Consider the following 57,671-nt stretch of genomic DNA (forward strand, 5'->3'; position numbering starts at 1 on the left):
GACGCTGCTCAAGCGCCTGGCCGACGTGGTCTGCCTGCCGACCAGCCGGATCAACGCCTTCGAGCGGTCGATGACCGCCGACCTGCTGGTCGAGATGCTGCGCGACGCCAATGTGACCGAGCGCGAGAGGGTCGCGCGACGCCTGGCCATGCTCAACGAAATCCCGGGCGTCCTGGTGCGCTTGCTGCTGCGCGACGAACTGCCGGTGGCGCGGGCCCTGCTGGTCGAGTCCGAAAAGCTGTCGGACGCCGACCTGATCAGCTGCCTCTATCACGCCTCGACCGAGCACCGCCGGCTGATCGGCCAGCGTCGCGGCGTCAGCGAGGTCGTCGCCGACGCCTTGATCGACATGGCCGAGCCGCCGGTCATCGAGACCCTGCTGCGCAACGAGCTGGTCAAGCTCAGCCACCAGGGCGTCGAGAACATCGTCGCCGCCACCCGCGACTCCCAGCACCTGATCCCGCTGCTGCTGCGTCGGCCCGAGCTGCGGCCCAGCCACGCCTACGTCATGTTCTGGTGGGCCGACGCCGAGGCGCGCAAGACCATCCTCCAGCGCTTCGCCGTGTCGCGCGAGATTCTGCAGGACGCCGTCGGCGACGTCTTCGCCCTGGCCTCGGGCGAGGGCTGGCAGGACCCGCTATCGCGCAAGGCCCTGCAGTTCATCGAGCGCCGACAGCGCAACCGCGCCGCCATCGCCAAGAGCCCGTTCGAGAGCCTCGACGAGGCTGTCGCCGCCGGCGAGACCGGCATCACCCGCGAGATCGCCGAGGAGATCTCGTATCTCTCCGGCCTGAAGCCGATGACCGGGGCCAAGATCTTCACCGACCAGGGCGGCGAGCCTCTGGCTATCCTGTGCAAGGCCACGGGCCTGCCGCGCAATTGCATACGCCAGCTGTGGCGGGGCCTGCGCCGCCAGGAGGTCGATCGTTCCGGCGCGCTGGACCACGCCCTGGAGCGGGTGCTGACCGTCTACGACGCCATCGCCGTCGATCGGGCCCAGACCGTGCTGCGCTACTGGAACTGGTCGCTGACCTCGGCCCTGACGCCGGCGCTGCTGAAGGCCATCCGCGAAGGCGACGAAGCCGCTGTCGACGAATACTCGGCGCCGCAACGGGCGGCGATGTTGGCGCTGTCACGCGATTTCGGGCGTTAAGCCTCGGATATCGTCGGTCTCTCGGGGCCGCTACCGCCCGTCCTTCAGGAACTCAACCTTACTTACCTGTAATGTGACCGGTTGAGCGTCTCTGGAGAACACTGGTTATTACAGATAATCTCTTGCCGGGTGCGTATTGCCCGGAGTCGACAATGTTTGTATGCACGCCTCGACTGATCCTGGAATCAGCCGCATCAGCAAAAGATTTTGCGACGGGCGAGGCTTTATGGAAGATCAATCCGACCTGATCGAGATGACGGCGGGCATCGTCTCCGCCTATGTCGGCAACAACGTGGTCACCACCGCCGACCTGCCGGCCCTGATCAAGCAAGTGCACGCCGCCCTCGCCACCGTCGGCGCTCCGGTCGCCGAACCGACGCCTGCGCCGAAAGAGCCCGCGGTCCCGGTCAAGAAGTCGATCACGCCGGACTTCCTGGTCTGTCTGGAGGACGGCCGGAAGTTCAAGTCGCTGAAGCGCCACCTGCGCACCAAGTACGACATGACGCCGGAAGACTACCGCGCGAAGTGGAACCTGCCCAAGGACTACCCGATGGTCGCCCCGAACTACGCTGAGGCGCGTTCGAACCTGGCCAAGCAGATGGGCCTCGGCCAAGGCGGCCGTAAGCCGGCTCGCAAAGGCAAATAGCCGAGTCGGAACAAAAGCTTGGCCTTGTCGGGGCCACGGAAAATTGAACGCCCGTCATCCGAGTCCGGATGGCGGGCGTTTCTCTTGGCGGTTGACTCTCCCCGGGAATCTTGTCGCGCGACAAGTTTTCACTTGCCGCCGATTCGTTCCTTAAGCGATAGTGAATCGAAGTGATTCCAATAGCTTGTTAAGGACTCTGAAGATGTCCGCGCAATTGAGCGCATCCGCTTCGGCGGCCCGCGCTCATCAGGAGATGTTCGCCTACTGGGCGTCCCTCCGTCGGGGGGCGAGCCTCCCCGCGCGCGTCGACCTGCAACCCACGAGCATGAAGCGGCTGCTGCCGACGGTGTCGTTGATCGACGTCGTGAGCGACAGTGATCGCGACTATCGCCTGCGTCTGGCGGGCACCGGTCTCTACGGCGTCTATGGCCGCGAGATCACCGGCCGCATGATCGGCGACGTCTACAACACCGCCGCCTTCGACTACTGGCGCAAGGAGCTGGACAAGGTGGTCGATGAACGTCGCCCCGGCGTCGGCGTCCACAGCCTGGCCTGGCGCGGCTCGCCGCACATGTCGATCCTGTGGCTGCGCCTGCCGCTGGCCAGCAACGGCAAGGACGTCGACATGATCCTCGGCTACGACGCCGTGGTCGGCGCCCAGTCCGAAGGCTTCTCGGGCATCCGCGCGGCCTAACCCACAAACGCCCGCTCATCCCCGCGAAGGCGGGGACCTAAGCTGACTTTCAAGTTGATGGCGCCGCTGGGGCAACCGGTCGATCCCGCTTGGGTCCCCGCCTTCGCGGGGATGAGCGGATGTGTGAGCGCACAAGGCTGAATATCCGAGCCGGCCTAACGCGCCAGCAGCTTGGCGGCTTCGGCCGGGCTCTTCTTCCCTACATCGCGATCGACGGCGTAGTTGGCCGCCTGCATGGCTTTCACGTCGATGCTGTCGCCCAGCGGCTTCAGCGCCTGGATCAGCCGGCGATCGTTCGCGCGCTTTGGCGAGACCAGGATCACCGCGTCATAGGGCGGCAGGGCGCCCTTGGGATCGCCGAGCAGCACCAGGTCGTCGGCGGCGATGCGGCCGTCGCTGGAGAAGGCCGAGATGACATCGGCCTCGCGGCTCTCCAGCGCCCGGTACATGAAGGTCGGCTGGAACTGGCGCCTGGCCTTGAAGCGCAGGCCGTAGGTCGTCTCGACGCTCTTCCACTCCGGTCGCGAGAAGAACTCCAGGTCGCCGCCCATGACGAGGTCCGGCGCCTTGGCTGCGAGATCGGCCAGGGTCTTCACGCCCAGCTGCTCGGCGCGGTCTCGGCGCATGGCCAGGGCGTAGGCGTTCTCGAAGCCCAGGGCGCTGAGCAGCACGACGCCGTCGCGGGCCTTCAACTCGGTGCGCAGGCCGTCCAGCACGGCCTGGCGGCCGGGGTTGTCCTGGCGGTTCAGGACATTCGCCCAGAGGGTGCCGGAATAGTCGACATAGGCGTCCAGTTCTCCGGCTGCGAGGGCGCGATAGGCGACGGCCGAGCCCAGGTTCACGCGCTGCTGGACGGCCGCGCCCTTGGCCTCCAGGCGGTCGGCCATCAGTTCGGCGAGGATGTACTGCTCGGAGAAGTTCTTGGCCCCGATCACATAGGTCGGCCGGCCTTGCGACAGCGCCGCGCCGGCCAGGGGCGCGATGGCTGCCAGCAGGCCTAGCGCCAGGCCCGCGCCGCCAATCCACAGGCGCCGAGCGTCCCGCCTGGCGACCCCGGTCTCGATCAGGCCCAGGAGAGCGTCGACGATCAGCGCCAGGCCCGCCGAAGCCGCGCAGCCGACCAGCACCGCCACCCAATCCTCGGTCTGCAGGCCGGAGAAGATGTAGTCGCCCAGCGAGGTCTGGCCGACCGGTGTCGACAGCGTCGCCGCCCCGATCGTCCAGACGGCGGCCGTGCGCACCCCGGCCATGATCACCGGCGCGGCCAGGGGCAGCTCGACCCGCCACAGGCGCTGGCGATCGGTCATGCCGACCCCGCGCGCGGCCTCGACCACGGCCGGATCGACGCCGGAGACCCCCGCCGCCGCGTTCCGCAGGATCGGCAGCATCGAGTACAGGGTCAGGGCCAGCAGCGAGGGCAGGAAGCCCAGGGCCGGGAAGCCATGCCCCAGCACCCTGGCGGCCAGGCCCGAGAGCAGCAGCAGCAGCGGATAGAACAGCGCCAGCAGGGCCAGGCTGGGGATGGTCTGGACCAGGCCGGCGGTCGCCAGGGCGATCCACTTCAGGCGCGGGCTGCGCGCGGCCGCGATCCCCAGCGGCAGGGCGATGGCCAGGCCCAGGGCCAGGGCCGAGGCCGAGAGGGTCACGTGCCAGCCCAGGCGCTCGGGCAGGGCGGCGAGGGCAGCGTCCAGATGGTCAGCCACGGGCCAGCTCCGAGAGGCGTTGCGCCTGCCTGCGCGGCGCGGCGATCAGGTCGGCGACGACCGGGTCCGGGTGACCCGCGAGGAGGTCGCGCGGCGGCGCCTGGGCCAGCACCTTGCCGCTCGCCATCACCACCACCGCGTCGGCCAGCAGCAGGGCCTCGCCGACGTCGTGGGTGACCATGACCGTGGTCAGGCCCAAGGTCTCGTGCAGGCGGCGGACATCGTCGGCGAGCGCGACGCGGGTCACCGGATCCAGCGCCCCGAACGGCTCGTCCATCAGCAGGATCGAGGGCCGGGCGGCGAGGGCTCGGGCCACGCCCACCCGCTGCCGCTGGCCGCCGGAGAGTTCCGACGGCGCGCGGCCGGCGATCTCGCGCGGCAGGGCCACCAGGTCGAGCAGTTCGTCGATCCGCGCGGCGATCTCGGCGACCGGCCAGCCCAGAAGGGTCGGGGTCACGCCGATGTTCTGGGCCACGGTCAGGTGCGGAAAGAGGCCGATCTCCTGGAAGACATAGCCGATCCCCCGCCGCAGTTCCGGACCAGGCCGCGCGGCGATGTCCGCGCCGTCGATCAGCACGCGCCCCGAGGTGGGGGGCGACAGGCCATTCATCAACTTCAGCAGGGTGGTCTTGCCCGCGCCCGAGCCGCCGACCAGGGCGACGAAAGCGCCCTTGGCGACCGACAGCGAGGTCGGCGCCAGCACGGCCTGTCCGCCGTACGACTTGCTGACCCGGTCGAGAGCGATGGCGTCGGTCATGCGGGCTCCAGGGGGCGCGAACAGAATCAACGTGTCACCCCCTCCAAGCGTTGAAGCAAATCCAAGGTGCGACAAGGCGGCGCGCGACAGGTCGCCCGGTTCGCACGGGCCGAGTCAATCTCGACCATGGCGACAGGTTCCAAGGAGCGTTTCATGCCTGTTGCGTCGCAAGCCCGTTCGTTCGATCCGCGTCCCCTGCGTCGCGCCCGCCAATGGCCTCTCGGCTTCGCGGTGCTGCTGGCCTCGGTGCTCAACGCGGTGATCTGGGGCGGCCTGCTGACGGCGGCCAAGGCGTTCCTCCACTTCTGAGTAGGCGTAGCGTTTTCGTTGTTCTTTCTCCCCTGAACGACCTAAAGGCCGCGCCCTCCGGGACGCGGCCTTTCTTTTGTCCGCTCAGGAGCCGCCGCCCAGCTTGTAGGTCAGGGACAGGCGCGCGCGAGGCGCGGGCTCGCGGGTTTCCGAGATCTCGACGAAATCGGTTCCGGTGTTCCAGCCGCGCGAATGGCCGGTGTCCAGCAGGTCGGTGACCACCAGGATAGCCGAGACCTTGCGGGTCAGCGCGCGCCGCCAGGTGAGGTCGACGCGGAGATAGTCCGAATAGCGGTTCTGCAGCGCGCGCTCCGGGCCGAAATAGCGCAGGGCCAGCTGAACCTGGTCGCCCTCGCGCTCGCCCCTGGCCGGGGCGCTGTAGTCCAGCTGGCCATTGCCGCCGTAGTTGGTGCGGGTCAGCGATCGGGTTAGCCCGCCTTCGCGCACCAAGCCCTCGTGCTGATAGAGGTTCAGGGTCGCGGCGTACTTCCAGCGCGCGCCCAGCGGCCCCCGGGCGGACACCTCGGCGCCCCGGTCGACGGCGCGGCCGCCGTTGATGGTGGTGGACAGCGCGACGCCTTCGGGCGTGAGCGCGGTGACGCTGCTCCACACGCCGTCCTGCTCGCGGTCGTAGAGCGTCACGTTCAGGCCCTGGCCTTTGATCTTGTAGTCCAGCCGCGCCTCGTAGGCGTGGGTCGTCACCGCCTTCAGGTCGGGATTGCCGGCCGAGGCCTTGGTGCTGCCGTCGTAGTTCACCGACGGATCCAGGCGGCTGGCGTCCGGCCGCTGAATGCGCCGGGAGTAGCTGAGCCGCACGCCCAGGTCCTTGGCCAGAGACCGGCTGAGATGCAGGCTGGGGAAGAGGTCGGTCGCCTTCCTGTCGACCCTGCGCCCTGACGCGGTCACCGCGAAGTCGTCGGCCTCGACCCGCAGGCCGGGCAGGGCGGTCCAGGGGCCGAGCGGGAACTGGAAGGTCGCATAGGCCGCCGCCAGGTCGCGCCGCCCCTGCAGCCGCCGATCGAAGCTGGCGACCAGGCCGGGGTCCGCGGCTGGATTGGAGAAGGCGGTCTGGAGATTCTCGTCGTCGCGCGACCAGGCCGCGCCAGTGCTCAGAAGCTGCTTGGCGCCGAAGGGGCGGGCGTAGTCCAGCTTCACTTCGGCCCGGTGGCTCAAGGCGTCGTCCAGCGCCGCGAAGCGCCGGCTTCGGGTCGCGAAGACGTTCTCGTAGGCGTTGTCCGTGCGAAAGCGCGACCGGTCGAGGGACCCTTCCAGCTTCAAGGTCTCGCCTTCACGCAGGCCGGTCCATTCGTAGACAGCGCCGACGCCCGATGACCTGTAGCGCCAGTCGCCATCCTGGCGCTCGACATAGTCCGCGAAGGCGGGGGCGTCGGAGTCGAAGGCGCGGGTCGTGTTCCGGTCCCAGTCGTTAGCGAAGACCTCCCCGGTCAGGGTCAGCAGCCGGCGCTCGGTCGGGCGGTAGGTGACCTTGAGGTCGCCGAACAGGCGATCGCCGCTCTGTTCGGTCTGGCCGTCCTCGGTCCGTGTCTCCCGAGGCGCGCCGCCGGGCGTAAGGGTCCGGGTCCGACGCGTGCTGGATTCCTGCTTGGCCCGGCCCACCGTCAGGGAGCCGCCGACCGACCACTTGCCCAAGGCCAGGGTCGGGTTCAGCACCAGCTCGACCTCGCCGTCGTTCTCCGCGCGCGCCGTCACCGCGCCCGTCCAGCCGGGGCCGTAGCGCTTGCGGGTGACGATGTTGATGATCCCGGCCGAGCCCTGGGCGGCGTATTGGGCCGAGGGGTTGGTCATGACCTCGATCTTGTCGACGTCGGCCCCGCTCATGGCCCCCAGCTTGTCGGACGAGACCGGCTTGCCGTCGACCATCACGCTGACGCCCGAGGCGCCCAGCAGCTGGACGCGGCCGGTCGGCGTCACATTGACCGACGGCAGCTTGCCCAGGATGTCGAGCAGGGGCGCGCCCTTGGCCTGGGGGTCGTTCTTGATGTCGTAGACGTTGCGGTCGATGCGGGCGACGGCTTCGGGACGGGCGGCCTGGACGACGACGTCCGAGACTGCGGTCTGGTCCTTGGCGCCGCTTGGCGCCGTCTGCTGGGCGACCTGCTGCGCGGCCAGCAGCGCAGCGGCGAAATACGCTTTATACATCCGGTCCCCCGACGACTCGGGAGACGATATCTCTTGGATTGCGGTTTAAAAGCGCTGACCGCGAAGGTTGAGGCGTATTTGCGCCAACAGCCCTTAGATCGGCATCCGCATGATTTCCTGGTACGCCGAGATGACCTGGTCGCGGACGGCCATCACGGTTTCCAGGCTGGCCTCGGCCGAGCTGATGGCGGTGACGACATCGACCAGTTCGGCCTTGCCGGCCACCTGGTCGGCGATCTTGTGCTCGGCGACCTTGGAGGCCTTGGTGGCGCCATCCATGGTCGACTTCAGCAGGTCGCCGAAGTCGATGCCGCCCTTCTTGTCCGAGCCGCCGATCGAGCCGACGGAACCGATCCCCATGGCGCCTTGCGAGGCATAGGCCTTGGCGGCGGCGAGCGCGGTGATCATGGCCTAGCCCCTACTTCTTGAGGATGTCGAGCGTGCGCGACTGCATGGAGCGCGCGGTCTCGATGACGTTGAGGTTGGCTTCGTAGGCGCGCTGCGCCTCCTTCATGTCCAGCGCCTCGACCAGCGAATTGACGTTGGGCAGCTTGACGTAGCCCTTGGCGTCGGCGGCCGGGTTGCCGGGGTCGTACTCGGTCTTGAAGTCGCTCTGGTCCGGATCGACGCGCAGCATCTGCACGCCCTCGGCGCCCGCGACCTTGGTCGGCTGGAACACCGGGACCTGACGGCGGTAGGGATCGCCGCCGGCGGTTCGCGAGGTCGAGTTGGCGTTGGCCAGGTTTTCCGCGATGACCCGCATGCGGCCCTGCTGGGCGCGGAGGGCCGAAGAGGCCACGGCCATGGTGGCCAGCGAGTTCGATTTGATCTCAGGCATCGGTTACGTCCTCAGCCGTTCGGCTTGCGCGCGGCCATGCGCAGCATGTTCATGGACTTCTGGTAGAAGGTGATCGCCGCGTCGTAGTTCATCCGCGCGTCGGTCATCTTGAGCATCTGGTCCTCGAGCGAGACCGCGTTGCCGTCGAGGGTCGTTTCCGAGTCGGCGCCCGAGGTCGCCCGCCAGGCGCTGGGGGCGTTCGACGGGGCCATGTGCGAGTTCGAGGTGGCCATCATGGTCACGCCCGAGGTCGGGGCCGCCTTGCCACCGCGATAGACCGGGCCCGAGGCCTGGTTCATCAGCGAGGCCTGGAAGCTGTAGGCCTTCAGGTCATGCGGGCGGTAACCGGGGGTGTCCGCGTTGGCGACATTCTGGGCGACAAGCTTCTGGCGCTCGGTCAGATAACCGAGGCGGCTCTTGAGCATGCTGAAGAGGGGGATGTCGTCCGGACCCATGACGATCATGGTGAAGAAACAGGGTTAATTCGGCATTAAGAACCCTCAGGCACACCAGGACCGTAGGCACGTTTTGCCTGCGCCAAGTTGTCTCGCTTTTGGGCGGCCCATGGACCCCATCGAATTCATCCGCGCCCTCGCGGCCCTGGCCTTCACGCTGGGTCTGATCGGCTTGGCCGCCTGGGGCCTGCGCAAGTACGGGCCCGAAGCCATCGGCCGCATGGTCGCCGCGCGCCAGGATCGCCGCTTGAGGATTGTCGAGAGCCTGGCCCTCGACCCGACCCGCCGCCTGGTGGTGGTCAGCCTGGACGGCGAGGAGCGCATGGTGCTGCTGGGCGACGGCAAGCTGCTGGACTGGGTCCCCGACCCGAAGGCCGCCAAGTCCGCTACCGCGTCGACCATCAAAGCACCGGAGCCCGTGGTCTGATGCGCGACCTGATCAAGAGCGTGACGGGCGCGAAGCCGGAAGACCTCCGCCGGGCCGCGATCGTGTCCGTGCTGGCGGCGATCGCCTTCGGGATCATGCCCGCCGCGGCCATGGCCCAGTCGGCGGTGAACATCAATCTGGGCACCGGCGCGGGCCTGACCGACCGGGTCGTCCAGCTGGTCGGCCTGATGACGGTGCTGTCGCTGGCCCCGTCCATCGTGATCATGACCACCTCGTTCGTGCGGATCGTGGTGGTGCTGGGCCTGCTGCGCACCGCCATCGGCATCCAGCAGAGCCCGCCGAACCCGGTGATCATCAGCCTGGCCCTGTTCCTGACCGCCATCGTCATGGGCCCGACCTTCGAGAAGTCCTACGACGCGGGGATCAAGCCGCTGCTGGACCACCAGATGGAGCTGCCCGAGGCCTTCGAGGCGGCCGGCGGCCCGGTGAAGGGGTTCATGCTGCGCCAGGTCAATCGGGACGACCTCGCCCTGTTCGTGCGCCTCTCCAAGACGCCCCAGACCAAGAACGCCCAGGAACTGCCGCTGCAGGTGGTGACGCCGGCCTTCATGATCTCGGAGCTGAAGCGCGCGTTCGAGATCGGCTTCCTGCTGTTCATCCCGTTCCTGGTCATCGACCTGGTCGTCGCCAGCGTGCTGATGAGCATGGGCATGATGATGTTGCCGCCGGCGACGATCAGTCTGCCGTTCAAGCTCATCTTCTTTGTGCTAGTGGACGGCTGGCGACTCGTTTGCGGCAGCCTCGTGGAGAGCTTCCAGCGTGGCGGCGGCGGTTAGGCCCCGGCCAAAAGTGATCAAGACTTCTAGAAGACCAAGACCATGACTGTATTCGTTCTCGGCTCGATCAATCTGGACGCCGTGGCCCGGGTGGACGACCTGCCTCGCCCGGGTGAGACGGTGGCCGGTCTTTCGCTGGAGCTGTTCCTGGGCGGCAAGGGCGCCAACCAGGCGGTGGCCGCCGCCCGCATGGGCGCGCCGACCCGGCTGATGGGCGCCGTCGGCGGCGACGACAGCGGCAAGAGCCTGAAGGCCAAGCTGGCCGGCTACGGCGTGCAGGTGGCCGACGTCATGGAGCTGGAAGGCGTCCCGACCGGCCAGGCCCACGTCTGGGTCGCCGACAGCGCCGAGAACATGATCGTCGTCACCGCCGGCGCCAACGCCATGGTGACGCCGCAGCAGGTCTCCGCGACCCCGATCGAGGGCCAGCGCGTCCTGCTCTGCCAGCTGGAGACCCCGGCCACCGCCATCGAGACCCTGTTCCGCACCGGCGCGGCCAAGGGCGCGCTGCGGATGCTGAACGCCGCTCCGGCCCTGCCGCAGGGCGCGGCCCTGTTCCCGCTGACCGACATCCTGATCCTGAACCAGACCGAGCTGGCGACCTACGCCAAGCTGGCCCGCGAGCCGTCGCGCCTTGAGGAGGTCTCGATCGCCGCCCGCAAGCTGATGAGCCGCCCGGACCAGACGATCATCGTCACCCTGGGTTCGGCCGGCGTCGCCGCCGTACGCCGCGACGAGGCGTTCCTGGTCGAGGGCAAGAAGGTCAAGGCCGTCGACACCGTCGGCGCGGGCGACTGCTTCTGCGGCTCGCTGGCCGCCGCCCTGGCCTCGGCCATGGACCTGCGCGAGGCCGTCGAACTGGCCAACGGCGCGGCCGCCCTGTCCGTCCAGAAGGCCGGCGCGGCGCCGTCGATGCCCAGCCGCCGCGAAGTCGAGGCTTTCCTCGAAGGCTAGGCTTCCGGCCCGCGTCGCAGGTTCTTGCCGACCACGGCCACGATGATCAGCAGGAAAGCAGCCAGGCGGATCAGGTAGATGCCGCCGCGTTCCTCCTGCGGTATGCCCAGGATCACCGGCAGCGCCTGGTTCAGCGCCATCAGGGCGAAGGCCGCCGAGAAGGCCAGGAACAGACCGTCCCGCGTTCGCCCCCAAAAGCGCAGGAAGAACGCCGCCAGCACCAGAAAGCCGGTGGCCAGAGCGCCCGCGACCAGGCCTTCGATTGGAGTCATTGGTCCACCTCCCAGATGAAGGCGTAGACCAGCACGCCGATCGCCGCGACCAGGGCCAGCTGGCGCGGCCACCACAGCTCGACCTGCACCGGCAGCAGCACCAGGTCCACGACCAGCAGCAGGTTGTTCAGGGCCAGGAAGCCGAACGAGATGGCGGTCCACAGCAGCAGGCGCGTACGGGCCTTGAGCCACGCCCGGGTCAGCAGTCCGGCGCAGGTGAGGCTGGCGGCCAGGCACAGGCCGTAGACGACGGCGGGTGTCACTTGTCGCCTCCCTTGCTGGTGAATTTGAACGCGTCGGCCAGCGACTGCAGGCGTTCCACCGGCGTCGAGATCCAGCGGATCACCGTCACCGGCTTCACGCGATAGGCCTCCTCCAGCTCGTCGCAGAGGGCGGCCAGGGCCGGGGCGGCGGGGCGATAGCGGAAGCAGCCGGCGTCGTCCGGCACGATCAGGCCGGCGGCGGTCAGGGCGTCGAGATTGCCGTCGACCAGCGCGTGGCTGGCCCGCATCGCCTCGACGAGCGCGTCCGCCGACCAGCACCGCTCGGGGTCGGCCTTGAGCTTCAGCAGAAGCTCCAGCGCCCATACCGAGCGGATGTGCTCGCGTATGAAGCGGAAGACGTCAGGGTCCCCAGTCACGCCGGGGACCTTAAGGGGCGAGGCCCCGGGAGCAAGCTGAGCCGTGGACTTTTCTGGGGTTAGAGAATCGCCGGCAGGTCCAGGCCCTTGTCCCGCGCACAGTCGAGGGCGATGTCGTAGCCCGCGTCGGCGTGGCGCATGACGCCGGTCGCCGGGTCGTTCCACAGCACGCGCTCGATACGCTTGGCGGCGGCTTCGGTGCCGTCGCAGACGATCACCATGCCCGAGTGCTGCGAGAAGCCCATGCCGACCCCGCCGCCATGGTGCAGCGACACCCAGGTCGCGCCCGAGGCGGTATTCAGCAGGGCGTTCAGCAACGGCCAATCCGACACCGCGTCCGAGCCGTCCTTCATCGCCTCGGTCTCGCGGTTGGGCGAGGCGACCGAGCCCGAGTCGAGGTGGTCGCGGCCGATGACGATCGGGGCCTTCAGCTCGCCGCTGGCGACCATCGCGTTGAAGGCCAGGCCCAGGCGGTGACGGTCGCCGAGGCCGACCCAGCAGATACGCGCCGGCAGGCCCTGGAACTTGATCTTCTGGCCCGCCATGTTGAGCCAGTTGTGCAGGTGCGGATTGTCCGGGATCAGTTCCTTTACCTTGGCGTCGGTCTTGGCGATGTCTTCCGGATCTCCCGACAGCGCCGCCCAGCGGAATGGGCCGACGCCCTGGCAGAACAGCGGGCGGATATAGGCCGGCACGAAGCCCGGGAAATCGAAGGCGTTCGCGACGCCTTCCTCCAGCGCCATCTGGCGGATGTTGTTGCCGTAGTCGACGGTCGGGACGCCGGCGGCCTGGAAGTCCAGCATCGCCTTGACGTGCACGGCCATCGAGGCGCGGGCGGCCTTGTTGACGCTTTCCGGATCGCGCTCTTTCGCGTCGGCCCATTGGTCCAGAGTCCAGCCGGCCGGCAGGTAGCCGTTGATCGGGTCGTGGGCGCTGGTCTGGTCGGTCAGCAGGTCAGGGCGGATGCCGCGCTTGAACATCTGCGGCAGCAGCTCGGCGGCGTTGCCCAAGAGGCCGACAGAGATAGGCGTCTTGGCGGCGCAGGACTCTTCGATCCAGGCCAGGGCCTCGTCGAGGCTGTCGGTCGACTTGTCGAGATAGCTAGTGCGCAGGCGCATCTCGATCCGCGAGGGCTGGCACTCGATGGCCAGGCACGAGGCGCCGGCCATCACCGCCGCGAGCGGCTGGGCCCCGCCCATGCCGCCCAGACCCGCCGTCAGCAGCCACTTGCCCGACAGGTCGCCGGCATAGTGCTGGCGGCCCATCTCGACGAAGGTCTCGTAGGTGCCCTGAACGATGCCCTGGGCGCCGATATAGATCCACGAGCCGGCGGTCATCTGGCCATACATGGCCAGGCCCTTCTTATCGAGCTCGTTGAAGTGCTCCCAGTTGGCCCAGCGCGGCACCAGGTTGGAGTTGGCGATCAGCACGCGCGGAGCGTCCGCATGCGTGCGGAAGACGCCGACCGGCTTGCCGGACTGGACCAGCAGGGTCTGGTCGTCCTCAAGCCGGCGCAGGGTCTCGACGATCTTGTCGTAGCTCTCCCAGTCGCGCGCGGCGCGGCCGATGCCGCCATAGACGACCAACTCCTCCGGGCGCTCGGCGACGTCGGGATGCAGATTGTTCATCAGCATCCGCAGCGGGGCTTCGGTCAGCCACGACTTGGCGGAAAGCTCGGTCCCGGTGGCGGGGCGGATGACGCGGGTGTTGTCGCGGCGGGTCATGATCGGTCTTTCGGCGGGCCGCCCTCGTCCTTCGACAAGCTCAGGATGAGGGCTACTGAAGGCTCGGGGCGACAATTCGAAACCTCACCCTGAGCCTGTCGAAGGGCGAGGTTTCGCGGCGCGGTCAGGCTGTGTTCGCGAAGTCCAAACAGGCGTTGAGGACGTCTTCGAGCACCGCGCGTAGCGGCTCGGCGTGGTCGGCGTGGAAGGGCGTGGGCCAGGTGTCGGGTGTCGGGGCTTCGGCCGGATCGTCCATGTAGCCCCGGCAGGCCAGCTCCATCTGGATGGCGTGGACGCCGGTGGAGGGCTGGCCATAGTGGCGCGTCGTCCAGCCGCCCTTGAAGCGGCCGTTGGTGACGCGCGAGCGCCCCGAGGCGTCGCAGGCGGCCTCGACGGCGGTGGTCAGGGCCTCGGCGCAGGACGCGCCGCTATTGGTGCCGAGATTGAACTGCGGCAGCTCGCCGTCGAACAGGCGCGGGACGAGCGAGCGGATCGAGTGGGCCTCGTAGAGCACCACGGTCGGATGCAGCCCGCGCAGGCGGTCGATCTCCTCGCGCAGGGCGGCGTGGTAGGGCTCGAAGTAAGCGGTGCGACGCCGGTCGATCTCGGCCTGATTGGGGCCACCGTCGCGATACAGCGGCTCGCCGTCGAAGGTGGTGGTTGGACACAGCTCCGTCGTCGCCTGGCCCGGATAGAGCGAGGCGCCCGACGGGTCGCGATTGACGTCGATGACCGTCCGCGAGATCGCCGTCCGCACGATCGTCGCGCCCATCCCCTCCGCGAAGGCGTAGAGCCGGTCGACCCACCAGTCGGCGTCCTTGCGGGCCAGCCAGGGGGAGACGAGGCCGGCCTCGATGTCCGGCGGGATCTCGGTCCCGGTGTGGGGCAGACTGACGATCAGCGGGGCGTCGCCGCGCGTGACCTGCAGCCAGCTCACGCGACGAGCCCCGGCAGCTCGCCCGCCGCCGCGATCACCGCGCCCGACCGGACCAGGGCGTTGGCCGCCTCCATGTCCGGGTGGAAGTGCCGGTCGTCGTTCAGGTGCGGAACCTCGGCGCGGGTCAACTTCCGTACCGCTTCCAACGCGTCGCTCGACCGCAGCGGGGCGTGGAAATCACACCCCTGCGCCGCGGCCAGCAGTTCGATGCCCAGCACCGCCGTGGCGTTTTCGACCATGCCCATCAGGCGCCGCGCGCCGTGGGCGGCCATCGAGACGTGGTCTTCCTGGTTGGCCGAGGTCGGGATCGAGTCGACGCTGGCCGGATAGGCCTTCTGCTTGTTCTCCGAGACCAGGGCGGCGGCGGTGACCTGCGGGATCATGAAGCCGGAGTTCAGGCCCGGCTTGGGCGTCAGGAAGGCGGGCAGGCCCGACAGCGCCGGGTCGACCAGCATGGCGATGCGGCGCTCGGCGATCGAGCCGATCTCGCAGACGGCCAGGGCGATCATGTCGGCGGCGAAGGCCACCGGCTCGGCGTGGAAATTGCCGCCCGACAGCGCCTCGTCGGCTTCCGGGAAGATCAGCGGATTGTCGGAAACACAATTGGCCTCGGTCGCCAGGGTCGTGGCGGCCTGGCGCAGCACATCCAGCGCCGCGCCCATCACCTGCGGCTGGCAGCGCAGGCAGTAGGGGTCCTGGACGCGCTCGTCCTCCTTCAGGTGCGAGGCGCGGATCTCGGAGGTCGCCATCAGGCCGCGAAGGGCGGCGGCGGTCTCGATCTGGCCGGCGTGGCGGCGCAGCGTGTGGATGCGCGGGTCGAACGGCGTGTCCGAGCCCTTGGCGGCTTCGGTCGAGAGCGCGCCGGTGACCAGGGCCGACTGGAACAGCAACTCGGCCTCGAACAGGCCCGCCAAGGCGTTGGCGGTCGAGAACTGGGTGCCGTTGAGGAGGGCCAGACCTTCCTTCGGACCCAGGGTCAGGGGCTCCAGACCCGCCTGCGCCAGGGCCTGCGCCGCCGGCAGCCGCTCACCGCCGACGAAGATCTCGCCGACCCCGATCATGGTCGCGGCCATGTGCGACAGCGGCGCCAGGTCCCCCGAGGCGCCGACCGAGCCCTGGCAGGGGATCACCGGGGTGAGGCCCTCGACCAGCATCTCCTCCAGCATCCGCACGGTCTCGACCCGCACGCCCGAAGCGCCCTGCGCCAGGCTGGCCAGCTTCAGGGCCATCATCAGGCGGATGACCGGAACCGGCGACGGCTCGCCCACGCCCGCCGCATGCGACAGGACGATGTTGCGCTGCAGGGTCTCCAGGTCGGCGTCGCCGATGCGGACGCTGGCCAGTTTCCCGAAGCCGGTGTTGATGCCGTAGACCGGCTCGCCCTTGGCCAGGATGCGCCGCACGGCCGCCGCGCTCTCGGCGATCACCGGCCAGGCGGTCTCGGCCAGGCGCGCCGAAGCCCCGCGATAGATCGCCTTCCACTCGGCCAGCGGCACGTCGCCGGGGTTCAGAACAAGCTCGGTCACAGGCCTCTCCACACGCGGGCATGGAGCGGGTTGAAGCCCATGCGATAGACAAGTTCGGCGGGACGCTCGACGTCCCAGATGGCGAGATCGCAGGCCTTGCCGGCCTCCAGCGTCCCGCGATCGTGCAGCAGCCCCAGCGCCCGCGCGGCCTCGCGCGTCACGCCGGCCAGGCACTCCTCGACGGTCATCCGGAAGAGGGTGGCGGCCATGTTCATGACCAGCAGCGGCGAGGTCAGGGGCGAGGTGCCGGGATTGCAGTCGGTGGCCAGGGCCATCGGCACGCCGGCCGCGCGCAGGGCCGCGATCGGCGGCGCCTTGTGCTCGCGCGTGAAGTAGTAGGCGCCGGGCAGCAGGGTCGCGACCGTGCCCGAGGCGGCCATGGCGGCGATCCCGGCTTCGTCCAGGTGCTCCAGGTGGTCGGCCGACAGGGCGTCGAACTCGGCGGCGAGCGACGCGCCGTGGAGGTTCGACAGCTGCTCGGCGTGCAGCTTGACGGGCAGACCGTGGCTGCGGGCGGTCTCGAACACGCGGCGGATCTGGTCGGGCGAGAAGCCGATGCCTTCGCAGAAGCCGTCGACCGCATCGGCCAGGCCGCGCGCGGCGATGGCCGGGATCATCTTTTCGCAGACCAGGGCGATGTAGCCGTCCTTGTCGTCGCGATACTCCGGCGGCAGGGCGTGGGCGCCCAGGAAGGTCGTGTTGACCCCGACGCGGCGGATGTCGGCGAGGGCGCGGGCGGCGCGCAGGCTCTTGATCTCATCGTCGAGGGATAGGCCATAGCCGGACTTGATCTCGACCGTGGTGACGCCCTCGGCGATCAGGGCGTCGAGACGGGGCAGGGCGGCCTGGACCAGTTCGGCTTCCGAGGCGGCGCGGGTGGCGCGCATGGTCGAGACGATGCCGCCGCCGGACCGGGCGATCTCCTCGTAGGAGGCGCCGGCCAGGCGCAGCTCGAACTCGTGAGCGCGGTCGCCGGCGAAGACGAGGTGGGTATGCGGATCGACCAGGCCAGGAGTGATCCAGCGGCCGTCGACGTCGATGGTCTCGGCGGCCTCGAAGGCGGGTGCGTCCCCGGCGGGACCAGCATAGGCGATGGCGCCGTCCAGGCTGGCGACGACGCCGTCCTCGACCACGCCCAGGCCTTCGCAATTCGAAGCCAGGGTGGCGAGGCGGGCGTTGATCCACACCCGATCACAGCGCATGAGCTGGCCTCCCAACCGCGCGAGCCGGCCCTTGCGGCGCGCTTCAATATGTATAGACATATTTGCGAACGATGAGGCTTGTCCAGTGACCGACGCGCAGAATCCGACTGAATCCTCGACGGTCGTCTGGTGCGAGAGCGCCCTGCTGGCCGACGGCTGGGCGCGCGGCGTGAAGTTCACGATCACCGACGGCCGCATCGCCCGGATCGATACGGATGCCTCGGCCGGCGACGCTCAGCGCCTCGGTCCCGCCCTGCCGGGCCTGGGCAATGTCCACAGCCACGCCTTCCAGCGCGCCATGGCCGGCTTAGCCGAGACGCGGGGCGAGACGGGGGACAACTTCTGGACTTGGCGCGAGGTCATGTACCGCTTCCTGGAGCGGCTGGACCCCGACATGGCCCAGGCCATCGCCGCCATGGGCCAGGTCGAGATGCTGGAGGGCGGCTTCACGCGGGTGGGCGAGTTCCACTACCTGCACCACGCGCCCGACGGCGGGTTCTACGACAACCCGGCCGAGATGGCGGCGCGGATGGCGGCGGCGGCCGAGGAGACCGGCATCGGCCTGACCCTGCTGCCGGTGTTCTACGCCCACAGTAACTTCGGCGGCCTGCCGCCTACGGACGGCCAGAAGCGCTTCATCCACGACGTCGACGCCTTCGCGCGGCTGGTTGAGGCCTGCCGCGAGATCGTCGCGCCGCTCTCTGACGCGGTGGTGGGCGTCGCGCCGCACAGTCTGCGCGCGGTGACCGGCGAGGAGCTGAACGCCCTCATCCCGCTGGCCGCCGGCGGGCCAATCCACATGCACGTGGCCGAGCAGACCAAGGAGGTCGACGACTGCCTGGCCGCCACCGGCCAGCGTCCCGTCCGCTGGCTGATGAACCACACCGAGGTCGACAAGCGGTGGTGCCTGATCCACGCCACCCACATCAACGCCACCGAGACCGAGCGCCTGGCCAAGAGCGGCGCGACGGCGGGCCTGTGCCCGGTGACGGAAGCCAATCTCGGCGACGGGGTCTTTCCGACACCGGACTATCTGGCCGCTGGCGGCGCTTTCGGAATCGGCACCGACTCCAACATCGTGATCGACGCCGCCCAGGAATTGCGGACCATGGAATACGCCCAGCGCCTGACCCGCCGGGCTCGCAACGTACTGGCCGGCGGCCCGCGCCGCTCGACGGGCGGCGACCTGTGGCGCGCGGCCGTGACCGGCGGCAGCCAGGCCCTCGGCGTTGGCCGAGGCGGTCTGCGTCGCGGCGCGGCGGCGGACTTCATCACCTTGGACGCCAACCATCCGAACCTGGTCGGCCGCTCGGGCGACACCCTGATCGACAGCCTGGTCTTCGCCGGCGGCGGCATCGACACCGTCTGGCGGCACGGCAGGCAGTTGGTCTCCGGCGGTCGCCACCATGCCCGCGAGGCCATCCAGGCCCGTTACGTCCAGACCCTGAAGGCCCTGTTGGCGTGACCGGGCCGCTGCACCAGCGCATCCGCTCGGAGATCGAGGCCAGGATCCGCTCCGGCGAGTGGGAGCCCGGCCATCGCGCGCCGACCGAGGCGGAGCTGATGGCCGAGTACGGTTGTTCGCGGATGACGGTCAGCAAGGCCATGACCGCCCTGGTCGAGGCTGGGCTGATCGTGCGCCGCAAGCGCGCAGGCTCGTTCGTGGCTCGGCCACGCGTCCACGCGCCGGTGCTGAACATCCCCGACATCCAGTCCGAGATCGTCGCGCGCGGTGAGACCTATGGCTTTCGCCTGCTGGCGCGCACGGTGCGGGCGGCGGACCGCGACAGCCCCGAGGAGGTCGAGCTGGCGGCGGGCGGCAAGCTGCTGGCGCTGGACGGCGTCCACGACGCTGGCGGCCGGCCCTTCGCCCTGGAACGTCGCCTCGTCTCGCTGAAGGCCGCGCCCGAGATGGCCGACGCCGACTTCGACGCGCACCCGCCTGGCGCCTGGCTCTTGGAGCACGTCGCCTGGACCGAGGCTGAGAGCCGCATCAGCGCCGTCAACGCCGACGCCGACGACGCGCGCCTGCTGGCCCTGGACGAAGGCGCGGCCTGCCTGGTCGTCGACCGCCGCACCTGGCGCGAGGGTCAGCATGTCACCCGCGTCCGGCAGGTGTTCCCGGGCGAGGCGTACGATCTGGTCGCGCGGTTTGGGCCTTCGGTCTAATTCGCAGCGCCATCGGCGCACGGTGAATTATGGGTTGGCGCATCGATGCTCGGTCCGCTTTCCTGCGGCCTAGACCGGAGGAAAGCCCATGGACCTGCACACGCTCGCGATCCCGACCTTTGTCCAGATGCTGAAGGGCATGTCCGCCCAGCTGACCAAGGCGGAGGCCTATGCGGCCGATAACGGCCTGTCGCCTCAGGACCTGGTCGACGCACGGCTGGCGTCCGACATGTTCCCGCTGTCGACCCAGGTGCGCTTCGCCTGCACTCAGGCCAGCGATCTGCTGGGCCGTCTCACCGGCTCCGACTCGTTCGCGCCCGCCGAGGACGCCACGGACTTCGACGGCCTGCGGGCGCAACTGGCCGATGCGGTGGCCCGGCTGGAGGCGACGCCGGCCTCGGCGTTCGACGGCGTCGACGACAAGAAGCTGGAACTGAAGATGCCCAACGGCATCATCTTCGACATGACCGGCGCGCCGTTCGTCCGCGACTGGTCGCTGCCCCAGCTCTATTTCCACACCATGGCGGCCTACACGATCCTGCGCCACAAGGGCGTGCCGCTGGGCAAGCCCGACTGGGTCAGCCACATGTTCGGCTACATCCGGCCGGGGACGTTCCCGGGCGGGTGAGGGACTCCGGGCGTTAGTCCGAGGCGACATCGATCAACGAGCAACCCCTGCCTTCCTGGGCCTTGTGCCCAGGACCCATGGTTCAGATGCAAGGGAAGTCAGGCCGAGTTCACGGGCTGGCCGCCGCGCGAATCCGGAATGCCCACACCCGCCTCAGGCATGGGGCCTGGGCACAAGGCCCAGGAAGGCGCGGGACTGATGTCGTCGCTGGATCAACGTTGATCCGCCGTTAGTCCGGCATCGTCTCGAAGATCGCCACGCCTTCCGGCGGGATCACCCAGTCGGGTCGGTCGTGGTTGAACAGCAGCATGGCCGGCTTGAACAGGCTCGGGTCGTCCAGGCTTCCGGCATAGATCGTGTGGCTGTCGGAGAGCCCATGCTCGCCGCCGAACACCAGCCCGCCGCAGGTCGGGCAAGAATTGCGCGTGGACACGCCGCCTCGGTAGGCCGGGCAACGATACTGCCGCGCCGGTCCGGTGATGGTGAGAGCCTCGGCCGCGAAGCCCATGAACGGAATGAATCCCGATCCCGACGCCTTGCGGCAGTCGCTACAGCAGCACATCCCCATGTAGTCGGGCGCGCGGGAGGCTTCCCAGCGCAGGGCGCCGCACAGGCATCCGCCTTTGAAGGTCGAGGTGGTCATGTGAGGGAGAGTGAAGCCTGCTCGAAAGCCGGTCAAATCCTGGTGGCGGGGGGCGGGATCGAACCGCCGACCTGTGGGTTATGAATCCACCGCTCTAACCATCTGAGCTACCCAGCCGCACCAGGAGGCGCGGCTTATAGGCGAGAAGCGGGCGGGATTTCAAGCCCGGCTACTCCGCGACGATCGCCGCCGTCACCGCGCCTAGGGCCTTCACCGCATCCGCCGGCGCCAGCTTCACCTGCAGGCCGCGCTGGCCGCCGTTGATGAAGACGTAGGGTTCGGAAAGCGCGGCTTCCTCCAGCACCGTGGGCATGCGCTTCTTCTGGCCGAAGGGGCTGACGCCGCCGACCTTGTAGCCGGTGATCCGTTCGGCGTCGGGGACCGGAGCCATGGCGGCCGACTTGCCTTTGAGCGCGGCGGCCAGCTTCTTCATGCTGACCTCCTTGTCAGAGGGCAGGATGGCGCAGGCGGGCTTGCCGTCCAGCATCACCACCAGGGTCTTGAGCACGCGGCAGGGGTCTTCGCCGAGAGCCTCGGCCGCTTGGAGACCGACGCGCTCGGATCCAGGGTCGTAGTCGTACGTATGCAGGTCGAAGGCGACGCCGGCCTTGGTCAGTGCAATCGTGGCGGGGGTGCTCTTGGACATGGTTCCGGGTGATACCCAACTGTGTGAAGCGTTGGAATACGGATCGGCGATGACGGCTTTCGATCGACGGACCCTGCTGCGCGGCGCCCTGGGCTTAAGCGCCGCGGGCCTGCTGCCCGCCTGGGCACGGGCCAGCGAAGGGACGCGGTCGCCGGCCGCGCTGTCGGGCGACGAGATCAAGCTCACCGTCGGCCACACCATGGCGAAGATTGACGGCAAGAGCGGCCACGCCGTCACCGTCAACGGCACGATCCCCGGTCCGCTGATCCGCCTGAAGGAAGGCCAGCGCGTCCGTCTCTCGGTGACCAACACGTTGGACGAGGAGACCTCGATCCACTGGCACGGCCTGCTGGTGCCGTTCCAGATGGACGGCGTGCCGGGCGTCAGCTTCCCGGGCATCAAGCCGGGCGAGACCTTCACCTACGAGTTCCCGGTGCGGCAGGCCGGCACCTACTGGTGGCACAGCCATTCGGGCCTGCAGGAGCAGGTCGGCCACTACGGTCCGATGATCATCGACCCGGCGGGCGAGGACCCGATCGCCTATGATCGCGAGCACGTCGTGGTGCTGTCGGACTGGAGCTTCGAGCATCCGCACGCGCTGTTCCGCAAGCTCAAGGTCAATGCCGGCCACTTCAACATGGGCAAGCAGACCGTCGGTGGCCTGCTGAAGGGCCAGGACCAGTCGCTGAAGGACCGTGTCGCCTGGGGCAAGATGCGGATGGATCCCACCGACATCGCCGACGTCACGGGCTCGACCTACACCTACCTGATCAACGGCCACGGGCCGGGCGACAACTGGACGGGCTTGTTCGCGCCCGGCGAGCGGGTGCGGCTGCGGTTCGTCAACGCCGCGGCGATGACCATCTTCAACGTGCGGATTCCGGGCCTTGGCCTGGAGGTGGTGGCGACCGACGGCCAGCCGGTCTCGCCGGTGGCGGTCGACGAGTTCCAGATTGCGCCGGCCGAGACCTATGACGTCATCGTGCGGCCGACGACGGATCAGGCCTTCACCCTGGTGGCCGAGGCCTCGGACCGCTCGGGCCTGGCGCGCGGGACCCTGGCGCCGCGCCTGGGCATGTCCGCCGTTGTTCCGCCCGTTCGCAAGCGTCCCCTGGCGACCATGAAGGACATGGGCATGGGGAACATGCATCACGGCATGGAGATGCCCGGCATGGACATGTCGATGCGCGCCCAGGCCAACGCCCCGAACGTGCCGCTGACGCCGGGCGTCCAGACGATCTCGCCGATGCCGATGGACCGGATGGGCGAGCCGCCGCAAGGGCTGGAGGATGTCGGCCACAAGGTGCTGCGCTACGCCGACCTCGCCAACCTGGTTCCGGCCAAGGACACGCGCCCGCCCGGCCGGACGATGGAGATCCACCTGACCGGCAACATGGAGCGCTTCATGTGGGCGTTCGACGGCGAGGCGTTCGGGCCGATCAAGAAACCCATCGCCTTCCAGCGCGACGAGCGGGTGCGGGTAGTGCTGATCAACGACACCATGATGGCCCACCCGATCCATCTGCACGGCCACTTCTTCGAGCTGGTCAACGGCCAGGAACAGCAGCCGCTGAAGCACACGGTCAATGTCGCGCCAGGCGGCAAGGTCGCCTTCGACCTGACGGCCGACGAGCCCGGCGACTGGGCCTTCCACTGCCACCTGCTGCTGCACATGCATGCGGGGATGTTCAACGTCGTCACCGTGCGGCCGCTCGACGGAGCCGCAGCGTGATCGTCCAGCACGAGCATCACCAGCCGCCGCCGGCGCCCGTCCAGGCCGCCGACCCGCACGCCGGCCACGACATGGGCGCGATGAAGCCCGCCTCCGAGACCAGGCCGCCGCCGATCCCGACCGACCACGCCGCCGAGCGCTTCCACAGCCGCGAGGCCATGGCCGCCGCCCGCGCCCAGCTGATGAAGGAGCACGGCGGCGGAACCGCCTGGACCGTCCGCGCCGACGTCCTGGAATACCGCTCGCGCAAAGGCGACGACGCCCAGGCCTTCGAGGGCGAGGCCTGGTGGGGCGGCGACGCCTCCAAGTGGGTCGTGAAGGCGCGGGGCGAGCATGCCGACCGCTGGGAGAAAGCCGAGGCCGAGGTCCTGAAGGCCTGGCCGGTCGGGCCGTATTTCGATCTCCAGGCCGGGGTCCGCTACGACCTCGCGCCGAAAGGTCGGAGCTATGCGGCCGTCGGCTTCGAAGGCCTCGCGCCGTACTGGTTCGAGCTCCAGGGCGCGGCCTATCTCTCGGACAAGGGCGAGGTTTCGGCGCGGGCCGAGGCGTCCTACGACCTGCGCCTGACCCAGAAGCTGATCCTGCAGCCGCGCCTCGAAGGCGACCTCGCCGAGGCGGGCGCGCGCAAGCTCGAGGGGGGCTTGCGGCTGCGCTACGAGATCACCCGTGAGTTCGCGCCCTATGTCGGGATCGTCCGCGAGCGGGCCTTCGGGCCGGCGGTGGTCGCGGGCGAGCGGGCGGGGAGCACGGCGGTGGTCGTGGGCGTTCGCGCTTGGCGATGAGCCCCTATCGATATGTATAGCTTGCCGCCGACGTAAGGCTGTCCCAACATCCGTTTGACCGGCCATCAGAGCTGGACAAACCGAGGGAGCCAGGCCGGATGTCGGACGCGATCGATTTCGACCGCATGCATACGCTGGGCGATGTCGCCCGCTATCATGCGCAGGTGCGGCCGGACGATACGGCCCTCAGTTTCGAAGGGCGCGAGACCAGCTTCGCCCAGTTCGACCGCAAGGCGAACAAGGTGGCCAACGCCCTGATCGCGGCGGGCCTGGGGACCGGCGACCGCGTCGCCTATGTCGGCAAGAACAGCGACCACTATTTCGAGCTCTTGCTGGGCGCCGCCAAGGCCGGGGTCGTCACCACGCCGATCGGCTGGCGACTGGCTCCGCCCGAGATCGCCTATATCGTCGCCGACAGCGAGGCCAAGATCGTCTTCGTCGGTCCCGAGCAGATCGCCCATGTCGAGTCCGTGGCCGCCGAACTGACCCACCGTCCGGTCGTCGTCGCGATGGAGCCCGACGGCGCGGGCGAGCATCCGACCTTCGAGGAATGGCGCGGCGGCCAGAGCGACGCCGACCCGCACAAGCCGATCGAGACCTCGGACATCGCCATCCAGCTCTACACCTCGGGCACCACGGGCCGGCCCAAGGGCGCGATGCTGACCCACGACAACCTGCTGGGCATGCGCCGCGAGGCCTCCAAGAACCCGATGGCCTGGAACCAGTGGGGCCCGGACGACGTCAGCCTGGTGGCCATGCCGGTGGCCCATATCGGCGGCACGGGCTGGGGTCTGGTGGGCCTGATGAACGGCGCCAAGGGCGTGGTGGCCCGCGAGTTCGACCCCTTCAAGGTGCTGGACTACATCGAGAAGGACCGCATCTCGAAGATGTTCATGGTGCCGGCCGCGCTGCAGATCGTGGTGCGCCAGCCCCGGGCGCGCGAGATCGACTATTCGCGGCTGAGCCACATCCTCTATGGCGCAGCGCCGATCCCGCTGGATCTGCTGCGCGAGTGCATGGAGGTGTTCGGCTGCGGCTTCGTCCAGCAGTACGGCATGACCGAGACGACCGGCACGGTGGTCTATCTGCCGCCCGAGGATCACGACCCGGCCGGCAACAAGCGCATGCGCGCGGCGGGCCTGCCGATGCCGGGCGTCGAGATCAAGGTCATCGACGAGGCGGGCAATTCGCTGCCTGCGGATACCGTGGGTGAGATCGCCATCCGCTCGGGCTCGAACATGGCCGGCTACTGGAAGCTGGACGAGGCCACCCGCAAGACCGTCGACGCCGACGGCTGGCTGCGCACCGGCGACGCCGGCTATCTGGACGAGGACGGCTATCTCTTCATCCACGACCGGGTGAAGGACATGATCATCTCGGGCGGCGAGAACATCTACCCGGCCGAGGTCGAGAGCGCCGTCTACGGCCATCCGCACGTGGCCGAGGTGGCGGTGATCGGCGTCCCCGACGAGAAGTGGGGCGAGGCCGTCAAGGCGGTGGTCGCGGCCAAGCCGGGGGTGACGCCGGACCCCGAGGACATCATCGCCTTCGCCCGGACCCGGATCGCGCACTTCAAGGCGCCCAAGAGCGTGGACTTCGTGGCGGCGCTGCCGAGAAACGCGTCGGGGAAGATCCTGCGGCGGGAGCTGCGGGCGCCGTACTGGGAGGGGCGTGAGCGGCAGGTGAACTGAGGGCTCGACAGAGTCCCCTCCGGCGCGATGCGTATCCGCATCGCGCCTCCTCCCCCGTTTCACGAGGGAGGAGGAAGCTGCTCATCTCCTGCCCCGCTTGCGGGGGAGGTGGCGCGGCGCCGATAGGCGACGTGACGGAGGGGGCGCTTTGCAGCCCTACTCGACAAACGCCTCCACCACCTCCCGCGTCCCCACCAGAAACGCATCCGCCACCAGCGTCAGCGGCCGCACGTCCACCTCCGACACGCCACGCTCCACCAACCCCGCGAACCGGTCATAGAGCCCCGGATACTCCCGGTTCTCGCCGTCCATCACGACCGCGCCGTCGATCTCCAGCTTGGCCCCGCCCAGCGACAGTTTCAGCACGCCGTCGTCGGTCCAGGCGGTGATGTCCCAGGTCTGCGGACCGGTCTGCAGGAAGTCGAGATCGGCCGTGATCGCCGCCCCGCACAGGGTGGTCATATCGACATGCCCCGCGATCGGCGACTGGACGTTTTCCGGCACCTGCAACCGCGCGTCCGTGACGAACACCTCGGCCGGCATGATCTCGGTCAGGATCGACAGGGCGTTGATGGCTGGATCGAAGACGCCCATGCCGCCGGCCTGCCAGATCCAGGTCTGGCCGGGATGCCAGCGGCGGACGTCCTCGCGCCATTCGATGGCCAGCTTGCGGACGGGACGCGAGGCCAGCCAGGCCTTGGCCAGCGGCACGCCGGCGGCGAAGCGCGAATGCCAGCTGGTGAACAGCACCACGTCGTGCTCGCGGGCGACGGCGGCCAGTTCAGCCACCTCGCTGACCGTGGCGCCCGGCGGCTTCTCCAGAAAGACGTGCTTGCCGGCGCGCAGGGCCGCCAGGGCCGTCTCGCGACGCGCCTGGGGCGGGGTGCAGAGCGCGACGGCATCCAGGTCCGGTCCCTCGGCCAGCAGGGTCTCGATGTCGTGGAAGACCGGCAGCCCGCCCAGGTCCGGCCGGCTGCGGCTGGCGGCGGCGACCAGCTGGAAGCGCGGGTCCTGCGCGATGGCGGGGAAGTGCTGGTCATGGGCGATCTTGCCCACGCCGACGAGGCCGATCCGGATCACGCTAGCTTCCTCCCGCCGGCGTTCAGCGCCGTGTCGGCTTAATTATAGTATAAATGATGTCGCGCAACTGAGCAGGCAGAAAAAAGGAGCGCCGCTTGAGGGCGGCGCTCCTGAAAGGGAAGAGACGTATCGGACGACGGGACAGGGGTAGGCTAGACCCCGTCGCCCTTGGCCTGCGTGAGCAGGCCCTTGCTAGAGAGGAGGGTGCGGAACCCCGAGGCCGGAACCGGCCTCGGTTGTCATGTCCGAACCCTCACTTGCTCGCCGGCGAGACCGGCAGGCTTCGGGCCGCCAGGGTGACCTGGGCGGTGGAGGAGAGGGCCCGGGACGAAGCGCCCAGGGCGATGTCGTATTGACCGGCCGCGATCTGCCAGCCGTGGGCCTTGCCGTCCCAGGTGGCCAACAGGCGCGGATCGACGCTCAGGGTCACGCGCTGGGTCGCGCCCGGGGCGAGGGAGACCTTCTTGAACCCGGCCAGACGCTTGGGGGCTTCCCAGCCGCCGGCCTTCGGGCCGACATAGACCTGCGGCACGTCCTTGCCGGCGCGGGCGCCGACGTTCTTGACGTCGAAGCTGACCGTGACCTTGTCGCCGGCGGCGCTGGCCGTGAGGTTCGAATAGGCGAACTTGCTGTACGAGAGGCCATGGCCGAAGGCGAACAGCGGCTCGACCTTCTTCAGGTCGTACCACTTGTAGCCGACCGCGGCGCCTTCGACATTGTAGTCGACGTCGAACATCTCGCCTTCGGGCTTGCCGAGGCCATCCAGCTTCTGGCGCGGCAGGTCGGCCACGCTCTTGGGGAAGCTGACGGGCAGGCGGCCCGAGGCGTCGACCTCGCCGGTCAGGACGCGGGCGATGGCCTCGCCGCCGGAGGTGCCGGGGTACCAGGCCTCGACCACGGCGCCGACCTTGTCGAGCCAGGGCATCAGCACCGGACCGCCTGTCAGCAGCACCACGACGGTCTTCTTGTTGGCCGAGGCCACCGCGTCGATGGTGGCGTCCTGGGCCTTGGGCAGGTTCAGGGTCTCGACGTCCCACGACTCGGTGGTCCACTGGTCGGCGAAGACCAAAGCCAGATCGCTGGAAGCCGCCAGCTTGGCGGCGCGGGCCGGATCCGTGCCGTCGTCATAGACGACCTTGGCGCCCGGATAGCGCTTGGCCAGCGCCTTCAGCGGCGAGGACGGATAGTAGATCACCGGACCCGGCCAGGTGGCGGGCTCCAGGCCCTTCACCGCGCGGCCGCCGGCCGGATAGACCTGCGAGGAGCCGCCGCCCGAGATCACGCCGACATCCGCATGGCCGCCGATCACGGCGATGGTCTTGGCGGTCTTGGCCAGCGGCAGCAGGTCGCCGTCGTTCTTCAGCAGGACGATGCCTTCCTCGGCGTCGGCCTGGGTGATCTTGGCGTGGGCGGCCAGGGTGGCGGCCGGCAGGTTCACCGGGGCCGGATTGACCACCGGGTGATCGACCAGACCGCTGGCGAACATGGCGCGCAGCACGCGGCGGGCCATGTCGTCGATGCGGGCCTGGCTGACGCGGCCAGCGGCCAGATCGGCCTTCAGCGGCGCGCCGAAGAAGGGCTCCTTGTCGAAGGCTTCGCCGGCCGATTCCTGGTCGAGGCCGGCATTGGCGGCCTTGGCGGCGGAGTGGTCCGCGCCCCAGTCCGACATCACGTAGCCCTTGTAGCCCCAGTCCTTCTTCAGGACGGTGTTCAGCAGCCAGTCGCTCTCGCACGCATAGACGCTGTTGACGCGGTTATAGGCGCACATCACCGAGTGCGGGTCCGACTGCTCGATGGCGAACTGGAACGCCAGCAGGTCCGAGGTGCGGGCCGCGGCGTCGTCGATGTTGCTGCTGACCACGAAGCGGCCGGTTTCCTGGCCGTTCAGGGCGTAGTGCTTGATCGTCGAGATGATGTTGTTGGACTGGATGCCCTTGATCTGCGCGGCGACCATGGCGCCGGCCAGCCAGGGGTCTTCACCGCCGTATTCGAAGTTCCGGCCGTTGCGCGGCTCGCGCATCAGGTTCACGCCGCCGGCCAGCTGGACGTTGAAGCCCGAGTCGCGGGCCTCCTTGCCGATCATGGCGCCGCCCTTGAAGGCCAGCTCAGGGTTCCAGGTCGCGGTGGTCGCCATGCCCGAGGGCAGGGCAGTGCGTTCGCGCAGGCCCTGGTGGCTGCCCTGGGTGGCGACGCCGACGCCGGCGTCGGTCTGCCACTGGCCCGGAATGCCCAGGCGCGGCACGCCCACGACATAGCCGGCCGAGGCCTCGTGCGAGTCCTTGTGGCGCGTGTACTTCGGCTTCATGTCCGAGCCGAAGTAGCCAAAGATGACGGTGAACTTCTCGTCGTTGGTCATCGCCTTCAGCACCAGATCGGTGCGCTGGTCGGCGGAGAGCTTGGCGTTCAGCCACGGATGAGCCGGAGCGGCGGCGGGCTTCTTGGCCGCCTGGGCCAGAGCGGGGGCGACGGTCAGCGCCGAGGCGGATGCGCCGATCAGCAGGGCGAGCGAGAGGCCCCGCCAGGTCGTCCGAGTCATGTTTCCTCCGTGGTCTTGTTCTTGAGCCCCGCGAGGCTCTCGGGCCACGTCGGGGGAGGGGTTTAAGTCTTTCGGCGAGGCGGGGGACCGCTCCGCGCCGGACCGGTGGATTCGCGCACCATCAGGCTGTGCTGCGCGAGGAAGGGGGCGTTGGTCTTGCCGGCGCCTTCGGCGGCGCTCCAGCTGGCGAAGGTCTGCATCGCGCGCAGGGCCATCTGGTCGAAGGGCTGGCGGATGGTGGTCAGGGTCGGCCAGATCACGCCGGCGATCGGCGCGTCGTCGAAGCCGACCACCGACAGGTCGTCGGGGATCCGCAGGCCGCGACGCTGGGCTTCCATGCAGGTGGCGGCGGCCATGTCGTCATTGGCGGCGAAGATCGCGGTCGGCGGCTCGTCGATGTCCAGCAGGGCCTGGGCGGCCTCGATGCCGGTCTTGAAGGTGAACTCGCCCTGCACGATCAGCTCGGGCGCGGGGCGGGGCAGGCCGCGCGCGGCATAGGCCTCGAAGAAGCCGTTGCGGCGGTGGGTGCTGGCGGCGTGGTCCGGGTGGCCGGCGATGTGGCCGATGCGGGTGTGGCCCAGCGAGAACAGGTGCTCGACCACCTCGCGCGCGGCGGCGCGGTCGTCCATGCCGATGGCCGGGAACTGCGGGTCGGGCGTGGTGGGCGTGATCAGCACGCAGCGCACGTCCAGCTCGCGCATCAGGTCCTTCATCGGACCGAAGTCGCACTCGGGCGGCAGCAGAATCATCTCGCGGATGCCGCTGTCGCGGACAAAGGCGCGGACGCGGTCGGCCCAGCCAGGGACAGGGCCTTCGCTGAGGTCGACCGACAGGTGGCGGCCGGTCTCGACGCAGGCCAGCAGCAGGGCATGGTGGACGCGGGTGTGATAGCCGCCCGACGGGTCGCCCATCAGCACGCCGACCGAGCCGGACCCTTGCGAGCGCAGGCTGCGCGCCACCGCGCTGGGCTGGTAGCCCAGGTCGGTCATGGCCGCACGGACGCGATCGCGCGTCTTGGCGCTGACGCTGTCGTGATCGTTGAGAACGCGGGAGACGGTCTTGGGCGAAACGCCCGCCCGCTCGGCCACGTCGTTGATCGTCGTCATTGGTCCCCGTACCCGCTCTACCGCCAAGCTTGTCGGGCCACCCCATCAGTGAAAGGCGGCCCCCGCAAGGCGGCGAACAACCAAAGGCATAGTCCATGCTGTCCCATCTGTCATGTCATCGGGACAGGAATGGGTCAAAAAAAGTCGCCTAACGGGACATTTTCAGGACAAATGGAGTCCCTGGAATGGTTCTTTTCGATGTTTTTGGGGTGTCCGGGCATCCTGGCCGAGACATTATGACGGCCTTGCAAAGCGTCGAAAACCTTCAGACCCCTTTGTTCAAAAACTCCAGATAAAACAACGAATCCTCGATATCTCGCCTGGCGCGTCGCGGGGGAGTTGGCGCCGGAGATCGTGCTCATGGTTGTATTCAAAGCCGCCAAAAACCCTTGTCCTGCTGGAATGACAACGTTGACATTCTTGTTGACTTGCTCGGGACATTTGGAGAATGTGACATCGTTCGATGAAGGCGCGGGGCCGGAATCGGATGTCCGGGCGCCGGGGCCGCCGAGTGAATTGGACAGTCGCGAGACAAGCGATTGTCCGAGCCAGCTCAGCCTCAAACGTTTCTCGAGAGCCGCCACCAAAGAGCGGCGGCGCGAGGAGCGGGCGGGCGGCCAACAAAGAACGAATTATTTTGGGGAGCGAGGAATTGTCACAGGAAGCAAGGAAAGCCGTGTTCAAGCACGGCCTGACGCTGGCGCTGGTCGCTGGCGCGTCTCAGCTGGCGCTAGCCACTGGGGCTTTCGCCCAGCAAGCGGGCGGTAGCGACACCCAAGTCGAAGAGATCGTCGTCACCGGCGTTCGCGGTTCGCAGATGAAGTCGGTCGACGTGAAGCGTCGTGAGACCGCGATCGTTGACGCCATCTCGTCGGAAGACATCGGCAAGCTGCCGGACGTCACCATCGCCGACTCGCTGCAACGCATCTCGGGCATCCAGATCCAGCGCGACGCCGGTGAAGGCAAGACCGTCAACATCCGCGGCCTGAAGCAGGTCATCACCCTGCTGAACGGCGAACAGTATCTGAGCGCCGGCAACATGGGCGCCGCCCAGCCGGACCTGCTCGACGTCCCGTCGCAGCTGATGAACCAGGTGCTGATCTACAAGTCGACCGACGCCAAGAACGCCCTGTCGGGCATTTCGGGCACCATCGACCTGCGCACCCGCCGTCCGTTCCAGTTCAGCGAAGGCCTGACGCTCACCGGCGCGGCCGAAGCCCAGCGCGGCGAGCGCACCAAGAAGGACGACTACCTGCTGAACGGCGTCGCCAACTGGCGCAACGACCGGGTCGGCCTGATGATCGGCGCGGCCGCCAGCAAGTCCAACCTGGGCAACAACTATTCGGGCACCGTCGGCCTGTCGGGCAACAACGACTGGGGTGGCGGCTTCGCCACCAGCTACATCTCGCCCCACGGCTACGAGAGCTTCAACCGCGTCGTCGAGCGCAAGCGTCTGGGCATCAACGCCGCGTTCGAGGCTGACCTCGGCGAAGGCTTCACCCTGATCGCGGAAGGCTTCTACGCCAAGCTCGACGAGTACAACCGCGCCGTCGGCATCAACATCTCCAACCGCTGGGACGGCGGCGCCTTCGGCACCTGGAACAAGCCGACCGTGTCCACGCCCGTGGGCGTCGGCAACTGGCTGGCCGTCGACGAGTACGACATCAACGCGTGGTGGGTGAACTCCTTCACCGTCAACCGCACGACCAAGTCCAAGACCAAGAACTACAACCTCGAACTGAACTACGACAACGGTGGTCCGTTCACCTTCGAGGCCCGCGCGGTCCGCGCCGACGGCGACCGTCTGAGCATGAACGGCCAGGCCCAGGGCGACCTCTCCAACTGGCGCTATGCCGACGGCCGCTTCAACCTGTTCCGCGACGCCGCCGACCGTACGCGCGGCACGTTCTATCCGAAGGCGATCTGCGACAAGTTCGCGGCCTCGCGTCGGACGAACGCCGTCACCGGCAGCGCCGGCGGTTGCTATCTGGATCCGAACCCGCTGGGCTACGGCGCCAATCCGCAACTGCACTACAACATCGGCGGCGACCACCCGGTGTGGTCGGGCTTCGACCGTCCGCTGGTGGGCGGCCTGGGCGCCGGCAAGTCCCTCAAGGACTACATGGCGAACAAGGACAGCTACGCCATCGGCGCCTTCTCGTCGGAAGGCAACAACGAAGTCGAGTCGGACATGAACGTGTTCCGCGCCGACGGTCACTACAAGTTCGACGACAAGCTGTTGGGCTTCATCACCAAGATCGACGCGGGCGTTCGCCAGAGCAAGCGCACCGTCGAGGTCGAGCAATTCCACCTGTTCTCGGGCTTCTACGGCGGCTCGCCGGGCGCGGTGCAGGCCAACGGCCTGCCGGTTCCGGCCGGCGGTTGCGAGGCCCAGTGGAAGGCCATCGACGTCGTCATGAACCAGAACCAGTGCCAGGCGGGCGAGTTCGTGCCCGATCCGGTCACCGGCAAGCCGGTGTTCCAAGGCTACACGGTCAACGCCCCGACGCGTCTGGATACCTACAACAACGTGGTCTGGGTCGATGACCTGGGCGGCGTGACCAGCGGCATCCCGGGCTTCTGGGCCATCGACCCGCGCGACTTCGACGATGCGGAAGCCTTCCACAAGAAGGTCTTCGGCGGCGCCATCCGCGTGCAGGTGCCGGGCCAGACCTATGACGTCCGCCTGAACGAGCAGAGCGCCTTCGGCAACGCCAACTTCGAAGTCGGCGGCCTGTCGGGCAACTTCGGCCTGCGCGTCATCGAGACCGAACTGACGGTGAAGCAGAACCTCACCGGCGACACCCGCAACTACGGCGACACCAACGCCGACGCGGGCGACAACGTCACCCGTCGCAAGTACACCGACTGGCTGCCGTCGCTGAACGTCACCTATGATCTGGCCGATCAGTGGAAGTTCCGCTTCGCCTACAGCAAGACGATGCAGCCGCTCGACCTGGGCAGCTACGGCGGCGGTCTGAAGATCAACACCGCCGACTGCGGCGCGGCCCTGCCGAACGTCCGTTGCGTCACCAGCGCCAACGCCGACGGCAACCCGAACCTGAACCCGTGGCGCTCGCAGAACTTCGACGGCGCCATCGAGTACTACATCGGTCGCGCCTCGATGCTGAACCTCTCGGCCTTCGTGCTGAAGATCGACAGCTTCGTGACCGGCGGCACCACCACCGGCCGCTTCCCCGACCAGGACGGCGTCATCCGCCGCACGGTCAACGTCACCCAGCCCGTGCAGGGCGACGGCGGCCAGGTGAAGGGCGTCGAAGTGGGCGCCAAGCTGGCGGTCAGCGACTTCATGCCCGACGCCGGCCTGCTCTCGAACTTCGGTGTGGACACTAACTACACCTACTCGCCGAGCAAGGAGTCGCGGCTTGGGTTCGACGGCGAGAAGCTGCCGTTCCAAGACAACTCCAAGCACCAGTTCAACCTGGTCGGCTGGTATCAGGACGCCAAGCTGCAGGCGCGCGTCGCCTACAACTATCGTACGGCGCGCCTGGCCGAGACGATGAGCAGCGCGATCCCGATCTACCAGGACAGCGCGGGCTATGTGGACGTGAACGTCAGCTACAACGTTCGCGACAACGTCACCGTCTACTTCAACGGGTCGAACATCACTGGCGAGATCGAGGATTACTACGCCCGCTTCGCCAAGGGTAAGACCCAGTACATCCGCCAGAACGAGTTCGAGCCCCGCTACACGCTGGGCGTCCGGGCGCGCTGGTAACACCTAATCCCTCTCACCTCCTGCAGCCGCCGTGGACACCCACGGCGGCTACTTTTTTCGAGGTGCAGGACCTGTCCGGCCCGGGCATGAAACGTTAGCCTGGGACCGAACCGGACAGAGAGCCGGAACCGGGAGCCCCCATGCAGGACAATCGAATCCGCAAGCTCGTGATCGTCGGCGGCGGCACCGCCGGCTGGATGGCGGCTGCGGCCCTGCGTCGGCACTTCCACGGCGGTCCGCTCGAGATCACCCTCGTCGAAAGCTCCGAGATCGGCACGATCGGGGTGGGCGAGGCGACCATTCCCACCATTCGCGGCTTCTACAACCAGCTGGGCCTGACCGACATCGAGGTCATGCGCGCCACCCAGGCGACCTGCAAGCTGGGCATCCGCTTCAACGGCTGGACCCGCGAGGGCCATTCCTTCATCCACCCGTTCGGCCTGTTCGGTCAGGACCTGCGGGGCATCCCGTTCCATCACTATTGGCGCAAGCTGGCCCAGGCCGGCGAGCCGACCGACATCCAGGACTATTCGCTGGGCGCCTCGCTGGCCGCCGCCGGCAAGTTCATGGCCCCGTCGCGCAATCCCAATTCCAGCCTGGCGATCTTCGACTGGGCCCTGCATTTCGACGCCACCCTGTTCGCGCAGCTGATGCGCCGGGTGGCCGAGGACAATGGCGTCAAGCGCGTCGACGCCAAGGTCACCAAGGTCAACCTGCACCCCGAGACGGGCTTCGTGACCTCGCTCGACCTGCATACCGGCGAGACGGTCGAGGGCGACCTCTTCATCGACTGCTCCGGCTTCCGGGGCCTGCTGATCGAGGAAGCGCTGCAGACCGGCTACGAGCACTGGAACGACGTGCTGTTCTGCGACCGCGCCTATGCGGTGCAGAGCGAGGGTGTCGGGGATCCGGCGCCGTACACGGATGTCACCGCCCACAGCGCCGGCTGGCGCTGGCGCATCCCGCTGCAGCACCGCTACGGCAACGGCTATGTCTATTCCTCGCGCCACATCAGCGACGAGGACGCCGTGGCCGAGCTGAAGGCGGCGATCCCTGATCCGCTGCTGTTCGAACCGCGCCAGATCCGCTTCAACCCAGGCCGCCGCAAGCAGGTCTGGAACAAGAATGTCATCGCGCTTGGCCTGGCGTCCGGCTTCCTGGAGCCGCTGGAAAGCACCTCGATCGCGCTGATCGAGACGGGCATCGAGAAGATCAAGATGCTGTTCCCGGACAAGGACTTCGCGCCCGAGCTGGTCGACGAGTTCAACGACTGGTCCAAGCGCGAGATGGAGCGCGTGCGAGACTTCATCATCCTGCACTACTGGGCCAACAAGCGGGGCGACACGGCTTTCTGGCGCGACTGCAACGCCGTGGCCCTACCTGAGACCCTGCGGCGCAAGGTCGAGCTCTTCACCCAGCGCGGCCACTTCATCCGCTACCGCTGGGAGATGTTTCAGCCGGCCAGCTGGATGGCGATCTATGCGGGTTTCGAGCTGCTGCCCGACATGGTCGATCCCGCCCTGGACGGCATAGACCCGGCGACCCTGAGCGCGCCCCTGGCCGAAATGCGCAAGGCCGTCCGCGAGGTGGTGGCCTCGGCCCCGCCGCACGGCGACTTCCTCGAACAATACTGCCGTCCTGTACCGATGGCCGCGCAGTAGGAACACGACCATGACGAACACCAATCCCAACGCCATCAAGAAGATCGTCATCGTCGGCGGCGGCTCGGCCGGCTGGATCTCGGCGGCCATGCTCAGCCACTACTTCAAGGACGGGGGCTGCGAGGTCGAGCTGATCGAATCCGAGGAGATCGGCACCATCGGCGTGGGCGAGTCGACCATCCCGCCGTTCCTGCAACTGATCGCCAGCCTGGGCATCGACGAGCGCGAGTTCATCCAGGCCACCCAGGCCAGCTTCAAGCTGGGCATCCGGTTCGAGGACTGGAAGCAGAAGAACGAGACTTACTACCACCCGTTCGGCGCGATCGGCGGCCCGATCGGCCCGCACGAGTTCTATCAGTGCTGGCTGCGGGCCAAGGCCAACGGCCATCCGTCGGAACTGCAGGACTTCGCGCCCGGCACGGTGATGGCCGACCAGTGGAAGTTCATGCTGCCGTTCAAGGCCCAGCGCACCCTGATCGCCGGGGCCAGCTACGCCCTGCACATCGACGCGCGCCTGATCGCCAAGTACCTGCGCGACTACGCCGAGGCTCGAGGCGTCAAGCGCACCGAGGGCATCGTCACCGACGTGGTCACCCGCCCGGACGGCGGCGTCGCCAAGGTGATCATGAAGAACGGCCAGGAGGTCGCCGGCGACCTCTTCATCGACTGCTCGGGCTTCCGCGCTCTGCTGATCGGCAAGACCTTGGACGTGCCGTTCAACGACTGGTCGGACATGCTGCTGTGCGACCGCGCCGTGGTGGTGCAGACCCAGAATGTCGGCCCGCCGCACCCCTTCACCCTGTCCAAGGCCGAGGACGCCGGCTGGCGCTGGCGCATCCCGCTGCAGCACCGGGCCGGCAACGGCTACGTGTTCAGCTCCAAGCACCTCAGCGACGACGAGGCCCGCGCCACCCTGGTCAAGAACCTGGAAGGCGAGATGCTGATGAACCCCATGTTCATCCCCTTCAAGACCGGCATGCGCCAGCGTCTGTGGGAGAAGAACGTGATCGCCACGGGCCTGGCCGGCGGTTTCATCGAGCCGCTGGAATCCACGGCCCTGCACCTGATCTATCGCGGCATCGACTTCCTGCTGCGGTTCTTCCCGGACCGCGACTGCGACCCGGCCCTGGCGGCCGAGTACAATCGCCGCATGACCGCCGACTACGAGGAGATCCGCGACTTCGTCGTGCTGCACTACTGCACGACCCAGCGCGACGACACGCCGTTCTGGCGGGCGGTCCGCGAGGCCCCGATCTCCGACGCCCTCAAGGCCCGCATCGAGCTCTTCAAGGCCTCGGGCCTGCTGCGCGAAGGCGTCGACGAGATGTTCCGCAACCCGTCCTGGCAGTCGATCATGGAAGGCATGGGCGTGCGGCCCACGCGCTACCAGCAGCTGGCGGACACGGTGCCGTACGAGGTGATTTCCCAGACCCTGGACCAGTCCAAGCCGATCCTGGCCGCCCAGGTCGCGGGCCTGCCCAGCCACGGCGAATTCCTGGCCCAGAACTGCCCGGCCCCGCCGCCGGAAGCGGTGACCGCGCCGTTCAAGACGGTGGCGTAGGGGCGGATCGACATTCAAAGCAGCCGTCATTCCCGCCCTTGTGGCGGGAACCCCTCTGTCCGCCGCAGGTGGGGTAGGGGCGGGCTGCTCGGCAGCCCGCTTGCATCTCACGTGGCAGCTGAACCAGGGGTTCCCGCCACAAGGGCGGGAATGACGGAGTTATCTGTGCGCCCGCAATGGGGTGGTTATCGGACCTTGGCCATTCGGTCTAAAAGGGGCTCATGAACGATCTCGAAGGCGCATCCTCGGAATTGCTGTCGCTCGAAAACGCGGTGGATGTAGCGACGCGCAACGCTTTGGCGCTCCGTCTCGCAGAGGTGAAGTTCTCCGGGCTTGATGAGGTTCTTGTGCGGTTGATCCAACGACCTGACCTCGCCAACCATCGCGGCACGTTGGTCCATGCGCTTAGGCACTATGACTGCGCACCGCATTTGGCTTTGCTGATCGACTTGGTCGCCACCGGTGGCTTCGAGGTGGCTCACGAGGCGCTCGAAGCTATCGAGACGATCGAGCACGTTGAAGGCAGCGACGTGCGCGCTTGCTTTGAGAAAATCGAGCGCGCTCGAGGCAAGGACGACCTAGACGACTGGCGGCGGCCTCTGCTCGACGACCTATTCGAGAAGTTTGACTAGGTCTGACTAGGGGCGCTCGCGGAGTTTCGCGCCCCTCACACCCGCTTCATCGAGATGATCTTCACCGGCGGGTTCAGGATCTGGCCCTTCATCGAGGGCACGTTGGTCGGGCCGTCGGTGCGGCCGGACAGGATCTTCTTCACGACGTCCATGCCCTGCACGACATAGCCGAACACGGCGTAGCCCTGGGCCGCGTCGGACTTGCCGGGCTTGGCGTCGAGATAGGGCTGGGCGCTGGCGCAGATGAAGAAGTCGGCGGTGGCCGAGCCCGGCGCGTCGCGGCCCATCGAGATGGCGCCGGCCTTGTGCTTCAGGCCGGTCTTCAGCGTGCTCTCGTGGGCGATCGGCGGGGCGCGGCGGGAATAGGGTTTGGGCTGGCCCTGGATCGAGCCGGCGCCCGGCGCGCCCTTGGCCCGGTTGGCGCGGAAGAACTGGCCGTTGTCAAAGCGATGCCGATCGACATAGGCGAGGAAGTTGGCCGCGGTGATCGGGGCCTTCTTGTCCTCCAGTTCGACGACGATCGTGCCCTTGTCGGTCTCGATGGCCACGCGCGGCTTGCCGGCGGCGAGCGCGGGCGAGGCGGCGAACAGGCTGAGGGCGCCCAGCAGGGTGCGGCGGGCCAGCGTCGACTTGATCATCGGAGTCCTTGCCAATGGTTCGGCGCGGACCCTAGCCGATGGCGAAGGGCTACGGAACCGCCGGCGCCGGCTTGGTCGAAGCCTTGAGCGGCAGGACGCGTCGCAGCAGTCCGGGCAGGGCCGGTAGCTGCTTCATCGCGAAGTTCCAGCAGCCCCAGGCGACCACGCCCGCGACGATCGCGCCGAGCCAGGCGAAGACCAGCGAGGCGTCGGTGACGCGCGTCCAGATCCCCAGCACCTTGAAGTGGATCAGGTAGATGAACAGCGACGCGCCGGCGATCAGATAGACCGGCTTGGACAGCAGGCGCGGCCACGGAACCTTCGGAACGAACAGGACCAGCGCCGCGATTGGGGCCAGAACGGCCGCGTCGCCGATGGTGTAGAACGGCGCGCTGGCCAGGGCGTAGAGCGTGGCGGCGATGGTCAGCACGACCCGCCAGCGCCCCTTCAGGAAGCCGGCGAGGGCGGCGAGGGCGAAGGTCGCCATGTGGGTGCTGGGCGCGTGCTTGAACACCGACATCATGTCCAGCGGCGCGCGGCCGAAGTCGGGCACGAAGGCGAAGGGCAGCAGGAAGCGGCCCAGCAGGCCCAGGGTCAGGATGGTCAGGGCCGTGGCCAGGGCCGGCTTGGCCAGCTTGAATACCCGGTCCAGCAGCCAGAACACCGCGCCGTACAGCAGGATGACATGGAAGATGCAGTGCACGTACCACATCACCGGATCGTGCCCGCCATAGGCGTTGGGCCCGTCGGCCGGCAGGCCGCGATAGTCCATGAAGTCGGTGTAGAGCAGCAGGCTCGACAGTCGCACCGGGTCGTGGGTCAGCAGCTTCAGCGCCGTATTGGCCAGTTCATAAGCGAACAACGGCAGCAGCAGGCCCTTCAGCAGCCTGCCCAGGGGCTTCAGCGACTTGCCGTGCTCCATCTCGTTCAGCTGCAGCGAGCCGAAGATGTAGCCGGAGACGAACAGCAGGGCGCTGGTGGCGCTGCCGCCGGTGAAGATCAGCTGGAAGTGGCTGGCGACCACGCCGCAGATGGCCACGGCGCGCAGCAGGATGGCGCTCTCGATCCAGGCAAAGAGGCCCTTCTTCGGGGCCTCGCCGCCGACCGTGGCGGCCAGCTGCGCCAGGCTCATGGTGGTCCAGCCCTCGGGCACCTGCCCCAGGGCCTCTTCCAGCGACAGATAGGCGGTGACGTAGGACAGGCTGTCGCCGCCCAGGCTGGCGAAACTGTCATCGACCCCGACCTCGCGGGCGAAGAGGTCGCTCCAGTCGGCGACCAGGGTCTTCTCCAGGGGCGAGGCGGCGGCGCGGGCGGGCGCGGCGGCGGGACGGGTCTTGGCCCGTTCTCGGGCCTGCTCGATCAGCGCCTGGCGGTCGACCTTGCCATTGGGCAGCAGGGGCAGGGCTGGCAGGACGACGATCGTGTCCGGGACCATGTAGTCGGGCAGGGCTGCGACCAGGCGGCCGCGCAGGGCCTCGGCGTCCAGGGCCAGATCCGGGTTCAGTGGCTGGACGAACAGGGCCAGGCGCGCGGTGTCGCCGGCGCCGATGTTCAGGGTCACGGCTTGCGAGATGTACGGCGCGCGCAGGGCGGCGGCGGTGACCTCGGCCATCTCGACGCGGTAGCCGCGGATCTTGACCTGATCGTCCTGGCGACCGCGCACCGTCACCGCGCCGTCGGCGCCACGCTGGCCGATGTCGCCGGTGGCGTAGCTCTGCGGAGTGGGCGCGGCCGGGGCGGGCAGGACGCCCTCGCGCACCAGGCCCAGGGTCAGGAAGGACGAGCGGATGACGACGCCGCCGTCCGCGACCTCGGCGCCGGCTTCGTCGACCACGGCGACCTCGAAGCCATCGATGCCCTGGCCGATCGGCAAGCGATCCTCGCCGTCGCCCTGGCGCGGCACGCGATGGGAGGCGGCGGCCTGGGGCGTCTCGGTGGCGCCGTAGAAGTTCACGCTCTCGCAGTTCGGGGCGAGAGCGGTGACCGCCTCGACCAGGCTGCGGCGCAGGACGTCGCCGCCCCAGAAGATGTGGCGCAGGTCGGGCAGGGCGGTTTGGCCCTTGCCGGCGGTCAGCAGCTGGCCCAGCGGCGGGGTCATGTGGGCGTTGGTGGGGCGAACGTGCGCGAACCAGCTCGCCAAGCCCCCTGGCGCCGTCAGGGTCGCCTGATCGGGGATGTGCAGGCTGGCGCCCACGCTCAGCGGCGTGAAGACGTCACGCAGCACCGGGTCGTGCGAGAGGCCCGACAGCAGGGTGAACCGATCCTCGGCGCCGAGCGCGAAGGTCCGCTCCTGCCAGCCGACGAAATTGACCAGCGGATGGTGCGAGACGGCGACGCACTTGGGCTCGCCGGTGCTGCCCGAGGTGAACAGCAGATAGGCCGGTGCATGCGGATTAACGGTCGGCAGGGCGACCTCGGCCGTCTCGGCGGCCAGCGGCACGGGCAGGCGCGGCAGGTCCGAGAGGTCGTCCGGCGCGGCTCCCGCTTCCAGCAGCAGGCCCGGGCGGCAGATGTCGAGCATCTTGCGCAGGCGCGGCTGCGGATAGGCCAGGTCCAGCACCACGAACGGCGCGCCGGCGCGGGCGCAGGCCAGCATGGCCACGACCAGGCGCGGGCCGCGCGTGGCCAGGATGCCGGTCAGCACACCCGGCGTCAGCCGCGCGGCGAGGGCGGCCGAGAGGGCGTCGAGCTGGCCGTAGGTGAGGGTTCCGCGCGCGCTGGAAAGGGCCACGGCGCCTGGATTGGCACGCGCCTGGGCTTCGAACCGGGCGTGGATCAGGGGCGCGAGCGGAGCGGACATTCTGGCCTGCCGAAGCGAGACGCCCTCTTCCGGGGCGCTTTGTTGCGAAGCGTTGCAGAATATTGCGGGCTCGACCTTAAGGAGTCGTTCTGCCGCCCGACCGACGGTCTTCAAATCACGGTAGCGCTACCAGAAAACCTTGATCTAAGAATCCCGTTGTCTGAGTTAAGGTCGCGCGACCGCGGGGGACACGCGGCGCATCGAGGGAAGGGACTAAGCGTATGGGGGCTGACAGCCAAGCCGCGCCCACTAAAGGGCGCGACGCGCTGGTGATCGGGGCGTCGTCCCTGGGCACGGTGTTCGAGTGGTACGATTTCTATCTCTACGGATCGCTGGCGGCGATCATCACCAATCACTTCTTCTCGGGCGTCAACGAGACGACCGGCTTCATCCTGGCGCTGCTGGCCTTCGCCGCCGGCTTCGCGATCCGGCCGCTGGGCGCGGTGATCTTCGGACGCCTGGGCGACATCTGGGGCCGCAAGAACACCTTCCTGATCACCATGCTGCTGATGGGCGTCTCGACCTTCGTGGTCGGCCTGTTGCCGTCCTACGCCCAGATCGGCGTCGCGGCCCCGATCGCGCTGGTGCTGATGCGCCTGGTCCAGGGCCTGGCCCTGGGCGGCGAGTACGGCGGCGCGGCCACCTATGTCGCCGAGCACGCGCCGGAGGGTAAGCGCGGCTTCTACACCAGCTGGATCCAGACCACGGCGACGGTGGGCCTGTTCCTGTCGCTGGCCGTTATCCTGGTCACCCGCACCCAGCTGGGCGAGGAGCAGTTCAAGACCTGGGGCTGGCGCATCCCGTTCCTGGTCTCGATGCTGCTGCTGGGCGTGTCCCTCTGGATCCGCCTGAAGCTGCACGAGAGCCCGACCTTCCAGAAGATGATCGCCGAGGGAAAGGGCACCAAGCAGCCGCTGAAGGAGGCCTTCGGCAACTGGAAGAACCTGAAGGTCGTGATCCTGTCGCTGGTCGGGCTGACCATGGGCCAGGCGGTCGTCTGGTACACCGGCCAGTTCTACGCGCTGTTCTTCCTGGAAAAGACGCTGAAGCTGGACGGCGCCCACGCCAACACGCTGGTGGCGATCGCCCTGCTGATTGGCACGCCGTTCTTCGTCATCTTCGGCTGGCTGTCGGACAAGATCGGCCGCAAGCCTATCATCATCGCCGGCTGCCTGCTGGCGGCGGCGACCTATTTCCCGATCTTCAAGGGCATCACGACCTACGCCAACCCGGTCCTGGCCCATGCCGAGGCCTCGGCCCCGGTCGTGGTGTCGGCGGACAAGTCCACCTGCGCCTTCCAGTTCGACCTGATCGGCAAGGCCAAGTTCAACACGCCCTGCGACGTGGCCAAGGCCTATCTGGCCAAGGCCGGCGTCAGCTACAGCGTCCATGAGGCCTCGGCCGGCGCGCCGACCAGCGTGCAGGTCGGCGGCGTCACCCTGCAGGGCTTCGACGCCAAGGGGACCACCGGCAAGGCCTTCGCCGCCGAGCGCAAGGCCTGGGAAGCCGATCTCGGCGACCAGCTGAAGGCCGCCGGCTATCCGGCCAAGGCCGATCCAAAGCTGGTCAACAAGCCGGCCGTCATCGGCCTTCTGGCCCTGCTGGTGATCTATGTGACCATGGTCTACGGCCCGATCGCGGCCATGCTGGTCGAGCTGTTCCCGACCCGCATCCGCTACACGGCCATGTCGCTGCCCTACCACATCGGCAACGGCTGGTTCGGCGGTTTCCTGCCGACCACGGCCTTCGCCATCGTGGCGGCGACGGGCAACATCTACTCCGGTCTCTGGTACCCGGTGATCATCGCCGGCGTCACCGCCGTCATCGGCGGGCTGTTCCTTAAGGACACCCGCAACAACGTGATCGACGACTAGGCAGCGACACGGAACAAACCCGGCGGCGGTTGCCGCCGGGTTGCCATCCGGCTCCCGATGGGCTTGGCTGCTCCTTGAGGGGAGCGTCATGGCTCAAGAAGACGAAGACAGGCGCGCCTGGTTCCGGCGGGAGATCCTCCCGCTCGAACCGGACCTGCTGGCCTACGCCCGGCAGTTCTGCCGCGACGGCCAGACCGATCCCGAGGACCTGGTCCACGAGACGTTCGCCCGTACGATCGCTTGCAAAACCTGGCGCGAAGTCAGCAATCCCGGCGCTTTCGCCACCCGCATCCTGCGCAACTGCGCGCTGGACGCCCTGCGCCGCCGCAAGGTGCTGACCATCACCGCCGTCGCCGATTTCGAACGCATCGAACCGATCGACGAGACGCCGGGCGCCCACATGCTGCTCGAATCGCGTGAGGAACTGCGGGCCTTGGCCGAAGCGATCTCGGAGCTGCCCGCGCAGTGCCGCCGCGTCTTCACGTTGAGAAAAGTTTACAGCCTCTCGCCAGACGAGATAGCGGTTCGGCTCGGCCTGTCCGTCTCTACTGTAGAGAAGCATTTGGTGAAGGGTCTTCGGTACTGTTCCGACAAGCTGGGACGTCGTATCGGACGCAAGAGTAAGGTCGACGAAGGACGCTCATGGAGCGCGAGACGGGATCACGACGCGAAGCGGTAAGGCAGGTCGCCGCCCTCTGGGTGGTGCGGCTTGACGATGCCTCGTGTTCCGCCGCCGATCGCGCCGCCTTCGAGGCCTGGCGCGCTGAAAGCCACGAACACGAAGCCGCCTTCGAACGCGAGGCCGCCGGCTGGGCGCGCCTCGACCGTTTGCGCGCGCTGCGTCCCGCTGTCGAGCGGCCCGACCGCGACCTGCTGGCGCCGGAGCGCCGCCTGACCCTGCCTCGGCTCAGCCAGTCGAACTGGGCGCGCGGCATGGCCGCCGCGGCCGCCGTCGCCCTGACGGTGACCGGCGTCATGACCTTTGGTGGCGGGACCGCCTACGCCACGGCCATCGGCGAGCGCCGGGTCGTGGTGCTCAGCGACAACAGCCGCATCGAGCTGAACACCAACAGCAAGGTCGTGGTGCGCTTCCGCAACGGCGTGCGCGAGGTGAAGCTGATCCGGGGCGAGGCCGTGTTCGAGGCCGCCAAGGACGCGCGTCCGTTCGTGATCAAGGCCGCCGACGCGGTGATGGAGGCCGACGGCTCCACCGAGATGGCCGTGCGCCTGCGCTCGGACGGCGCGGCCGTGACGGTCAAGCGCGGGGCGGTCGCACTGGATCCGGCCCCGGCCGAGCGCCCAAGTGGACACAAGGACGAGCTGCGCCTGACCGCCGGCGTCGCGGCGATCTACAGCTCGGCGGGCAGCCGCTCGCGGGCGGTGTCCGAGAACGAGATCGACCGGGCCTTGGCCTGGCGGCAAGGCGCCATCGCCCTGAACGGCCAGTCGCTGGACCAGGCCGTCGCCGAGTTCAATCGCTACAACAAACAGCAGATCAGCATCGCCGATCCGTCGATCTCCGGCCTGCGCCTGGCCGGCTACTTCCAGACGACCGAGCCCAAGAGCTTCGTGACCGCCGTGACCAGCGCCTTCCCGGTGCGGGCGTCGCAGAGCGCGGACGGGGCGATCCGCCTGTCGCGGCGGGGATAGCCCGTAAAAACTGTCATCCCGGACAAGCGCGAAGCGCGCCGATCCGGGACCGCCGGAAGCTCGGCGCCTGTTGCGGTCCCGGCTCTCCGCTGCGCTGCGGCCGGGATGACAGCTTCCATCGCAAAAAATCTCCGTTCGGTATGGCGGAAACCCGATCCGTCCGCGTCGGTCCTTTGAAGGCGTCTTCCCATGGGGATGGCGGACGCCCCGAGGGGTAACCAAGAAAAATGTCGATCGAAACCCGCCGCCGCACGGTTCGCGGCTTCCTGATGGCGTCAGCCGCTGTCCTGGTCCTGGCCGGTCCGGCCCTCGCCCAGGGGGGGCGCCACAGCTTCAACATCCCGGCCGGTGACGCCGTCACCGCCTTGCAGGCCTTCGCCAAGCAGTCGGGCAAGCAGGTCCTGTTCCCGTTCGAAGCCGTCAGCGGCAAGCGCACGCCGGCCGTGACCGGCGACGTGGCCGACGCTGACGCCCTGGCCAAGCTGGCCGCGGCCGCCGGCCTTGTCGTGGCTTCGGACGACGGGAAGACGATCACGCTGCGCCAGGCTTCGGCCCAAGGCCCCCAGTCCTTCAGCGCAAGGGCCGGCGCGACTGACGAAGAGGCCCAGACCGTCGAAGCCGTCGTGGTCGTCGGTTCGCAGATCGAAGGCGCGCGCGCGACCGGAGCCCTGCCGGTGACGGTGATCGGCGAGAACGACATCATCGCCACGGGCGCGGTCTCGGGCGACGAACTGTTCCGCTCGATCCCGCAGGCCGGCGATGTACAGTTCCAGGAAGCCCGCACGACCGGCAACCTGAACGACGCGCGCGGCGACATCGCCTCGCTGAACCTGCGCAGCCTGGGCACAGGCAACACCCTGGCCCTGCTGAACGGCCGCCGCGCCGTGCTGGCGCCGGGCAGCCAGACCGAGAACCTCGTGCCGGTCCAGACCGTCAACACCAACTCGTTCCCGGTCTCGGGCGTCAAGCGCGTCGAAGTCCTCCGCGACGGCGCCGCGGCCATCTACGGCACCGACGCCGTGGCCGGCGTGATCAACACCGTGCTCGACACCCGCTTCCGCGGCCTGAAGATGGAAGCGCAGGTCGGCGGTTCGGAAGGCACCGGTTATCGCGAAGGCTCGTTCAACGTGAAGGCCGGCACGCGGCTGGAAGACGGCACCCGCCTGACCTTCTTCGGCAACTACACGGGTCGCAGCCGCCTGATGGCGAGCGAGCGCGCCTACTCGGTCAGCGAGGATCACCGCGCGCAGATCGCCAACACGCCGTGGGTGGACAACACCACCTTCGACAGCCGCTCGACGTCGAGCCCCTGGGGCTCGTTCACGGTCATTCCGTCGACCACGGCCGTGCGCCAGGGCACGGTGGCCCTGACCACCTCGGGCGTGTTCCACATCGAGCCGATCACCAACACGGCCGCTGGCTGCTCCAGCACCGTGCTGGCCGGGAACATCTGCCTGAAGTCGGGCACGATCACCGGCACGACCGACCGCGTGCTGCGCTATGACGAGAACCCCGACCGCACGCTGAAGGGCGGCGTCGAGCGCACCAACCTGTTCTCGACCGTCGAGCACGACTTCGGCGACGTCACGGCCTATGGCGAGCTGGGCTACTACCACGCCCTGTTCTCGGGCAGCCGCGAGCAGTCGGCCCCGCTGAGCACGGCCCCGATCAGCATCGCGGCCAACGCCTACTGGAACCCCTTCGGTCCGACCACCAGCCCCAACCGCCTGGCCAACCTGACCGGCGTGCCAACCACGGGCCTGGCCATGACCATGACCACCTACCGCCCGGTCGACACCGGCCCGCGCACCTACACGGTGACGGACGACAGCTATCGCGTGCTGGGCGGGCTGAAGGGCAAGTGGAACGGCTGGAAGTGGGATTCGGCGGTCCTCTATTCGAAGGCCCGCACCAAGGACATGACCCACAATGCGATCAGCAACACGCTGTTCCAGCAGGCCGTGAACAAGACCGACTCCTCGGCCTACAACCCGTTCAATGGCGGCAATCTCGACAACTACTCGCTGGGCGACACGACGCTCAGCGACCGGGCGACCATCAACTCGTTCCTGATCAACGTCTACCGGATCAGCGAGACCTCGCTGGCCCTGGCCGACTTCAAGATTTCCAAGAAGGACCTGTTCCGTCTGCCCGGCGGCGACGTCGGCGTCGCGGCTGGCGTCGAGTGGCGCCGCGAGACGTACATGGACGATCGCGACGACCGGCTGGACGGCAAGATCAAGTACACCAACAGCGTCACCGGCGTGACCTACGGCACCGACGTGATGGGCGCCTCGGGCTCGGTGGACGTCAACGCGCACCGCTCGATCAAGTCGGCCTTCTTCGAACTGGCCGTGCCGATCATCTCGCCCGAGATGAACATCCCGCTGGTCGAGGAAGTCAGCCTGCAGATCGCCGCCCGCGACGAAGACTATTCCGACTTCGGCAACGTGCTGAAGCCCAAGGGCGCGATCTACTGGAAGGTCGGCTACGGCCTGGCCCTGCGCGGCTCGGTCTCGCAGAGCTTCCGCGCGCCGAACCTGCCGCAGTTCTACAGCGACGGCGCGACGGTCTCGAACAGCCGCATCGACTACGGCCAGTGCCGGATCAACGCCACCACCTGCGCCAGCGCCAGCACGATCGAGATCCGCAGCGGCAACAAGGATCTGAAGCCGGAAGAGGCCGACAACGCCACGGTCGGCTTCGTCTATCAGCCGACCTTCATTCCGCAGCAGTTCGGCAAGCTGACCCTGACCACCGACTTCTGGTCGATCCGCGAGAAGGGCGTCATCGGCGTCGTGGGCGGCTATAACGCCATCGCCTACGACTACCTGCTGCGCCTGCAGGGCTCGTCGAACCCGAACGTCCTGCGCGACCCGCCGGTCGGCGGCGTGAAGGTCGGCAACATCACGGCCATCAACGACACCTATCAGAACCTGCAGCCGCGCATGGTGCAGGGCGTCGACTTCAGCCTCGACTACGACCTGGACGACACCCCCTGGGGCGACTTCGGCATGTCGGTCAACGTGGCCAAGCTGCTGAAGTACGACCAGTCGGCCAGCCCGCTGGAAGCCCAGCTGCAGGCCGCCGTGGCGGCGGGCACGCTGCCGGGCCTGTCGATCTCGTCGGCCGGCAACCAGATCAAGATGGACGGCTTCCCCGAGTTCCGCGGCACCGCCAGCTTCACCTGGCGCAACAAGGGCTGGGGCGCGGGCGCGTTCGTGAACTATGTCGGCGAGGTCTATGACACCGGCCCGGCCCAGGTGAACGGCCAGTACTTCCCGATCAAGGACTGGACCACGGTCAGCCTGTACGCCCAGTACGCGTTCAAGGACGGCATGTTCGACGGCTCGACCATCCGCGTCGGCGCCCGCAACGTGTTCGACAAGGACCCGCCGATCTCGGCGTCCAACTTCGGCTACTCGGGCGCCTTGCACAACGCGACGGGCCGCTACTGGTACATGAACCTGTCCAAGAAGTTCTGATCCAGAAACACCCGATCTCCCCGGCGAATGCCGGGGCCCAGATCGTAGGGCTTCGAGGCGCCAAATACGGTCCCGATACAGCCTTATGATCTGGGTCCCGGCATTCCGGGAAGGTCGGTTTCTTGAATGTTCGCTTCCCAATGAGGGCGCCGTGAAACCCTTCCGCCTGTTCGCCACGGCCGCCTCGGCGCTGGCTCTTACGCTCACGCCGATCGCCGCCGGCGACGCCGTGGCCCAGAAGAAGCAGCTGCTCGAGTACCCCAGCATCCACTCGCCGGTGGTCGGCGAGCGCGGCATGGTGGTCAGCCAGAATTCCATCGCCACCCGGGTCGGCGCCGACATCCTGCGCCAGGGCGGCAACGCCGTGGACGCCGCGGTCGCCACCGCCTTCGCCCTGGCCGTGACCCTGCCACGCGCCGGCAATATCGGCGGCGACGGCTTCATGATGGTCTATATCGCCAAGACCAATCAGACCGTCTTCATCGACTATCGCGGCATCGCGCCCAAGGCCGCCACGCTCGACACCTTCGTCGATGAGAAGGGCAAGGAGATCGACGACGTCGCCTCCCGCGGCTACCGCGCCCCGACCGTGCCGGGCACCGTCGCGGGCCTGTTCCTGGCCCACCAGAAGTACGGCCGCCTGCCGTGGAAGCAGATCGTCGAGCCCGCCTACAAGCTGGCCGCCGACGGCGTGGCCCTGTCGCCCGACGAGGCCTTCGTCTTCAGCTGGGGCAAGCAGCGCCTGTCCGAGAGCGAGGCCGGCAAGAAGGCCTTCTACAAGAACGGCGAGCTCTATCGCCCAGGCGAGGTGCTGAAGCAGCCCGACCTGGCCTGGTCGCTGCGCCAGATCGCCGACGGCGGGGCGGACGCGTTCTACAAGGGCGAGATCGCCCAGCGCTTCGCCGCCGACATGAAGAAGCACGGCGGCCTGATCACCGCCGAGGACCTGGCGTCCTACAAGGCCGTGCTGCGTCCGCCGCTGGTCGGCACCTATCGCGGCCTGACGGTGAAGACCTCGCCGCCCGCCAGCGCCGGCGGCGCGACCCTGCTGGAGATGCTCAACATCCTGGAAGGCTTCGACCTGCAGGCCGCCGGGGCGGGCTCAGCCAAGTCGCTGCACCTGATGGCCGAGACGATGAAGCTCGGCTACGCCGACCGCTATCGCTATCTGGGCGACACCGACTTTGTCTCGGTGCCGCTGCGGGGCTATGTCTCCAAGGAATACGCCGCCTCGCGCGCCAAGCTGATCGACCCGGACAAGGCCAAGTCGGCCAAGGAACTGGGCGTCGGCGATCCGTGGGCGTTCGAGAGCCACAACACCACCCACTTCTCGGTGGCCGACGCCGAGGGCAACGCGGTCTCCAACACCTTCACCCTGGGCGCCGACTTCGGCTCGGGCGTGATGGTCGAGGGCGCGGGTTTCGTGCTCAACAACCAGATGAACAACTACGCCCACGAGGCGGCCTGGCGGGCCCAGAAGGCCGGCAAGGCGGCTCCGCCCAACGCCCTGGCGCCGGGCAAGCGCGTGCTGTCCACCATGATGCCGACCATGGTCTTCAAGGATGGCAAGCCGTGGTTGATCACCGGCACGCCGGGCGGCAGCACCATCATCGACACGGTGCTGCAGGTCGTCGTCAACGTCATCGACTTCAAGATGAACGTCGCCGAGGCCACGCATCAGCCGCGCATCTTCCAGGACGCGAGCGACAACCTGCGTCTCGAGCCCAACTTCAATCCCGACACGGTGGCCGCCCTCAAGGCGATGGGCCACCCCCTATCCTCGGACGAGACCATGGGCTCCGCCCAGTCGATCATGATCGACAAGGGTCTCTTCCTGGGCGGCGCGGATCCGCGTCGCCCTGGAGCCGAGGCGATCGCGCCCTAGAGGCTGACCCTCCCCCCCGAGCTGCCTCGGGGCACGATCACTCGCCGCCGGAGCTGCCCCTCCGGCGGCGATTTCGTTTTGTGGGGAGTGTAGAGAGCGCCCCCTCCGTCACGTCGCCTATCGGCGCCGCGCCACCTCCCCCGCAAGCGGGGCAGGAGAAGAACGGCTGCACCCTCCTGCCCCGTGAAACGGGGGAGGTGGCGCGCTGCGGATACGCAGCGTGACGGAGGGGGCGTCTTTCGGCCTACTTCTTCGACACCGCCGGCCCGTACAGCAGCCCGTTGAACAGGAACTTGAACGTCCCGTACGACTGCGCCCGTTGGGTGATCTCGGGCCCGAAGGCGAAGACCTTGCCCTTGCCGATGTCGACGTCGAGCATGGCCGTCGAGCCCTTCAGCTTGTCCTGGCCGACGGCCCAGCCGCTGCGCAGCGGCTTGTCGCTGTCGAACCAGGCCACCCGCGCCACGCCCTTGGCGTCGGCCTTCAGGGTGAAGGCGGGGCTGCGGTCGAAGAACACGTCGACCTGCTCGGGCGCGCCATAGGCCAGGGGCTGCTTCGGATCGACCTTGGCCCGCAGCACCGAGCCCGGGATGTAGAGCTCGCGGTTGGTCAGGGCCTCCAGCTGGCCGTTCTCGGTCTTGGCCGTGGCGACCTCGACCGGCGCGCCCAGGGCCGTGGCCAGGCGGGTCGAGGCGCCGATGGCCACCACCGTGCCGCCGCCCTTCACGAAGTCGGCGATCTTGGGCAGGGTCTTGTCGTCGGAGACCCGGCCCAGCCAGGCGCGGTACTCGGCCGGGATGTCCTCGGGCTTGGGCTGCTGGCCGCCGCGACCGGCCTTGAACGGACCCTCGGCGGGCGCGGGGACCACGCCGTCCGGGAACACCAGCACGTCGAAGTCCTTGGCGATGTCGCCGGCGTCCAGGCGTTGCGGGTAGACGACCTGGAAGGGGGCCTCGAACTTCTCGAACATCCAGCGGTTCCAGCCCGAGGGCATCGAGCCGCCATAGACGTCCACCAGGCCGACGCGGATCGGCTTCAGGGCGATGGTCGCGCCCGAGGGCTTGCCGGCCGCGTAGGCGTCGATCCCTAAGTCCTTCACGCCCTTGTCGATCACCGCCTTCGCGGCGGGCGAGGCGGGGATCCAGATCGCGCCGGGGCCAAAGGCGACCTTACCCGCCTTGGCGCCGTCCTTGACCCAATAGACCTTGGCGCCGGCCTTCAGCAGGCGGTTGGTCAGGGTGAAGCTGGCGTTGGTTTCGTGGCTGACCAGCCAGCCCGCGCCGCCCGAGCCCTTCACCGAACCCGGCGCGACCGGGATCAGGTCCGGCACGCGCGCCGTCGGGGCCTCGAAGCCGTCCAGGATGCGGTCGAACTGGATGCCCATCTGGTAGGCCAGGGTATAGCCGGTGACGTCGTACGGCGCCTTGGGCGGGCCGCCCGGATATTCCAGGTCGTGCGGGTGATCCTGCGGCTCGAACATGTCCATGATGTGCGGGCGATAGGCCTGGGCCGAGCGCACGACATAGGAGCCGGCCGGATAGGTCTTGGCCCCGATCGCGAAGGGCTTGGTCGCCTTGTCCACGTCGACGCCGGTCTTGATCAGGGCGTTGAGGAAGGCGACCACGGTCGGCATGTCGGCCTGGTCGGACGGGATGACATAGGCGCGCGCGTCACGCTCCTCCGGCGTCTGCAGCACCGACTTGTAGAGCGTCGGATCGATGGCCTGGCCGTAAGGCCCGGGCTTGCCCTTGCCGGCGGCGGCCAGCTCCTCGACGCGGGTCGGGGTGGTGGTCCAGCTGTCCTGGCTGCCGCGCTTGATGCTGTTGTCGCCCATCTTCCAGATGTTGAAGAGCAGGCGCTCCTTGTTGCGCGACGCGTAGTCCAGCACCGCCATGTTCATGGTCCACTGGTAGTCCAGCGAGTCCTGAAGGCGCCAAGTGCGCGGCTCGATCGGGGCCGGGCGGTCGTTGCTGGGTAGTTGCAGGTCCGGCACCAGATTGACCGTCGTCGGGGTCGGGCCGCCGATGATCTCGGTCAGCAGGCCGATCGAATTGTGGAAGTAGGCGACCGACCGCTCCATGCCGTTGTGCCAGGTCGAGTAGGGCGCGGCGCTACGGGCGCCCGAGCCCTTCTTGTCCTCGGCCACCAGGCGGCTGTGCATGGCCATGCCGACTTCCTGCAGCTCGGTCATGACCAGCGGGTCGTAGTTGAAGTTGAACGGGTCGCGGAACGGCGGGACGAATACCACCATGCCGTTGGGGCCGGTCTGGTGCTGGTTGTAGACGATCTGCGGATACCACTCGCGGAACAGCTGCTTGTTGACGTTGGTGGTCTCGGCCATCGACGACATGAAGCTGTCGCGGTTGTTATCGTGGCCGATGTACTTGTGGTACAGGCGCGGCAGCGAGCCGAACTCGCGCTTCTTCGGGTCCTGGTTGCGCATGTACCAGTCCGAGATCATCTCCATCCCGTCCGGATTGTCCTGCGCGAACAGGATGATGCAGTCGTCCAGCAGACGCATCGTCTCCGGATCGGTCTGGGTCAGCATCCGGTACAGCACCTGGATCTGGCCCTGGGTGGTGATCGTCTCGTTGGCGTGCAAACCCGCGTCGATCCAGACTACGGCCTTGCCCTGGGCGGCCAGCTTGGCGGCTTCGTCCTTGGACACGCCCTCGGCCTTGGCCAGCTTGCGGGCGATGGCCTTGTAGTCGTCCAGCTTGGCCAGGTTGGCGGGCGAGGAGACGATCGCCATCCACTGGGTGCGGCCTTCCTCGGTCTTGCCGATGTCGACCAGCTTCATGCGGTCCGACTGGCCGGCCAGGGTCTTCAGATAGGCCTCGTAGGCGGTGTAGTCGGCCAGGAAGTAGTCGCTGCCGACCGGCTGGGCGAAGGCCTTGTCGGGCGGGGTGATGTCGGCGGCGATCGCGCCCCCGATCCCGCCGAAAGCCAGCACCACGCCGAGGGCCGCACCGGCCATCGCTGCACCACGCGTCATCGCACTACCCCATCAATCCCTGGCGGGCGCATCGGCGCATCCGCTCTCCCTGGACCGACGAAGCTGGACCGGATTTCCGCCGTCGGAGCAACGGGCCGGCCAGCCCATTTTTTGCTCCGGCGGGGTTCCTAGAAGCCGGTAATGCCCTTCAGCAGGCCCTTGGCGATGGCCTTCTTGTCGACCTTGCCCGGCGGCGGGGGCGGGTTTTGCGGGTTCTGTGAGGAAGGGGCGCCGTAGGCCTGGTTCATGCCGCCGCCCATCGAGGGCATGCCCAGCATGGTCCCGGTGGTCGACTTGTAGCGGACCTTGGTGAACCACTCCGGCTTCCAGACCGCCTTGGGATCGGCCGGCTTGGGCGGATAGGCGAAGTTGGCCTCGCCGCCCCAGGCGGTCATGCTGAGCATGGCCATCGGCGCGGCCTTGGTGACCTCGGCCGGCACGGTGCAGGTCGTGGTCTGGGCCGGCAGCAGCGTCTTCAGGCCCAACTGGCGGGTGATCTCGTCCTGGGCCAGGTAGTCGTGGAAGGCGCCGAAACCCTGGCGGGTGGCGCTGGAGCTCCACAGCACCATGGTCTGGCCGTCCTCGCCCGGGGTCTGGCTGGCGCCGATCAGCATGCCGAAATAGGCGCGGGCGTTGGGGATGGCGTTCCACGAGACGCGCGTGGCGCCGCTGGCCAGGGCGGTCTGTTCGTTCAGGACGAACGGGGCCAGGAAGTCCTGGTTGGCGTTCAGGCTGAAGCGGATCTCGGGCGAATAGTTGCCGCGCACAACGTGGTCGCCGACCAGCGAGCCGTCGGCCGGTACGGTCTTGCGGGTCTTCTCGTTGGGCCAGTCGCCATAGGTGGCGAAACGCGATGGCGATGGCGGGCGCATGAAGGCCACGGCGTTGGTTCCCAGCGCCGCCAGGCTCTGGGGCTTGGCGAAATCGACGACCAGCGGCTGGCCGGGGCCGACGTGCTCGCCGCAGCCCCAGTAGATCAGCATCTTGCCCTTGGGCTTCTCGTAGGGGAGTTGCTGCGGCTCGTCCTCGCGCACGGGCTTGGCCGGATCGATGCGGGGCGTCAGCAGCGGCAGGCTGGGACCGGCGCGCAAGGTGGTGGGCGGGATGTGGTCGGCGGCCGGCGCGGCCGTGGGACGCTGCGGCGAGCCCAGCTGGAGCGTCAGGTTGTGGTTCACCTGCGAACCGCCGCCCATCATCCCACGCATCATCGAGGTGGCGGAGGGGCGCCCGCCGCCGCCCATGCCGCCGAACTGGCCCGAGGTGGTCTCGGCGCTCAGCCAATAGGTGGAGGGGGCGGGGGTTTCGGCGGCCGTGACGGGAACGGCGGCGGCCAGCACGGCCAGGGCGGCCAATTTCGAATAGGCGGTCATTGTGCGGATCCTCTGAACAGCCTTGCCAGACGATACCGCAAAGCGCGCGTTTCGTCCGACATAGCGAACTCGCAACCGCCCCGCGATTTAACGATGCGTCATGAAAGGCCGCTGTTCGGTGAACAATGGGTCATGAAAAAAAAGGGGCCGCCCTTGCGGACGACCCCCTCCATCTCATCGGACCATACTCACGCGGTCCGTACGCGAGATAGCTCGTACGCGCGGCGGCCTAGTACTTCAGGCGCACGCCGACGCGGAAGTAGCGACCCACGGCGCCCGACTGCGAGTAGGTCGGGTTCCAGTTCACCGCGGCGTAGTTCGCCGGGTTGAACATCGGGCCGACGTCGAACAGGTTCAGGACGTCGGCATATACCGTCGTCTTGTCGTTGACGTTGTAGGCGCCCGTCAGATCGGTGCTGATGAAGTCCTTCGTGTGGCACTTGAAGTCGGCCGTGCCGTAGAGGCACGAGTCGTCGCCCTGGTAGCTCTCGTCGATCGAACGCAGGCCGCTGACATAGTTCAGCGTGGCCGTCGTGCTGACCGGCCCGCGCGTGAAGGTGTTGCTCCACGACGCGCGGTACTTGGGGGTGCCGGCGCCCGACGACAAGACGTACGGGGCCTGCTTGCCGACGTAGTTAAACGTCTGGCCGCCCTGCGTGTACTTGAAGTCCAGCAGGACGGTGGCGTCCAGGTTGCTGGTCCACTTGATGTCGGCCGGCAGGTACATCGTGTTCTGGACGTTCAGGTCGATGCCGCTGGTGCGCAGGGAGTCGGCGTTGATGTACGGCGACGACACCGAGAGGATGCGCGGCAGGGCGTTCGGAGCGTCCGGATCGGCCAGGTCCGGCGTCACCACGAAGCCGGCCGGGATGGCCTTGCCGGCGTAGTAGGCGGCGATGGCGTCACCCGACGAGGCTTGCGCGATCACGTCGTTCTTCTTGATGTGATAGTAGTCCAGCGAGACGCTGAAGCTGCGCGTCGGGGCCCAGACGGCGCCCATCGTGTAGCTGGTCGACTTCTCCGGCTTCAGGTCCGGGTTGGCCGCGGTGATGTTCGAGAGCGAATAGGTCTTGGTGTATTCGCTGCCGTGGTGCGCGGCGATGAAGTCCGGGTAGTTCGCGAACGAGAAGTTCGTGAAGCCCTGGCTGGCCGAGTCGCCCGACTCCGAGAACGACGGCGCGCGGAAGCCCTTCGACACGGTGGCGCGCAGGGCGACCGTCTTGATGGGCGTGTATTTGACGCCGATCTTCGGAGAGAAGGCGTCGCCGAAGTCCGAATAGTGGTCGTAGCGACCCGAGACGTTGACCTCGACATTGTCCAGCACCGGCATGCCCAGCTCGGCGAAGGCCGAGGCGACCGTTCGGTTGCCGATGGTGCGGGCGTTGCCCAGGCCTTGCGCGTCGTTGACCGGGTTCAGGGCCGGGTCGTTGACCGCCTCGTAGCGGAACTCGCCGCCCAGACCCAGCTGAGCGGGGCCGCCCGGCAGGTTGAACACCTCGCGCGAGGCCACGATGTTGATCGAGTCCAGGTCGCTGGTCGAGGTCTTGGCCAGCACCGGGGCGAGGGCGTCGCGGACGGCCTGGCTGTTCTTCGACGGGTCGATGAAGTTGTACGTGCCGTTCTTCACCGCGCTCTGCAGGGCATTGTAGCTGATGAAGCCGTAGTTGGCGCTTTCCAGCCAGCCGTGCGCGAGCACGAGGTTGGCGTGGTAGTCCCAGCCCGCCGCGCTGCCTTCGACGCCGCCGACCATGCGGGCCATGCGGTTGGTGTAGTTGGCCGAGTTGGCGATATCGCTGAAGCGATAGCGGATCAGCGCGTCATAGCCTTCGGCCGCGAACGGGTTGTTCGGGTTCAGCTGGCCGTTCGACAGGCGCGACGGCAGGACGATGTTCGACAGGTTGTGCGGCGTCGACGACGAGATCGTGCGCGGGGCGCCGGTCGTCGACGTCTTCGACTGCACGAAGCTGGCCGAGATGTAGGCCTGGAAGTCGTCGCTCGGCTTGATCGTGAAGCGGCCATAGGCGCCGATGCGCTCCTGGCGGGGCTGGACCTCGCCGAAGAGGCCGGTGTTCTGGGCGCAGTACGAGCCGCCCGCGGCGGTGGTCAGCGGGGCGTCGGCGGCGCAGGTGCGCAGCGGCTGCCACAGGGCGCCGGCCAGGGCCTGGCCGGTGGAGATGTCGCCCGCCGTCCCCATCGTGGCGCGCTTGATCTGGCCGTAGAAGGTGCTGCCGCCCGCGCCCGGGTTGTCGTTCGTGCCGCCCGGAATGCCCGACAGGTCGAAGGTGTTGTACGGATAGCCGCGCTGGTCGATGCGGATGGCCTTGTCCAGCTGGTACTCGACGTCGAAGTACATGTTGTACTTGTCGGCATCGAGGTCGCCGTGGCCGATCTCGCCGTTGAAGCGGAACTGGTCGCCGCCACCGTGCTGGGACGTGCCGACCGAAGCGTCGGCGCCCATGCCCTGGTAGTTGGACTTCATGATGATGTTGACGACGCCGCCGATGGCGTCCGCGCCGTACAGCGACGAGGCGCCGTCCTTCAGCGTCTCGATGCGCTCAACGGCGTTGAACGGGATCGAGTTGAGGTCGACGAACGAGCGCTGGCCGTCGTCGGCCAGCGGGTAGCTGGCGTTGCGCAGGCCGTCGATCATGACCAGGGTCGAGTTGACCGTCAGGCCGCGCAAAGCGACGCCCGTCGAGCCGGCGGCGAAGCCGTTGCCGAAGGCGGCCGGGACCGAGCCCGAATTGTCGGCCGACAGGCTGCGGATGGCGTCGGCCACCGTCGTGATGCCTTGGGCCTTGAGTTGTTCGCTGGTCTGGACCGTGACGGGCGAGGGGGTGGCGGTGTCGGTGCGGCGCAGCAGCGAGCCGGTGACGACGACGGCCTCGACTTCGGTCTGATCGGCCGGAGCGGCGGCGGTTTGAGCGTTCGCCGCGAAGCCGGCCAGGGTGGCCGCGCCCGCGATCATCGTGGTCGCGAGCAAACGACCCCGGGTAATCTGGTACTTCATTCTTGATCCTTCCGGGCCGCCCTCGCCAGCGCGAACGCCAGCGTCCTTACAGCCCGATGCAGAGTGTCCCGTCGCGATCCGGCGGTTGGCGGCGGCTTAGGACTCTGCTCCCGAAGTGGTCAATCACACGCTTTGAAATGTAATGACGTTATTTTGACGCTGTC

At 68.1% G+C, this 57,671-nt stretch carries 43 protein-coding genes, 1 tRNA gene and 4 pseudogenes (1 of these 48 running past the window's edge); 23 read left to right on the forward strand and 25 right to left on the reverse strand.

The genetic code is table 11. The annotated features are described in order from the left end of the window. From AC07NN_RS11325 to mopJ, 3 genes are all read left to right on the forward strand, one after another. Nucleotides 1–1,153, forward strand: the 3' portion of a protein-coding gene (locus tag AC07NN_RS11325; protein ID WP_494640726.1) for a DUF2336 domain-containing protein. 71 nt of this gene lie to the left of the window's left edge; the window shows 1,153 of its 1,224 coding nt (coding positions 72–1,224); its start codon lies off the left edge, out of view; its stop codon occupies nt 1,151–1,153. A 226-nt stretch (nt 1,154–1,379) separates the two neighbouring features. Beyond that, complete coding sequence (locus AC07NN_RS11330) at nt 1,380–1,799, forward strand: Ros/MucR family transcriptional regulator (protein WP_494640728.1); 420 nt, start codon at nt 1,380–1,382, stop codon at nt 1,797–1,799. A 196-nt stretch (nt 1,800–1,995) separates the two neighbouring features. Next, on the forward strand, nt 1,996–2,493 hold the full coding sequence (gene mopJ, locus AC07NN_RS11335) for a motility/cell cycle regulatory protein MopJ (protein ID WP_494641870.1): 498 nt from the start codon (nt 1,996–1,998) through the stop codon (nt 2,491–2,493). 155 nt (nt 2,494–2,648) lie between these two features. On the opposite strand, the gene AC07NN_RS11340 is transcribed toward mopJ, so the two are convergent. Both AC07NN_RS11340 and AC07NN_RS11345 read right to left on the reverse strand, forming a co-directional pair. Next, nucleotides 2,649–4,196, reverse strand: a complete 1,548-nt coding sequence (locus AC07NN_RS11340; protein WP_494640730.1) for an ABC transporter permease/substrate-binding protein — start codon at nt 4,194–4,196, stop codon at nt 2,649–2,651. Next, nucleotides 4,189–4,953 carry an ATP-binding cassette domain-containing protein gene (locus tag AC07NN_RS11345; RefSeq protein WP_494640732.1) on the reverse strand — a complete coding sequence of 255 codons (765 nt, stop codon included), beginning with the start codon at nt 4,951–4,953 and terminating at the stop codon, nt 4,189–4,191. The genes AC07NN_RS11340 and AC07NN_RS11345 overlap by 8 nt, the downstream gene beginning before the upstream one ends. A 153-nt stretch (nt 4,954–5,106) precedes the next feature. Between AC07NN_RS11345 and AC07NN_RS11350 the strand changes: the two genes are divergently transcribed. Beyond that, nucleotides 5,107–5,262, forward strand: a complete 156-nt coding sequence (locus tag AC07NN_RS11350) for a hypothetical protein (protein ID WP_494640734.1) — start codon at nt 5,107–5,109, stop codon at nt 5,260–5,262. 84 nt (nt 5,263–5,346) lie between these two features. Here AC07NN_RS11350 and AC07NN_RS11355 read toward each other — a convergent pair whose 3' ends face one another. The 4 genes from AC07NN_RS11355 to flgB form a co-directional block, all read right to left on the reverse strand. Then, entirely contained in the window at nt 5,347–7,422 is a 2,076-nt protein-coding gene (locus AC07NN_RS11355) for a TonB-dependent receptor (RefSeq protein WP_494640736.1), read from the reverse strand. A 93-nt stretch (nt 7,423–7,515) separates the two neighbouring features. Beyond that, nucleotides 7,516–7,830 (reverse strand): flagellar hook-basal body complex protein FliE, encoded by a 315-nt coding sequence (fliE, locus tag AC07NN_RS11360; protein ID WP_494640738.1) that lies wholly within the window; start codon nt 7,828–7,830, stop codon nt 7,516–7,518. 10 nt (nt 7,831–7,840) lie between these two features. Then, nucleotides 7,841–8,260 (reverse strand): flagellar basal body rod protein FlgC, encoded by a 420-nt coding sequence (gene flgC / locus AC07NN_RS11365; RefSeq protein ID WP_494640740.1) that lies wholly within the window; start codon nt 8,258–8,260, stop codon nt 7,841–7,843. An 11-nt stretch (nt 8,261–8,271) separates the two neighbouring features. Next, a complete protein-coding gene (gene flgB / locus AC07NN_RS11370) occupies nt 8,272–8,715 on the reverse strand; it encodes a flagellar basal body rod protein FlgB (protein WP_494641875.1) in 444 nt (147 codons plus the stop codon). A gap of 109 nt (nt 8,716–8,824) precedes the next feature. On the opposite strand from flgB, the gene AC07NN_RS11375 reads away from it, so the two are divergent. From AC07NN_RS11375 to AC07NN_RS11385, 3 genes are read left to right on the forward strand one after another with little or no spacing between them, the layout of a single operon-like run. Beyond that, on the forward strand, nt 8,825–9,142 hold the full coding sequence (locus AC07NN_RS11375) for a FliO/MopB family protein (protein ID WP_494641879.1): 318 nt from the start codon (nt 8,825–8,827) through the stop codon (nt 9,140–9,142). Beyond that, the gene (gene fliP / locus AC07NN_RS11380) at nt 9,139–9,939 is read left to right on the forward strand and encodes a flagellar type III secretion system pore protein FliP (RefSeq protein ID WP_494641885.1); all 801 of its coding nucleotides are present in this window, start codon (nt 9,139–9,141) and stop codon (nt 9,937–9,939) included. Before AC07NN_RS11375 ends, fliP begins: the two co-directional genes overlap by 4 nt. Nucleotides 9,940–9,981: 42 nt before the next feature. Continuing rightward, nucleotides 9,982–10,893 (forward strand): ribokinase, encoded by a 912-nt coding sequence (locus AC07NN_RS11385; RefSeq protein WP_494640742.1) that lies wholly within the window; start codon nt 9,982–9,984, stop codon nt 10,891–10,893. Here AC07NN_RS11385 and AC07NN_RS11390 read toward each other — a convergent pair. The 7 genes from AC07NN_RS11390 to hutI all read right to left on the reverse strand — a co-directional run bounded on the left by AC07NN_RS11390 (nt 10,890) and on the right by hutI (nt 17,194). Further along, the gene (locus AC07NN_RS11390) at nt 10,890–11,165 is read right to left on the reverse strand and encodes a DUF5985 family protein (RefSeq protein ID WP_494640744.1); all 276 of its coding nucleotides are present in this window, start codon (nt 11,163–11,165) and stop codon (nt 10,890–10,892) included. The genes AC07NN_RS11385 and AC07NN_RS11390 overlap by 4 nt on opposite strands. Then, complete coding sequence (locus AC07NN_RS11395) at nt 11,162–11,428, reverse strand: DUF5985 family protein (RefSeq protein ID WP_494640746.1); 267 nt, start codon at nt 11,426–11,428, stop codon at nt 11,162–11,164. The genes AC07NN_RS11390 and AC07NN_RS11395 overlap by 4 nt, the downstream gene beginning before the upstream one ends. Next, on the reverse strand, nt 11,425–11,805 hold the full coding sequence (locus tag AC07NN_RS11400; protein WP_494640748.1) for a hypothetical protein: 381 nt from the start codon (nt 11,803–11,805) through the stop codon (nt 11,425–11,427). The genes AC07NN_RS11395 and AC07NN_RS11400 overlap by 4 nt, the downstream gene beginning before the upstream one ends. A 59-nt stretch (nt 11,806–11,864) precedes the next feature. Then, the gene (gene hutU, locus AC07NN_RS11405; RefSeq protein WP_494640750.1) at nt 11,865–13,529 is read right to left on the reverse strand and encodes a urocanate hydratase; all 1,665 of its coding nucleotides are present in this window, start codon (nt 13,527–13,529) and stop codon (nt 11,865–11,867) included. Between the two features lie 124 nt (nt 13,530–13,653). Next, nucleotides 13,654–14,466 (reverse strand): N-formylglutamate deformylase, encoded by an 813-nt coding sequence (hutG, locus tag AC07NN_RS11410; protein ID WP_494640752.1) that lies wholly within the window; start codon nt 14,464–14,466, stop codon nt 13,654–13,656. Beyond that, nucleotides 14,463–16,004: a histidine ammonia-lyase gene (gene hutH / locus AC07NN_RS11415; protein ID WP_494640754.1), complete on the reverse strand. Its 1,542-nt coding sequence runs from the start codon at nt 16,002–16,004 to the stop codon at nt 14,463–14,465. Before hutH ends, hutG begins: the two co-directional genes overlap by 4 nt. Then, nucleotides 15,989–17,194 (reverse strand): imidazolonepropionase, encoded by a 1,206-nt coding sequence (gene hutI / locus AC07NN_RS11420; RefSeq protein ID WP_494640756.1) that lies wholly within the window; start codon nt 17,192–17,194, stop codon nt 15,989–15,991. Before hutI ends, hutH begins: the two co-directional genes overlap by 16 nt. A 31-nt stretch (nt 17,195–17,225) precedes the next feature. Here hutI and AC07NN_RS11425 point away from each other — a divergent pair, with 31 nt between their 5' ends. The 3 genes from AC07NN_RS11425 to AC07NN_RS11435 all read left to right on the forward strand — a co-directional run bounded on the left by AC07NN_RS11425 (nt 17,226) and on the right by AC07NN_RS11435 (nt 19,991). Further along, the gene (locus AC07NN_RS11425) at nt 17,226–18,659 is read left to right on the forward strand and encodes a formimidoylglutamate deiminase (protein WP_494640758.1); all 1,434 of its coding nucleotides are present in this window, start codon (nt 17,226–17,228) and stop codon (nt 18,657–18,659) included. Then, on the forward strand, nt 18,656–19,363 hold the full coding sequence (gene hutC / locus AC07NN_RS11430) for a histidine utilization transcriptional repressor HutC (protein ID WP_494640760.1): 708 nt from the start codon (nt 18,656–18,658) through the stop codon (nt 19,361–19,363). The genes AC07NN_RS11425 and hutC overlap by 4 nt, the downstream gene beginning before the upstream one ends. An 88-nt stretch (nt 19,364–19,451) precedes the next feature. Continuing rightward, the gene (locus tag AC07NN_RS11435) at nt 19,452–19,991 is read left to right on the forward strand and encodes a DUF1993 domain-containing protein (RefSeq protein WP_494640762.1); all 540 of its coding nucleotides are present in this window, start codon (nt 19,452–19,454) and stop codon (nt 19,989–19,991) included. A 229-nt stretch (nt 19,992–20,220) separates the two neighbouring features. On the opposite strand, the gene AC07NN_RS11440 is transcribed toward AC07NN_RS11435, so the two are convergent. From AC07NN_RS11440 to ybaK, 3 genes are all read right to left on the reverse strand, one after another. Then, nucleotides 20,221–20,634 (reverse strand): GFA family protein, encoded by a 414-nt coding sequence (locus tag AC07NN_RS11440; RefSeq protein WP_494640764.1) that lies wholly within the window; start codon nt 20,632–20,634, stop codon nt 20,221–20,223. A gap of 40 nt (nt 20,635–20,674) precedes the next feature. Next, nucleotides 20,675–20,751: transfer RNA gene (locus AC07NN_RS11445), tRNA-Met, on the reverse strand. A gap of 52 nt (nt 20,752–20,803) precedes the next feature. After that, complete coding sequence (ybaK, locus tag AC07NN_RS11450) at nt 20,804–21,280, reverse strand: Cys-tRNA(Pro) deacylase (protein ID WP_494640766.1); 477 nt, start codon at nt 21,278–21,280, stop codon at nt 20,804–20,806. 49 nt (nt 21,281–21,329) lie between these two features. Here ybaK and AC07NN_RS11455 point away from each other — a divergent pair, with 49 nt between their 5' ends. The 4 genes and pseudogenes from AC07NN_RS11455 (at nt 21,330) to AC07NN_RS11470 (ending at nt 25,611) form a co-directional block, all read left to right on the forward strand. Beyond that, nucleotides 21,330–23,012, forward strand: a complete 1,683-nt coding sequence (locus AC07NN_RS11455) for a copper resistance system multicopper oxidase (RefSeq protein WP_494640768.1) — start codon at nt 21,330–21,332, stop codon at nt 23,010–23,012. Next, nucleotides 23,009–23,794 carry a copper resistance protein B gene (locus tag AC07NN_RS11460; RefSeq protein ID WP_494640770.1) on the forward strand — a complete coding sequence of 262 codons (786 nt, stop codon included), beginning with the start codon at nt 23,009–23,011 and terminating at the stop codon, nt 23,792–23,794. The genes AC07NN_RS11455 and AC07NN_RS11460 overlap by 4 nt, the downstream gene beginning before the upstream one ends. Nucleotides 23,795–23,892: 98 nt before the next feature. After that, on the forward strand, nt 23,893–25,485 hold the full coding sequence (locus AC07NN_RS11465; protein ID WP_494640772.1) for a fatty acid--CoA ligase: 1,593 nt from the start codon (nt 23,893–23,895) through the stop codon (nt 25,483–25,485). Continuing rightward, nucleotides 25,482–25,611 (forward strand): annotated as a pseudogene (locus AC07NN_RS11470) (hypothetical protein). The gene AC07NN_RS11465 and the pseudogene AC07NN_RS11470 overlap by 4 nt, the downstream one beginning before the upstream one ends. A gap of 30 nt (nt 25,612–25,641) precedes the next feature. Here the strand turns inward: AC07NN_RS11470 and AC07NN_RS11475 are convergent. The 3 genes from AC07NN_RS11475 to AC07NN_RS11485 all read right to left on the reverse strand — a co-directional run bounded on the left by AC07NN_RS11475 (nt 25,642) and on the right by AC07NN_RS11485 (nt 30,207). Then, nucleotides 25,642–26,565: a Gfo/Idh/MocA family protein gene (locus AC07NN_RS11475; RefSeq protein ID WP_494640774.1), complete on the reverse strand. Its 924-nt coding sequence runs from the start codon at nt 26,563–26,565 to the stop codon at nt 25,642–25,644. 253 nt (nt 26,566–26,818) lie between these two features. Then, nucleotides 26,819–29,101, reverse strand: coding sequence for a beta-glucosidase family protein (locus AC07NN_RS11480; RefSeq protein ID WP_494640776.1), 2,283 nt, complete (start codon nt 29,099–29,101; stop codon nt 26,819–26,821). A gap of 62 nt (nt 29,102–29,163) precedes the next feature. Then, on the reverse strand, nt 29,164–30,207 hold the full coding sequence (locus AC07NN_RS11485; RefSeq protein ID WP_494640778.1) for a LacI family DNA-binding transcriptional regulator: 1,044 nt from the start codon (nt 30,205–30,207) through the stop codon (nt 29,164–29,166). A gap of 652 nt (nt 30,208–30,859) precedes the next feature. Between AC07NN_RS11485 and AC07NN_RS11490 the strand changes: the two genes are divergently transcribed. The 4 genes from AC07NN_RS11490 to AC07NN_RS11505 all read left to right on the forward strand — a co-directional run bounded on the left by AC07NN_RS11490 (nt 30,860) and on the right by AC07NN_RS11505 (nt 37,800). Then, a complete protein-coding gene (locus AC07NN_RS11490) occupies nt 30,860–33,946 on the forward strand; it encodes a TonB-dependent receptor (protein WP_494640780.1) in 3,087 nt (1,028 codons plus the stop codon). A 140-nt stretch (nt 33,947–34,086) separates the two neighbouring features. Further along, a complete protein-coding gene (locus AC07NN_RS11495) occupies nt 34,087–35,607 on the forward strand; it encodes a tryptophan halogenase family protein (protein ID WP_494640782.1) in 1,521 nt (506 codons plus the stop codon). Nucleotides 35,608–35,617: 10 nt separating this feature from the next. Then, complete coding sequence (locus AC07NN_RS11500) at nt 35,618–37,168, forward strand: tryptophan halogenase family protein (protein WP_494640784.1); 1,551 nt, start codon at nt 35,618–35,620, stop codon at nt 37,166–37,168. 221 nt (nt 37,169–37,389) lie between these two features. Beyond that, complete coding sequence (locus AC07NN_RS11505) at nt 37,390–37,800, forward strand: hypothetical protein (RefSeq protein WP_494640786.1); 411 nt, start codon at nt 37,390–37,392, stop codon at nt 37,798–37,800. Between the two features lie 35 nt (nt 37,801–37,835). Here the strand turns inward: AC07NN_RS11505 and AC07NN_RS11510 are convergent, their stop codons facing one another. Next, entirely contained in the window at nt 37,836–38,438 is a 603-nt protein-coding gene (locus AC07NN_RS11510; RefSeq protein WP_494640788.1) for a peptidylprolyl isomerase, read from the reverse strand. A 49-nt stretch (nt 38,439–38,487) separates the two neighbouring features. Continuing rightward, nucleotides 38,488–41,238: an AMP-binding protein gene (locus AC07NN_RS11515; RefSeq protein ID WP_494640790.1), complete on the reverse strand. Its 2,751-nt coding sequence runs from the start codon at nt 41,236–41,238 to the stop codon at nt 38,488–38,490. A 221-nt stretch (nt 41,239–41,459) separates the two neighbouring features. On the opposite strand from AC07NN_RS11515, the gene AC07NN_RS11520 reads away from it, so the two are divergent. The 5 genes and pseudogenes from AC07NN_RS11520 (at nt 41,460) to ggt (ending at nt 50,132) form a co-directional block, all read left to right on the forward strand. Beyond that, nucleotides 41,460–43,112, forward strand: a complete 1,653-nt coding sequence (locus tag AC07NN_RS11520) for an MFS transporter (RefSeq protein ID WP_494640792.1) — start codon at nt 41,460–41,462, stop codon at nt 43,110–43,112. Between the two features lie 88 nt (nt 43,113–43,200). Then, nucleotides 43,201–43,791, forward strand: a complete 591-nt coding sequence (locus AC07NN_RS11525) for an RNA polymerase sigma factor (RefSeq protein ID WP_494640794.1) — start codon at nt 43,201–43,203, stop codon at nt 43,789–43,791. After that, nucleotides 43,755–44,762 (forward strand): FecR family protein, encoded by a 1,008-nt coding sequence (locus AC07NN_RS11530; protein ID WP_494640796.1) that lies wholly within the window; start codon nt 43,755–43,757, stop codon nt 44,760–44,762. Before AC07NN_RS11525 ends, AC07NN_RS11530 begins: the two co-directional genes overlap by 37 nt. 227 nt (nt 44,763–44,989) lie before the next feature. Then, a complete protein-coding gene (locus tag AC07NN_RS11535) occupies nt 44,990–48,247 on the forward strand; it encodes a TonB-dependent receptor domain-containing protein (protein ID WP_494640798.1) in 3,258 nt (1,085 codons plus the stop codon). A 27-nt stretch (nt 48,248–48,274) separates the two neighbouring features. After that, a pseudogene (gene ggt / locus AC07NN_RS11540) lies at nt 48,275–50,132 on the forward strand (gamma-glutamyltransferase). A gap of 117 nt (nt 50,133–50,249) precedes the next feature. Here the strand turns inward: ggt and AC07NN_RS11545 are convergent. The 4 genes and pseudogenes from AC07NN_RS11545 to AC07NN_RS11560 all read right to left on the reverse strand — a co-directional run. Continuing rightward, a pseudogene (locus AC07NN_RS11545) lies at nt 50,250–50,367 on the reverse strand (hypothetical protein); the annotation flags it as partial. Nucleotides 50,368–50,376: 9 nt separating this feature from the next. After that, nucleotides 50,377–53,218, reverse strand: a pseudogene (locus AC07NN_RS11550) (M14 family metallopeptidase). A gap of 37 nt (nt 53,219–53,255) precedes the next feature. Further along, a complete protein-coding gene (locus AC07NN_RS11555; RefSeq protein ID WP_494640800.1) occupies nt 53,256–54,497 on the reverse strand; it encodes a hypothetical protein in 1,242 nt (413 codons plus the stop codon). 229 nt (nt 54,498–54,726) lie between these two features. Further along, the gene (locus AC07NN_RS11560; protein WP_494640802.1) at nt 54,727–57,507 is read right to left on the reverse strand and encodes a TonB-dependent receptor plug domain-containing protein; all 2,781 of its coding nucleotides are present in this window, start codon (nt 57,505–57,507) and stop codon (nt 54,727–54,729) included. Nucleotides 57,508–57,671: the final 164 nt, after the last annotated feature.

The organism is Caulobacter sp. GW821-FHT09H08, from assembly GCF_059415885.1.

Coding starts and splice junctions, on each gene's coding strand:
- AC07NN_RS11330 (WP_494640728.1), top strand. CDS start 1,380: ATGGAAGATCAATCCGACCTGATCGAGATGACGGCGGGCATCGTCTCC.
- AC07NN_RS11345 (WP_494640732.1), bottom strand. CDS start 4,953: ATGACCGACGCCATCGCTCTCGACCGGGTCAGCAAGTCGTACGGCGGA.
- AC07NN_RS11350 (WP_494640734.1), top strand. CDS start 5,107: ATGCCTGTTGCGTCGCAAGCCCGTTCGTTCGATCCGCGTCCCCTGCGT.
- AC07NN_RS11355 (WP_494640736.1), bottom strand. CDS start 7,422: ATGTATAAAGCGTATTTCGCCGCTGCGCTGCTGGCCGCGCAGCAGGTC.
- fliE (WP_494640738.1), bottom strand. CDS start 7,830: ATGATCACCGCGCTCGCCGCCGCCAAGGCCTATGCCTCGCAAGGCGCC.
- flgC (WP_494640740.1), bottom strand. CDS start 8,260: ATGCCTGAGATCAAATCGAACTCGCTGGCCACCATGGCCGTGGCCTCT.
- flgB (WP_494641875.1), bottom strand. CDS start 8,715: ATGGGTCCGGACGACATCCCCCTCTTCAGCATGCTCAAGAGCCGCCTC.
- AC07NN_RS11375 (WP_494641879.1), top strand. CDS start 8,825: ATGGACCCCATCGAATTCATCCGCGCCCTCGCGGCCCTGGCCTTCACG.
- AC07NN_RS11385 (WP_494640742.1), top strand. CDS start 9,982: ATGACTGTATTCGTTCTCGGCTCGATCAATCTGGACGCCGTGGCCCGG.
- AC07NN_RS11390 (WP_494640744.1), bottom strand. CDS start 11,165: ATGACTCCAATCGAAGGCCTGGTCGCGGGCGCTCTGGCCACCGGCTTT.
- hutU (WP_494640750.1), bottom strand. CDS start 13,529: ATGACCCGCCGCGACAACACCCGCGTCATCCGCCCCGCCACCGGGACC.
- hutI (WP_494640756.1), bottom strand. CDS start 17,194: ATGCGCTGTGATCGGGTGTGGATCAACGCCCGCCTCGCCACCCTGGCT.
- AC07NN_RS11435 (WP_494640762.1), top strand. CDS start 19,452: ATGGACCTGCACACGCTCGCGATCCCGACCTTTGTCCAGATGCTGAAG.
- AC07NN_RS11440 (WP_494640764.1), bottom strand. CDS start 20,634: ATGACCACCTCGACCTTCAAAGGCGGATGCCTGTGCGGCGCCCTGCGC.
- ybaK (WP_494640766.1), bottom strand. CDS start 21,280: ATGTCCAAGAGCACCCCCGCCACGATTGCACTGACCAAGGCCGGCGTC.
- AC07NN_RS11455 (WP_494640768.1), top strand. CDS start 21,330: ATGACGGCTTTCGATCGACGGACCCTGCTGCGCGGCGCCCTGGGCTTA.
- AC07NN_RS11465 (WP_494640772.1), top strand. CDS start 23,893: ATGTCGGACGCGATCGATTTCGACCGCATGCATACGCTGGGCGATGTC.
- AC07NN_RS11480 (WP_494640776.1), bottom strand. CDS start 29,101: ATGACTCGGACGACCTGGCGGGGCCTCTCGCTCGCCCTGCTGATCGGC.
- AC07NN_RS11485 (WP_494640778.1), bottom strand. CDS start 30,207: ATGACGACGATCAACGACGTGGCCGAGCGGGCGGGCGTTTCGCCCAAG.
- AC07NN_RS11495 (WP_494640782.1), top strand. CDS start 34,087: ATGCAGGACAATCGAATCCGCAAGCTCGTGATCGTCGGCGGCGGCACC.
- AC07NN_RS11500 (WP_494640784.1), top strand. CDS start 35,618: ATGACGAACACCAATCCCAACGCCATCAAGAAGATCGTCATCGTCGGC.
- AC07NN_RS11505 (WP_494640786.1), top strand. CDS start 37,390: ATGAACGATCTCGAAGGCGCATCCTCGGAATTGCTGTCGCTCGAAAAC.
- AC07NN_RS11510 (WP_494640788.1), bottom strand. CDS start 38,438: ATGATCAAGTCGACGCTGGCCCGCCGCACCCTGCTGGGCGCCCTCAGC.
- AC07NN_RS11515 (WP_494640790.1), bottom strand. CDS start 41,238: ATGTCCGCTCCGCTCGCGCCCCTGATCCACGCCCGGTTCGAAGCCCAG.
- AC07NN_RS11520 (WP_494640792.1), top strand. CDS start 41,460: ATGGGGGCTGACAGCCAAGCCGCGCCCACTAAAGGGCGCGACGCGCTG.
- AC07NN_RS11525 (WP_494640794.1), top strand. CDS start 43,201: ATGGCTCAAGAAGACGAAGACAGGCGCGCCTGGTTCCGGCGGGAGATC.
- AC07NN_RS11530 (WP_494640796.1), top strand. CDS start 43,755: ATGGAGCGCGAGACGGGATCACGACGCGAAGCGGTAAGGCAGGTCGCC.
- AC07NN_RS11535 (WP_494640798.1), top strand. CDS start 44,990: ATGTCGATCGAAACCCGCCGCCGCACGGTTCGCGGCTTCCTGATGGCG.
- AC07NN_RS11555 (WP_494640800.1), bottom strand. CDS start 54,497: ATGACCGCCTATTCGAAATTGGCCGCCCTGGCCGTGCTGGCCGCCGCC.
- AC07NN_RS11560 (WP_494640802.1), bottom strand. CDS start 57,507: ATGAAGTACCAGATTACCCGGGGTCGTTTGCTCGCGACCACGATGATC.